This window comes from Micromonospora sp. WMMB482, assembly GCF_019038635.1.
GTDB classification, from domain to species: Bacteria; Actinomycetota; Actinomycetes; order Mycobacteriales; family Micromonosporaceae; genus Micromonospora; species Micromonospora marina.
In genome coordinates this window covers 1650028-1705448 of record NZ_JAHOPD010000020.1, presented here as the reverse complement: position 1 = coordinate 1705448, position 55421 = coordinate 1650028, and the positions used below count along the sequence as shown (strand labels likewise).

Sequence of the window (55421 nt, the reverse complement as noted above, 5' to 3'; positions counted from 1 at the left end):
GCCATCAGCGTCACGCCGGTGAGGGCGCCGACCAGGCGCGCCGTTCTCCGCATCCGGCGATCATCCCACCTCGTCGTGCTGGTCGGCGGCCCACAGCGTGGGATCCCCGGGTGGCGCGGCCGTGAGCAGCGCCTAGACTCGGCGGCACAACTGAATACCTCATCCAGAGGGGCTGAGGGATACGGCCCGACGACGCCCCGGCAACCACCCGCACGCTCGACGGCGAGCGACAGCGGGCAGGTGCCAATTCCGTCCCCGCCGCACCCGGCGATGCGGGGAAAGATGAGAGGAACTCCTCGACATGACGTCGACGCTTCCCGTCGCCACCGGTATCGACACCACCCTCAGCCCGGCCCGCGCCCTGGTCTGCCGTGCCTGTTCGGCGCGGTACCCGCTCGCCGCGCAGCACGCCTGTTACGAGTGTTTCGGGCCGCTGGAGGTCGACTACGACACCGCCGCGCTGGCCGCCGTCACCCGCGAGCAGATCGAGGCCGGTCCGGAGAACATCTGGCGGTACGCGGCGCTGCTGCCGGCCGGTCAGGACCCGGCCACCCGGGTCACGCTCGACCCGGGGCTGACGCCGCTCGTCGCCGCCCCGCACCTCGCGGCCGAGCTGGGGCTCACCGCGCCGCTCTGGGTGAAGGACGACAGCGCGAACCCCACCCACTCGTTCAAGGACCGGGTCGTCTCGGTGGCGCTCACCGCGGCCCGTGCGCTCGGCTTCACCCGCTACGCCTGCGCCTCCACCGGCAACCTCGCCAACTCCGTCGCCGCGCACGCGGCCCGTGCCGGCGTGCCGTCGGTGGTCTTCATCCCGAGCGACCTGGAGCAGGGCAAGGTCGTCACCACCGCGGTCTACGGCGGCGACCTGGTCGCCATCGACGGCTCGTACGACGACGTGAACCGGCTCTGCGGCGAGCTGGTGGAGACCGACGAGTTCGAGGACACCGCGTTCGTCAACGTGAACGTGCGGCCCTACTACGCGGAGGGCTCCAAGACGCTCGGCTACGAGGTGGCCGAGCAGCTGGGCTGGCGGATCCCGGCCCAGGTGGTCATCCCGATGGCCAGCGGCGAGCTGCTCACCAAGATCGACAAGGCGTTCGCCGAGCTGGTCGAGATCGGGCTGGTCGAGGCGCCGGCCGGGGGCTGGAAGGTGTTCGGCGCGCAGTCGGCCGGCTGCAACCCGATCGCCACCGCGCTGCACGGCGACACCGACACGATCGTGCCGGTCAAGCCGGCCGGCATCGCCAAGTCGCTGAACATCGGCGACCCGGCGGCCGGGCTGTACGCGCTGGAGGCCGTGCGGCGTACCGGTGGCTGGATGGACTACGCCGACGACGACGAGATTCGCGCGGGCATCCGGCTGCTCGCCCGTACCACAGGGGTGTTCGCCGAGACGGCGGGCGGCGTGACGGTCGCGGTGCTGCGCAAGCTGGTCGAGTCGGGCCGGCTCGACCCGGCCGCCGAGACGGTGGTGTTCAACACCGGTGAGGGCCTGAAGACGCTCGACGCGGTGGCCGCCCAGGTCGGGCCCTCCCACCGCATCAAGCCCAGCCTCCGCGCCGCCCGCGACGCCGGCCTCCTGGCCTGACCGGCCCGCTCTCCCGCCGCCGGCGCGGTGATCAAGGAGAAAGTGTCGCCGGCCGGGCCGTTTCGGGACACGAACTCCTTGATCACCGTTGCGGCCGGGTGGCCGGGCGGGGGAGGTGGGGCTCGCCCGGGTGGGGGATCGGGTGAGACCGGTGGGTAACCGGTGATGTGCGGTGAGTGCCAGAAAACCGCCCTCAAGGACTTGACGGCAGGAACCGGACGGCGCAAGATGCTTCGTGCGGGAGGGCATCCGCCGGAGACTTTTCAAGTTCTTGCGACCCAACGCCGGAGGCGTTGTGCGGACGTCCCTCCCGACCAACTTCCGAAGAGGCCAGCGGAAAACCGCTGGCCTCTTCGCTGTGCCCGGCGCACCCTCGGTGGCATGACACTCACCGTGACGCCGCTTGATCCCGCCGACCGGCAGACGCTCGACGCGGTGTACCGGATCGCGCGCGCGGCACGAGCCGTCGACGAGCCGGACCTGCCCGACCCCTGCCGGCGGCGGTTCGAGGCGCCGCTGTGGCACCCGATGCCCGGCATCGACACGCGCTGGCTGGTGGCCCGCCTCGACGGGATGCCCGCCGGGTGGCTCCGGCTCTACCTGCACACGATCGACAACACCGAGAACGCCAGCGTCGAACTGACTGTCGACCCGGCGTACCGGCGGCAGGGCATCGGGCGCACGCTGCACGAACACGGCGTCCGGCTGCTGCGGGAGCACGGCGGCAAACGACTCGTCGGCTCCACCGTCGCCGCGCTGCCCGGCGAGGAAGGGCGGGTCTTTCCCGGTGCCGCATTCGCCGCCGCCATGGGCGCCAAACCGGCGCTGGCCGACGTCCGCCGCCGCCTCGACGTGGCCGGACTCGACCGCGACCGGCTCGCCGCGTCACTCGCCGAGGCCCGCGCCGCGGCGACCGCCTACCGGCCGGTGCGGTGGCGCGACCACACGCCCGAGGAGTATGTCGCGGACGTCGCCTACCTGGAGGGCCGGCTGCTGCTCGACGCGCCGATGGGCGAGCTGGGCTGGGAGCCGGAGCAGATGGACGCGGCGCGGATGCGGGACGCGGAGCGGGCGCTTGATGCCCGGGGCGTACGCCGCTACAACACCGGGGTGGTGCACGAGGTGACCGGCCGGCTGGTCGGGTGGACCCAGCTCGGCCTGGACGCGAGCAGCACCGACCATGCCTGGCAGGAGATCACCCTCGTCGACCCCGATCACCGCGGTCACCGGCTCGGCCTGCTCTGCAAGGCCGGGAACCTGGTGTACGCGCTGGCGCACGAACCGGCGTTGCGGGCCGTCGACACCTGGAACGCAGCCGCGAACCGGCACATGATCGCGATCAACGAACAGCTCGGCTTCCGCCCGGCCGCCGGCTCGATCGACTGGCAGTTGACCATCTGAGTTGTGACACGCCCCTACTGATCTGGTGCCTTTCTGTTGCATGATGGCGGGCATGACGGAGACCCCGCACCCCCTGTACGACAGGCACCGCGAGACCCTCGACCGGGCGCTGACCGCCATCGCGGAACGCGGGTACTGGTCGGCCTACCCCGAGTCGCCCAGCCCCCGGGTGTACGGCGAGAGCGCCGCCGCCGACGGCAAGGCCGCCTTCGAGGCGTACCTGGGCGGGGACTTCCCGCTCGACCAGGCCGCAGACGGCACCGGCGTGGCCACCGAGGTCAGCCCGTTCGGGGTGGCGCTGGACGTGCGCTACCCGCACGCGGGCGCCGACCAGCTGGTGTCCGCCGCGAGCGCCGCGCTGCCCGCCTGGCGCGACGCGGGCCCGCAGGCCCGGGCCGGTGTCTGCCTGGAGATCCTGGACCGGCTGCACCGCAACGTGTTCGAGCTGGCGAACGCGGTGCAGTTCACCAGCGGTCAGGCGTTCGTGATGGCGTTCCAGGCCGGTGGCGCGCACGCGCTGGACCGGGCGCTGGAGGCGGTCGCCTACGCGTACGCCGAGATGACCCGCCACCCGGGGACCGCCGGCTGGGAGAAGGCCGCCGGCAAGGGCGACCCGCTGCGCATGGCCAAGACGTTCCACGTGGTGCCGCGCGGGGTCGCGCTGGTCATCGGCTGCAACACGTTCCCGACCTGGAACTCGTACCCCGGTCTGTTCGCCTCGCTCGCCACCGGTAACCCGGTGGTCGTGAAGCCGCACCCGCGCGCCGTGCTGCCGCTGGCGATCACCGTGAAGTACGCCCGCCAGGTGCTCGCCGAGGCCGGCTTCGACCCGAACCTGGTGCAGCTCGCCCCCGAGACGGACGGCGAGAAGCTCGCCACCACGCTGGCCCTGCACCCGGCCGTGAAGATCGTCGACTTCACCGGTTCCACCGAGTACGGCGACTGGCTGGAGGCGAACGCCCGGCAGGCCGCCGTCTACACCGAGAAGGCCGGCCTGAACACGGTGGTGATCGACTCCACCGACGACTTCGCCGGGCTCTGCCGCAACCTCGCCTTCACGCTGACGCTGTACAGCGGCCAGATGTGCACCACCTCGCAGAACCTGCTGATCCCGCGCGACGGGATCGAGACCGACCAGGGTCACAAGAGCTTCGACGAGGTGGCGGCCGGGATCGCCGGCGCGGTCGCCAAGCTGACCGCCGACCCGGCCCGAGGCGTCGAGCTGACCGGCGCGATCGTCAACGACGGCGTGCTGGAGCGGCTGGAGGAGGTCACCAAGGTCGGCGAGCCGGTGCTGGAGTCGCGCACCGTCGAGCACCCGTCCTTCCCCGGCGCGGTGGTGCGTACGCCGACCGTGGTGAAGCTGGACGCGTCCGACACCGCCACCTACTCGCGGGAGTGGTTCGGGCCGATCTCGTTCGCCATCGCCACCGACTCCACCGAGCACAGCCTGCGCATCCTGCGCGAGACGGTGGGGGAGAAGGGCGCGCTGACCGCGGGCGTCTACTCCACCGACGAGGCGGTGCTGGACGCGGCCGAGGCGGCGGCGATCGACGCCGGGGTGCACCTGTCCTGCAACCTGACCGGCGGGGTGTTCGTCAACCAGTCGGCGGCGTTCTCCGACTTCCACGGCTCCGGCGCGAACGCGGCGGCCAACTCGGCGCTGACCGACGGCGCGTACGTGGCCAACCGGTTCCGAATCGTGCAGAGCCGCCGGCACGTCTGAGAAGGAGGGGCCCCTTCTTAACGCCTCCGGTAGAGGAGGGGCCCCTTGTTAACGCGCGGGGCGCGCGGGCTCAGGCCGGCCGGCGCATCTGGAGTTCGTACAGGCCGGTGATCCGGGGGTGCGGCACCCGTACCCCGGTGTCCACGAAGCCCAGCTTCTGATAGGCCCGGTAGGCGCGGTCGTTGCCGACCACCACCTCCATCATCAGTTCGGGCCGTCCGCAGGCGCACGACCAGGCCGCCACCTCGTCGACGAGCGCCGCCAGCAGGCCGCTGCCCCGCCGGGCCGGCGTCACGTAGACCGCGTAGACGAGCGTCAGGCCCGGCTCGTCCGGCGCGGCGACGCCGCCGGCGTGGCCGACCAGGCGCCCGCCCGGATCGGCCACGAACTGCGCGTTGTGGTCGCCCCGGGAGACGGCCGCGACCCGGGCCGCGAACTCCGTGTGCGGCCGGGCGGCGGCCTCGGCCACCGTCTCCAGGAACGCCAGCGGGGAGTCGGCCAGCATCTCCAGCCGGAGCGCCCGCATCCGGGCGGCGTCGGTCGGCCGGACCCGGTGGACGGTGGTCGTGGTGCTCACGCTGGTCATGCCGCATGCATACCGGACGGCGCGCGGGGGGTGTGCGACAGGCCCGGCCACCCCCGAATATGCCCGATTTGTGGTCGTGCGCGGTCGTCACGCCTCGTGTAGCGTGCGATTTCGGTCACCGAATTCAGCGTTACCGATCGCTGGGCCGGTGCGCCGCCGGTGCCGGTCCGCCGGTCTCCGGGTGTTGGAACGCCGCGTAGAGTGAGGAAGTGCACCGTGGCACAGGGCACCGTGAAGTGGTTCAACGCCGAAAAGGGCTACGGCTTCATCGCCGTCGACGGCGGGCAGGACGTCTTCGTCCACTTCTCCGCGATCGAGATGGACGGTTACAAGGCGCTCGACGACGGCCAGCGCGTCGAGTTCGAGATCGCGCAGGGGCAGAAGGGTCCGCAGGCCGAGCGGGTCCGCGTCATCGCCTGATCTGCGGCGGGCGGTGCTCCCGTGACCGGACCCCGGACCGGGGCTGCGTTACGGCCGACCAGCATGGAAGATCATGAGCCGTTCCAGCCGTAGTCGCTGAGGAGGGCCCATGTCCGATCTGCCCCCGTCGGGTTCCACCGAGCCGGCGGCGTCCGGCCCTCCGGCCGACCCGACCGCGCCCCCGCCGTCTGCCGCCGGGCCGGCACCGGGACCGTCGGGGACCACCGGAGGCGGCACGCCCGCCTCCGGTGCGTCCGGCGCCGACCCGTGGGCCGGTCATACCGGCCCCGTGCCGATCGTCCCGGAGTACGACAGCCCGCAGCCCGGCACCCCGAACCCGGCGACCCCGCCCGGATGGACCGCGCCGGGTGACGCCCCACCCGGCCCCACCCCGCAGGGCTGGAACGTGCCGCCGGGCACTCCGCCGCAGGGCTGGAACGCCCAGGGAACTCCGCCGCAGGGCTGGGGCGGTCCCGCGTACCCGGGCCATCCGATGCCCGGCGCGGCCTATCCGGTCCCCGGCGCGGTGTATCCGGTGCCGGCCGGTCCCGGGGCGTACGCCGGCTGGTATCCCGGCATCGACCCGCAGGATCCGCTCGTCAACCCGCCGCACGCGGGCATCGGTCCCTGGTTCGCCCGCTGCACCGCCGCGCTGCGGCGCGGCTGGCGGCAACTGCTGCCGATCGTGCTGCTCACGCAGGTCGTCCCGGCGGCGGTGATCGGTGTCCTCACGCTCGTCTTCAGCCCCGAGGGCGAGCTGGCGACCGCCCCGGACGGCGCGCCGGTGCTGCCGGCCGGCTTCTGGGGGCAGATGTTCGCCTTCTACGGCGTGCTCCTGTCCGCCGGGCTGATCTTCGGCCTGCTCCAGGCGGTGGGCTGGGCCGCCGGCACCTGGGTGGTCACCCGCCAGGCGGCCGGCGAGCCGACCGGACTCGGCGCCGCCTTCCGGTACGGGCTGCGCCGCGCCCTCGGCCTGTGGGGCTGGACGCTCCTGGTCTCGCTGCTGGTCACGCTGGGTGCCTGCTTCTGCCTGCTGCCCGGCCTCTACGCCGCGTTCGCGCTGGCCCTGTTCGGTCCGGTCTACCTGTTCGAGCGGCGGGAGCCGGTCGGGCGGGCGTGGCGGATGTTCCACAGCCGGTTCGGGATGGTGCTGGGCCGGGTCGCGCTGGTGATGGCGGTCCTGTTCGCGGCGACGGTGCTGGACGCGGTCGTGGGCGGCATCAGCGGGGCGGTGTTCGGCGTCGAGCCGATGAAGGCCGTCGGCACCGCGATCGGCGCCGTGGCGTTCGCCGTGTCCGGCGCCCTGCTGGCCGCCCCGGCCTACCTGGCGCAGCAGGTCGGGCTGGTCGTCACGTACGCCGAACAGCGGGCTCAGGAAGGCCCGGTGAACGCGGCCCGGCTGGCGGCGGAACTCGGCTGAGCGGGGCTGTCGTGCTTGCACTCGGCTAGGGAGAGTGCTAAACAAGTCATTGGCACTCGCGTACGGTGAGTGCCAGAAGGTCGGGGCGGTAGGGCCACGGTCGCGCCGGTGTCCGAAGGGACGCCGGAGCGGTACGAGGCCGGTCGTCGCGGGCTGTCCGGCCCGACCGAGGAGACGTCGTCGTCGCCAGGTGGCGACGTCCCCAAGGTGCGTACACCAGACGGCCCATCCGGGTATCCGGGTGGCCCGTGAGTGTCCAGGAGGACAACGCCGTATGGCCAAGATGATCGCGTTCGACGAAGAGGCGCGCCGCGGCCTCGAGCGGGGCATGAACCAGCTCGCCGACGCCGTGAAGGTGACCCTCGGCCCCAAGGGCCGCAACGTCGTGCTCGAGAAGAAGTGGGGTGCCCCCACCATCACCAACGATGGTGTGAGCATCGCCAAGGAGATCGAGCTCGAGGACCCGTACGAGAAGATCGGCGCCGAGCTGGTCAAGGAGGTCGCGAAGAAGACCGACGACGTCGCCGGTGACGGCACGACGACGGCGACCGTCCTGGCCCAGGCCCTGGTCCGTGAGGGTCTGCGCAACGTGGCCGCCGGCGCCAACCCGATGGCCCTGAAGCGGGGCATCGAGGCGGCCGTGGCCAACGTCTCGGAGGAGCTGCTCAAGCTCGCCAAGGACGTGGAGACCAAGGAGCAGATCGCCTCCACCGCCTCCATCTCCGCCGCCGACCCCAGCGTCGGCGAGATCATCGCCGAGGCGATGGACAAGGTGGGCAAGGAAGGTGTCATCACCGTCGAGGAGAGCAACACCTTCGGCCTGGAGCTTGAGCTCACCGAGGGCATGCGCTTCGACAAGGGCTACATCTCCGCCTACTTCATGACCGACCCGGAGCGTATGGAGGCCGTCTTCGACGACCCGTACATCCTGATCGTCAACAGCAAGATCTCGTCGGTGAAGGACCTGCTCCCGATCCTGGAGAAGGTCATGCAGTCGGGCAAGCCGCTGCTGATCATCGCCGAGGACCTGGAGGGCGAGGCCCTGGCCACCCTGGTGGTCAACAAGGTCCGTGGCACCTTCAAGTCGGTCGCCGTCAAGGCGCCGGGCTTCGGTGACCGCCGCAAGGCCATGCTGACCGACATCGCCATCCTCACCGGTGGCCAGGTCATCAGCGAGGAGGTCGGCCTCAAGCTGGACGCGACCGGCCTCGAGATGCTGGGCCGCGCCCGCAAGGTCGTGGTGACCAAGGACGAGACCACCATCGTCGACGGTGCCGGCGACGCCGAGCAGATCCAGGGCCGGGTGAACCAGATCCGGGCCGAGATCGACAAGAGCGACTCCGACTACGACCGGGAGAAGCTGCAGGAGCGTCTGGCCAAGCTGGCCGGCGGTGTTGCGGTGATCAAGGTCGGCGCGGCCACCGAGGTCGAGCTGAAGGAGCGCAAGCACCGCATCGAGGACGCCGTCCGCAACGCGAAGGCCGCCGTCGAGGAGGGCATCGTCCCGGGTGGTGGCGTCGCGCTGGTGCAGGCCGGCAAGACCGCCTTCGACAAGCTGGACCTGGCCGGCGACGAGGCGACCGGCGCGCAGATCGTCAAGATCGCGCTGGACGCCCCGCTGCGGCAGATCGCCGTCAACGCCGGCATGGAGGGTGGCGTCGTCGTCGAGCGGGTCCGCAACCTCGACCCGGGTCACGGCCTCAACGCCGCGACCGGCGAGTACGTGGACCTGCTGGCCGCGGGCATCATCGACCCGGCCAAGGTGACGCGTTCCGCGCTGCAGAACGCGGCCTCTATCGCCGCGCTGTTCCTCACCACCGAGGCCGTCGTGGCGGACAAGCCGGAGAAGAACCCGGCCGCCCCGGCCGGTCCGGGTGGCGGGGAGATGGACTTCTGAGTCCAGCTCCACCCAGTACGCCGAAAGGGGGCGGGCCGCGTCAGCGGTCCGCCCCCTTTCCGCGTGTCCGGCTCAGGTGGGCAGCGGGCGCTGGTTGCGCCGCTTGTGTGCCCGGTCGTACGGCGGTGGGAGCCGCCTCGGCTCGTCCACCGGCTGCCGCGGCTCCTCGACCGGTGGCCCGTCGCCACCGGTCAGCTCGGCGAGCTGCTCGGCGTCGCCGACGTCGAGCCGGTCGAACGGGAGCTGACCGGGAAGCTCGTCGGACGGGCGCCGGCCGGGAAGCTCGTCGGACGGGCGCCGGCCGGGAAGCTCGTCGGACGGGCGCCGGGCCGCCGCCGGATCCTCGGCCCGTTCGTCATTCGTGGTCATGCACCGCCTCCTCTGCTCCGACCGTAGAGCCCGGTCGATGGCGAAGGAGGTCGAATGGCGCTATTGACGTCTATGCACCTTTGATGGCTTTCCGGTAGAGGAAGAACACCCGTTCGATCCGGGCGCCTGCCGCGTTCGAGTAGAACGGCACCGGCCCCACCCAGCCGATCTGCGCCGCGGTGATCCCGGCGGCCGCCTGGTCGCGCAGGCAGCGGCGCAGCAGCACGCCACCGATCCCGGAGCCCTCCGCCGCCGGCGCGGTGCCCATCGGGCCGAACCAGCTCGGCCGCGCCGACCCGTACGCGGCGAACCCGAGGATCTCGCCGTCCCGCTCGGCGAGGTGCACACCCGCTTCCGGCCGTCCCACCGAACCGGCCAGCTCACCGTCCCAGGTGCCGCCGAACGTGGACCGGGCGAACGCGGCGAGCGCCGGCAGGTCGTCGGAGCCGGCCCGGCGTACCGTCACGCCCCGCCCGGCCAGCCGCTGCTCGGCGGCCCCGGTGGGGCGCAGCGCCGCCGACCCCTCGGTCAGTTCGGCGGTCATGTTCCAGGCAGTACGGTCCTGCCGGTAGCCGAGCCGCAGGGCGGCGCAGACCGCCGGGGTGTAGCGCACGTCGATGCCCGGCCAGGCGTAGTGCGGCGGGTTGCCGGCGAGCAGCACCTCGGCGGCGCCGAGCGCGCCGAGCCGGCTCTCCGCCTCGGTCAGCAGCGTCCCGCCCACGCCCTGGCGGCGCTCCCTGGGCGCCACCGCGACCAGGTCGACGTGGCCTAGGCGCGGATCGGCCGCCGACAGCGACCCGACGAGTACGCCCACCAGCACGCCGTCGCGTACCGCGCCGAGGCGCAGCACCGGGCGGTCGGAGGCGGCCCGCTCCGACACGGTGACCACCACAGCCGACGCCTCGGCCGCGTCCTCCGGCAGGTCGAACGACAGCCGGCACAGCTCGACCACCTCGGGCAGCCGCTCCCGGCCCAGCTCGATGATCTCCACGTCCATGGACGCCGACCCTAGGGCATCAGGAGACCAATGGACAGGGTTGTTAACCGGCCGCCGCCGGCCGGGCCGCCCGCACCGCCGCGTACGCGTCCACCAGGCCGGCGCCGGAGGCGTCTTGTGGTCCGCCGCAGGCGTCCGCCCCGGCGTGCGGCGTGACCGGCTGTGCGGTGTCGCGCAGGATCGACCGGGTCCGCTCCAGATCCCCGACCAGGGCCGGGTTCGCCGACCACATCAGCGCCACCACACCCGCGACCTGCGGCGTCGCCATCGAGGTGCCGTCCAGGGTGGCGTACCCGCCGCCCGGCATCGCGGACAGCACCGCGGCGCCCGGGGCGACCAGGTCCGGCTTGGCCCGGCCGTCCGGCGCCGGGCCGCGGCTGGAGAACCGGGTGACGCGCCGCTGCCGGTCCACCGCTCCGACGGTCAGCACGTCCCGGTACGGCGCGGGCGGGTCCGCGATCGAGCCGCACGTCGGGCCGGTGTTCCCGGCCGCGGCCACCACCAGGATGCCGGCCGCGGTCAGCGCGGCGGTCGCCGGTCGCAGCGCCCCCGGGTCGCAGCCCTCCACCGGCGGGCAGCCCCACGAGTTGGTGAGCACGTCCGGGGCGCGCGAGGGACGGCCGTCGGTGAGCGGGTTCCCGCCCTCGGGGAACGGGGCCAGCATGAACTGGAGGCAGTCGAGGTAGCGGGCCGGGCTGCCCATGTTGCGGTCCAGGTTGACGCAGCCGACCCAGCTCGCACCCGGCGCCACGCCGATCCCGTCCCGGCCCACCGCGCTGCCGAGCGTGTGCGTGCCGTGGCCACCCCGGTCGGCCGGGGCGCGGCGGCCCTCCCACGGGTCGTACCAGGAGTCCTCGCCGCCCCGGAAGCCACCCGCGAGCGCCGGATGCCGGCCGTCCACCCCGGAGTCGGAGCTGCCCACCACCACGCCGGACCCGGTGACGCCCAGCTCGGACCAGACCCGGTCCGCGCCGATCAGCGAGACGTTCCAGGCCGGCCCGGCCGGCGCCGGCGCGTCGCCGCGCGCCTGCGGGGCGGGCGCGGGCAGCGGGCGCACTCGCTGGCTGACCAGCACCCGGGCCACCTCGGGACGGCTGGACAGCCAGGCCCGCACCGCCGGCCCGCCGTCCGTCTCGATGGCGTTCACCAGGTAGTACGGCGTCGGGTTCAGCCGCATCCCGGTCAGCGTGCGGCGCAGGTCGCCCTGCGTACGGTCGGCGGTGGCCACCAGCCGCCGGTAGACCTCCGTCGCCCGGGCGTCCCGCCCGGCCCGGCCCGGCGTCCCGGCCGGCAGGCCGGTCAGGTCGGCCTGCTCGCGCAGCACCACCAGCAGCCGCTCGCCGTACAGTCCCGGCCGGCCGGGGACGACGTACACCACGGCGACGGCGGCGAGCAGCGCGGCGGCGGCCAGCGCGGCCGGACCGCGCCGGGGCGCGCGGGCGCGGGACCGGGCGAGCAGCACGCCGTACCCGACGGCCAGCAGGACCGCGACGGCGAACGCCACGCCGGTGCCCGCCGCGACCCAGAACGGCACGTCGCGGGTGGCGGACAGCAGGAGGCTGATCTCCTCCGGGTCGGTGAAGGCGAGCGGCCCCAGCAGGGCGAGCCCGACCAGCAGGCGCGCCGGCGCGCCCCCGGCCGGGCGGCCCGCGTGGCGGGCCGCCGCCTCCAGCGCGGCCAGCACGAAGCCGAGCGGCGGCAGCAGGAACAGCGCCGGCAACTGCACGCCCGACTGCCCGGCGCCGGCCGCGAGCGGCGTCAACGCCACACCCGCGACCAGACCGCCGACGAGCACCAGCCGGGCCGGACCCGGCCCGAACGCGGCCCAGAAACCGGCGCCGAGCAGCGCCCCGGCGAGCGCGCCCAGCGCGGCGGCGGCCAGGCCCGCGAGCAGCGTCTCCAGTGCCCCGCCCAGCGCGCCCACCCAGACCCACGGCAGCAGCACGGCCAGTCCGGCCGCGATCGCCAGCAGCGACACCGGCCCGAACCGGCCCGCCGCGACCGCGTCCACCACGACCGGTGGCCGGACGCGGCCGAGACGGACGGCGACGAGCGCGAGCACCGCGGCGGTCATCGCGAGCGCGGCCAGGTACGCCTCGTGGTGCACCGGCGGCACCGTCCGCAGCGCCGTGGTCGCGCCGAGCGCGACCACGGCGGCGGTCCAGGCACGGCCGCTCGCCCGCAACGCGGGGGAGCGGGGCGCGAGCGCCAACGCCAGCGCCGGAGCGCCGGCCAGCAGCACGGTGGCCACCGCGACCACGGGCCAGCCCACCACCGGCCGGGCCGCGCCGACGACCAGCGCCACCTGGTCGACCAGCCAGCCGGTGATCTGGCCCGGCACGGTGACCAGCACGATCCACACCCCGGTCGCCGCCGCCGCGACGACCGGCCACGGACCGGTCTCCCGCGGAGGCGGCGGTACGGAAGCGAGCGGCGGACCGGTGAGCATGGTCATCACGGTACGGCCGGGCCGTGTCGCCGTGCGCCCGGGACGGTTACCGTGGACTGGTGCGTGACCCGAGTGTGTCCCGATCCACGGCCGGCCGGCTCTCCGCCGAGCGCCGCGCCGACGACCTGCGCCGGCTCCGGGCGGAGCGGTTCGACGTGCTGGTCATCGGCGGTGGCGTGACCGGAGCGGGCGCTGCGCTCGACGCCGCGTCCCGAGGGCTGAAGGTCGCCCTGGTGGAGGCACGCGACTACGCCGCCGGCACGTCCAGCCGGTCCAGCAAGCTGATCCACGGCGGCCTGCGCTACCTGGAGCAGTTGGAGTTCCACCTGGTGCACGAGGCGCTCACCGAGCGCGGGCTGCTCGCCACCCGGCTCGCACCGCACCTGGTCCGGCCGGTGCCGATCCTGGTGCCGCTCCCTGCCGAGGGTGGCGCGCGTGACCTGCCCCGGCGGTTCTTCCGCCGCTCCTACTACGGCCTCGGCGTGGCCGCGTACGACGCGTTCGCCGGGGTCTTCGGCGGCGGGCGCGGCATGCCGCTGCACCGGCACCTCACCCGCGAGGGCACCCGCCGGATCTTCCCCAGCCTCCGCCCGGACAAGCTGGCCGGCGCGATCCGCTACTACGACGGCCAGGTCGACGACGCCCGCCTGGTGGTGACGCTGGCCCGTACCGCGGCGAGCCTCGGCGCGACTGTGGTGACGAGCGCCCGCGCGGTCGGCCTGATCCGCCAGGCCCGGGAGGTCACCGGCGTGCGGGTCCGCGACCTGGAGGCGCCCGCCGGTTCGCCGGACGCCGAGTTCGAGGTACGCGCGCGCACCGTGATCGCCGCCACCGGCGTGTGGAGCGACGACATGTCGCGGATGCTCAACGACGTCGGGCTGCGCCCGAAGCTGCGGGTCCGGGCCTCCAAGGGGGTGCACCTGGTGGTGCCCCGCTCGGCCATCGTCGGCGAGACCGGCCTGATCCTGCGTACCGCGACGAGCGTGCTGTTCGTGATCCCCTGGGGCGGGCACTGGATCATCGGCACCACCGACACGGACTGGCAACTCGACAGGTCCCACCCGGCGGCCACCGCGAGCGACATCGACTACCTGCTGTCGCAGGTGAACACCGTGCTGGACCGGCCGCTGACCACCGCCGACATCGAGGGCGTCTACGCCGGGCTGCGCCCGCTGCTGGCCGGCGAGGCGGACTCCACCTCCAAGCTCTCCCGTGAGCACGCCGTGGTGGAGCCGATGCTCGGCCTGCTGCTGGTCGCGGGCGGGAAGTACACCACCTACCGGGTGATGGCCTCCGACGTGGTCGACCGCGCGATGCACCGGCTCGGCCGGGTCCGCTCCTCGCGTACCGCCGACCTGCCGCTGCTCGGCGCCGACGGGTACGCGGCCATGTGGCGGGACCGGGCCGACCTGGCCCGCCGGCACGGGGTGGCGGTGGGCGTGGTCGAGCACCTCCTGGAGCGCTACGGCACCCTCACGCTCGACCTGCTCGCCCTGGTCGACGCCGATCCGCTGCTCGGCTCGCCGCTGGCGGGCGCGCCGGAATACCTGGCCGCCGAGGTGACGTACGCCGCCCGCGCCGAGGGCGCGCTGCACCTGGAGGACGTGCTCACCCGGCGTACCCGGATCTCGATCGAGACCAGCCACCGCGGCCTGGAGTCGGCGGAGCACGCCGCGGAGCTGATGGGCGCGGTGCTCGGCTGGGACGCGGCGACCCGGGACCGGGAGGTCGCCCACTACCGGGCGCGGGTGCTGGCCGAACGGGAGTCCCAGCTCATGCCGGACGACATCGCGGCCGACGCGGCCCGCCTCGGCGCGCCCGACGTGCGCGGATTCGCGGCCGACCGGGGCACCGACGGGCCGGGCGTCGAACTTCCGGCCTCCCCCAGGTAGGCGATCCCCGACCCGAGCCGCTCGGCCGCTGGTGCGCGCTACCTACGGAAGTGTAGGTTTCCGGGCGTGGTTCGCCCGTCCTGGTTGCGCGTCCCCGCCCTGTGCGTCGTCGGCCTGCTGGCTCTGACCGGCTGCTCCTTCGGCCGGGCCGAGGGCACCACCACACCCGGAGCGGCGGGCACGGCGAGCCCGACACCGGACGGCAGACGCGTGTCCCTGGTGCAGCGGCTCGGCGACGGCCCGGTCCGCAACCTGGACGTGGACCCGTCCGGCCGCTGGCAGTGCCGCGACTGCGCCGGTGACGGCGTGGACGCCACCGGCAGGCTGAGCCCGGAGCAGTCCCAGCGGCTCCAGCGGATGCTCGCGGACCCGGCGATCGGGAAGGAGACCGACGAGGCCCGCGGCTACAAGCAGGGCTGCATCGGCGTGCTGACCTCGACGCTGCTCGTGCCGCCGGACCTGACCGTCACCATTCAGGACTGCCCGGGTGAGCCGAAGCCGAAGGTGGCCTACGACGTGCTGCTGCTCGTCACCCAGGCCACGCCCGCGGAGGACAAGGGCTGACTCAGATCACCTTGCCGGGGTTGAGCAGCCCGGCCGGGTCCAGCGCCGCCTTGATCGCCTGGTGCACGCGTACGCCCACCGGGCCGATCTCGCGGGCCAGCCAGTCCCGCTTGAGCAGCCCGACGCCGTGCTCCCCGGTGCAGGTGCCGCCCAGTTCCAGCCCCAGCCGCATGATCTCGTCGAAGGCCCGCCGCCCCCGGGCCAGGCTGCCCGGGTCGGCCCGGTCGACGACGATGTTCGGGTGCATGTTGCCGTCGCCCGCGTGACCGACCACCCCGATCGGCACCTGGCACGCCTGCGCGATCCGGGCCACCCCGTCGAGCAGTTCCGCCAGCCGGCCGCGCGGCACCGCCACGTCGTCGATGACCAGGCCGCCGTTGCCGCCCGGGAACGTCTCCGCCGCGAACCGTTCCATCGCCGGATGGGCCAGCCGCCGGGCCTGGAGCAGGGCCGCGGCCTCGGTCGCGTCGGTGGCCGCGTAGACCTCGTCGGCGCCCGCCGCGATGCACACCTCGGACAGCCGGGCCAGGTCGTCGGCGGCCCGGGCGCCGGTGTCGACCGCGGCGAGCAGCAGCGCCTCGGCATCAGTGCGCAGACCCATCGGCCGGTACGCCTCGATCGCCCGCAGATGCGTCCGGTCCAGCAGTTCCAGCAGGCTCGGGGTGAGGCCACGCTCGGCGATCCCGGCGACCGCGCCACCGGCCGTCGCCACCGTGGGGAAGACCGCGACCAGGGTCAGTGACTCCTCCGGGGCCGGGCGCAACGCCACAGTCACCTCGGTGATCACGCCGAGCGTGCCCTCCGAGCCCACGAAGAGGCGGGTCAGGTCGTACCCGGCGACCCCTTTGGCGGTACGCCGCCCGGTGCGAAGCACCTCGCCGGAGGCGAGCACCACCTCCAGGCCCAGCACGTACTCGCTGGTCACGCCGTACTTCACGCAGCACATGCCGCCGGCGTTGGTGGCCACGTTGCCGCCGATGGTGGACGACTCCCAGGAGCCGGGATCCGGCGGATACCACAGGCCCCGCTCCCGTACCGCGCGGGCGAGCGCCGCGTTCACCACGCCCGGCTGCACCACAGCGATCCGGCCGACCGGGTCGATCTCCCGCACCGCGTCCATCGCCACCGTGCTCACCACCACCGCGCCGGCGACCGCGTTCGCCGCGCCGGCCAGCCCGGTCCGCGCGCCCTGCGGCACCACGGGTACGGCGTGCCGCCCGGCCGCCCGGACCACAGCCACCACCTCATCCGTGTCACGGGGGCGTACCACCGCCAGCGGGGTGGCCGAGTCGCACAGGTCGGCCTCGTCGCGCGCGTGTCCGGCCAGCAGATCCGGGTCGGTCAGCACGGCGGCGTCGCCGAGCGCGGCCCGCAGGTCGTCGAGGAGGGGATGGGCGGCCATGCCGGGAAGGCTACCGGCGTACCGTCTGTTGCCGTGCTCTACCTGGACCCGCCCGCCGTGCCCTGGCGCGGCCGGCTCTGGTCGCACCTGATCAGCGACGTCTCGTACGCCGAGCTGCACGTGTTCGCCGAGATGCTCGGCGCGCCCCGGCGCGGCTTCGACCGGGACCACTACGACGTGCCCGCCGAGCGGTTCCGGGCGGCGGTCTGGCTCGGCGCCACTGTCGTGCCTCCGCGGGAGATCGTCCGCCTGCTGCGGGACGCCGGTCTGCGCCGCCCGAAGCACCGCGTCTCAGGTGAGCGCGGCCAGCTCCCGGGACAGGTTGGCCCGGGCCGGAGCCTCCCAGCGGGCGTGCGGCTCGGGTAGGCGGTAGAGCGCCGGCAGGGCGAGCAGGTGCCGCAGCACCGCGGCCCGGCCGGTGCGGAAGTCCGGTTCGGCCACGTGCGCGTACTCGGCGCGGATCGCGTCGGTGTACCCGTCGTAGCGCTCCGCCGAGGCCGCCAGCACCGCCAGGTCCGCGTCGCAGAGCAGCGCGCCGTCCGGGTCGTCCGGCCCGACCACGTGGCCGGCGGTGAGCAGCACCAGACGGCGTACCCCGGTCACCGTCGCGGCCGGGAGCCCGGCGGCGGCCAGCAGCTCGCCGGCCAGGTCGGCGCTGGCCCGCTCGTTGGCGTCGCCCGCCGCGCGCGGGTCGTAGACCGCGTCGTGGCACCACGCCGCCAGCCGGACCAGGTCCGGGTCGCGGGCCAGGCCGGCGTACGCGTCGACCACGTCGAGCACCGACCGCAGGTGCCCCTCGTCGTGGTAGCGCCGGTGCGGCTCCCGCCAGCCCGCCAGGAGCCGGGCGCCGGCCCGGTCGACGCCCGCCGGATCGGTCGCGCCCGCCGCCCGTGCCGTGTCGCGCCAGCGTGCCGTCAGGTCGTCCATCGGGTGCAGTCTGCCCCACTCCGGCCCGGGCGGAGGGATTCAGCCGGGGCGGTACGGGTAGTACCGGCCATGGCCCGGGACGGACGACTCAAGTTCCTGCGTCGCGGCAAGCTGCCCAACGGGCTGGTGGACCGCGACGGGCAGCGGATCGCCTCCGCGATGGAGGAACTGCGGCACCGGGGCAAGGCCACGCTGCACGACCGGCTGCACCGGGTCCGTACCGCCTTCGGCCTGGCGGTGCAGGCCGGGCTCGCCGCCGGCCTGGCGTACCTGATCGCGCACCGGGTGCTGAAGAACCCCCAGCCGGTCTTCGCCCCGATCTCCGCTGTCGGCACGCTCGCCGCCTCGGTCGGGCAGCGGTTCCGGCGCACCGTCGAACTGATCGTCGGGGTGGCGGTCGGCGTGCTCGTCGGCGACGTGCTGATCTACTTCCTCGGCACCGGCGCGTGGCAGCTCGCGCTGGTGGTGACCTCGGCCATCCTGCTGAGCATCTTCGCCGGGGCGAGCGTCGCCATCGTCATCCAGGCCGCCGCCACCGCGGTGCTGATCGTGACGCTCAGCCCGTCCACGGAGAACCTGGAGTTCCCCCGCTTCATCGACGCGCTCCTCGGCGGCAGCATCGCGCTGCTGGTCACCGCCATCCTGCTGCCGCTCAACCCGCTACGGGTGATCAACCGGGCCGCCCGGCCCGCGCTGGACCTCCTCGCCGGCCAGCTCGACGCCTGCGCCGAAGCGGTGCGCAGCCGGGACCGGGACGCGGCCCAGCAGGCGCTGTTCCGCCTGCGGGAGAACAAGGAGGAACTGGCCGCGCTCTCCGAGGCGATCGAGGGCGCGAAAGAGACCAGCACGCTCTCCCCGGCCCGCTGGCACCGGCGCAGCGAGCTGACCCACTACGCCGAGGCGGCCGAGCCGATCGACCGGGCCATGCGCAACAGCGGCACGCTGATCCGCCGTGCGGTCACCATGATCGAGGACTCCGAACCGGTCCCCGAGCCGATGCCGGACGCGATCGGTCACCTGGCCGAGTCGGTACGCCTGCTCCGGCAGGAGTTCGCCGCCGGGCAGGAGCCGCAGGAGGCCCGCGAACGGTCGCTGCGCGCGGTGAGCGAGGCCGGGCGGGCGTACGCCGAGGGGGTCGGCTTCTCCGGCAGCGTCGTGATCGCCCAGGTGCGTACCACGGCGAGCGACCTGATGGTGGCCTCCGGGATCGAGCAGGAGGAGGCGAACCGGCTGGTACGGCAGGCGTTCGGCGAGAACCGCCAGGGCGAACCCGCGGCCCGGAACCCCGCCGCTCACCCGCCCACAGCCCCACCCGTCGGCTGACCCCGCCCGCCTGGCTGATCGGTGGCCCGAGTGGCGCGTTGATCATGAGGTTGGCTGCCGGGAAAGCGCTTTCTGGGGCGGTCAACCTCATGATCGACGGAGCCGGGCGGGTGAGGGCGGAGTGGGCTAGGGGAGGTGGGTCAGGGCGGTCAGGAGGGCGTCCACCTGCGCCTCGGTGGTGCCGAGGCCGAGGCTGGCGCGCAGGGCGGTCTCCGGCAGGTCGGTGCGGCCGGTCCGGGCGGCGGCCTCGGCCAGCAGACGCCGGGTCAGCGGGTGCGCGCAGAACAGGCCGTCGCGTACCCCGATCCGGTGCCGGCTCGCCAGATGGGCGGCCACCTCGGCGGAGTCCCGCCCGGCGACCACGAAGCTGACGATGCCCACCCGGGGCGCTTCGGGGGAGAACATGCGCAGCTCCACCACGTCCGGCAACGCGGCCAGGCCGGTACGCAGCCGCGCCAGCAGCGCCTGCTCCCGGGCGTGCAGCGCGTCCCGGTCGGCCGCCCCGAGCGCCTCGCAGACCGCGGCGAGCGCCACCGCGCCGAGCAGGTTCGGGGTGCCGGCCTCGTGCCGGGCCGGGCCGGTCGTCCAGCGCACCTCGTGCGTCGCGGCGCCGACGTGGCTGGTGGCTCCGCCTCCGGCCAGGTACGGCGGGGCCGCGTCCAGCCAGTCCGCGCGCCCGGCCAGCACGCCCGCGCCGAACGGGGCGTACAGCTTGTGCCCGGACAGCGCCACGTAGTCCGCGTCCAGCGCGGTCAGGCCGACCGGGGCGTGCGGGGCGAGCTGCGCGGCGTCGACCAGGATGCGGGCGCCGTGCCGATGGGCCACCCGGGCCAGCTCGGCGACCGGCAGGCACTCGCCGGTGACGTTGCCGGCGCCGGTGACCGCGACCAGCACGGGCAGGCCGGGCCGCGCGTCCCGGGCGAGTTCGCCGAGCGCCGCCGCGAGGGACCGGACCGCTCCGGCCGGGCTGTCCGGCACCGGCAGCCGTACCGAGCCGCGCGGCCAGGGCAGCAGGTTGGCGTGGTGCTCGCCGCCGAACGTGATCACGGTGGTGCCGGCGGGCAGCGCCCGGGCCAGCAGGTTCAGCGCGTCGGTGGTGTTCCGGGTGAAGATCACGTGATCGTCGGAACGGGCGCCGAGGAAGTCGCCGACCGTCTGCCGGGCCCGCTCGTACGCCAGTGTGCAGCGCCGTGACAGCGCGCCCGTGCCGCGGTGCACGCTCGCGTACCAGGGAAGGAGCTCGGCCACCGCGTCGGCCGCGGCCCGCGCGCACGGCGCGCTGGCGGCGTGGTCCAGGTTGATCTCCCCCGGTACGCCGAGCACGCCGAGCGGGTCGGGCCGGGCCGGCGCGGGCAGCACGGGCAGCGAGGGTACGAGGGTGACGGTCATGCCGGAGCCTCCCGGGTCACAGGGACCCCAGGCGGTGCCGGGACGGGGTCCGCGCTTGCCCGGCACGCGGAGCGGCACCGGGCCCGGTCATCACCCGGGGCACCCCACCGCGAACCTCGACGAGGGTTGCCGGCCAGCAAGCCGGGGCTTGACGCTGGCGCTCGTGACCTGTCCGGGAGCATAGCCCGCACGATGCGACCGGACCAGTGGGTCGTGGGTGACTACGCTGACCGCATGGCCGACACCCCGCCCGGCGCAGCCCCGCCGCCACCGCATGCGCCCGCCGCCCCGCCGGGGGCGCCGACGCCCCGGATGCCGCTGCGCCGGCTCGGCTGGCGGCGCTTCCTGGTGCTGGCCGGCGTGGTGCTGCTGATCGCGGCCGGTGCGCTGTTCATGGTGTTCACGCTCGGCGAGAGCCTGGGCGCCGAGGCACTGCTGGTGGGTGTGATCGCGGCGGTCCTGCCGGTGCCGGTGCTGGTCTTCTGCTTCCTCTGGCTCGACCGGTACGAGCCGGAGCCGCTGAAGTACCTGATTTTCTGTTTCGCCTGGGGCGCCTTCGTCTCCACCGCGATCTCGCTGCTGGTGAACACCGGGGCCGCGGGGCTGTTCGACGACTGGGGGCTGCCCGCCGCGCTGACCGCGGTGCTGGTCGCGCCGTTCATCGAGGAGCTGACCAAGGCAGCCGGCCCGCTCCTGGTGCTGATCTTCCGGCGCCGGGAGTTCTCCGGCATCACCGACGGCCTGGTCTACTGCGGGCTCTCCGCGGTCGGCTTCGCCATGGTGGAGAACATCCTCTACCTGGGCGGGTACGGCTACCGCACCGGCGTGGAGCAGTACGGCCCGGCCACCGGCGCGCAGCAGGTGATCGCGATCTTCATCGTCCGGATCCTGCTGTTCGGCTTCGCCCACCCGCTGTTCACCTCGATGACCGGCGTCGGGCTGGGCGTCGCCGCGCGTACCGCCGACCGGCGGGTACGGGTGCTCGCGCCGCTCGCCGGGCTGCTGCTGGCGATGATCCTGCACGGCACCTGGAACCTGCTGCCCTCGCTGGCCCAGGCCACCGGGGAGACCGTGATCGTGCTCTACGGCTACATCGGCGTGATGGTGCCGATCTTCTTCGCGATGGTCGGGCTGGCGGTCTGGCTGCGCGCCTGGGAGGGCCGGCTGACCGAGCGGACGCTGCCGGACTACGTCCGCGCGGGCTGGCTCACCCCGCCCGAGGTGGCGGCGCTGGGCAGCCTGGGCCGGCGGCACGCGGCGCGCACCTGGGCGCGGCGGGTCGCCGGTGACGGCGGGGTACGCGCGATGCGCGGCTACCAGTTCGCCGCGACCCGCCTGGCGCTGCTGCGGGACGGGATGCGCCGAGGGCTGGACCGCAAGCCGGAGGAGCGGGAGCGGACGGCACGGGAGGAACGGGAGCTGCTGGACGCGATCACCGCGTACCGGTCTTTCTTCGTCGGTCGTGACCCGCAGGCGCCGGTCGGGGTCTGGGACGGTCAGCGCTACCACCTGCGGTTCCCGGACGGTTCGCAGCGCCCGGTGGAGGCGCCGGACGACCCGGTGGTGCCGATCCCGGTGGTGCTGGCCCAGCCGCCCGCCTTCCCCCAGGGCGGCTACGGCCCGAGCGTTCACGGCCCGGCCGGCTACGGCCCGGCCGGCTGGCACGGCGGCCCCGGTGCCGGGCACGGCCCGAGCGGCTGGCACGACCCGGGCGCGCCCTGGCACCCCGGGCGCTGAGGCCGGTCGGCTCGCCGGGGGCGCCAGTCAGCTCATCAGGCCGGTCAGGAAGTCGCCGAGCCCCTGGGCGATGGCCATCAGCGCGCCACCGATGCCCTTGAACATCTGCGCCGCCCCGTCCGGCCGGAACGCCATGAAGTAGATCAGGAACGCGAGGAATCCCCAGGCGAGGATCTTCTTGATCACTACCGGCATGGTGTCCCTCCCCAGGGCGCGCTGAGGTGCCTGGGCTTCCCGCCGGGCAGCGCCGCAAACAGCGCCGCAGGTGGGGGCTAAAGGTAGAGACCGGTGGAGCCGGCGGCGGCGGTCTCCACCCGCTCGGCCGCCACGGCGTGCACGTCCCGCTCGCGCAGCAGCACGTACGCCCGTCCGTGCAACTCGACCTCGGAGCGGTCGTCCGGGTCGAACAGCACCCGGTCGCCGGCCACGATCGCGCGGACGTTCGGCCCGACGCCGACCGCCGTGGCCCAGGCCAGCCGCTTGCCCACCGCGGCCGTCGCGGGAATCACGATGCCGGCGGTGGAGCGGCGTTCCCCCTCCGCGCCCTCGGTACGCACCAGCACGCGGTCGTGCAGCAGGCGGATCGGCAGGCCGGCGTCGAGATTCTGGTCGGCGGTCACGCGAAGACGCTACCGCGTGGTCGCGGATCGATCCCGGTGTGGTTGGTGAGAGCGCCGGGCGGGCAATGTGTGGCCGAGTCGCCCTAGGGTGGGGCGTACGTACGTATCCTGTGCCCCCTGCGAACTGGTGGGGCTGACTTTGCCGGAGGTGCGCTTGAGCCGCTTCGAGCGGATGCGCGGACGGCTCCGCCGCGCGTACGAGTCGGGCCGGGAGACGGCCCGGACCCGGCGGGCCGCCGCGGAGGTGGAGGACGCGGACGTGGCCTCGCCCGCCGCGCCGGGGCCGCCCGCCGCGCCGGACGCGACGGTCGTGGGCGCCGCGTCACCGGCGGCGCTGCACTCCTCGACGGTGAGCCGGGACGACACGGAGGTGCCGCACGCGCTGCGCATCGCCGCCGCGTGGTGCTGGCGCCTGATCGTGATCGGCATCGTGACCTGGGCCCTGCTCAAGATCGTCGGCACCATCAGCATCGTGATCATCCCGTTGACCGTCGCGCTGCTGCTCTCCGCGCTGCTCGCCCCGGCGGTCGGCTGGCTGCTGCGGGCCCGGCTGCCCCGCTCGCTGGCGACCGCCGTGGTGCTGGTCGGCGGCCTGGCAGCTGTAGTCGGGACGCTCACGCTCGTGGTGAACGAGTTCATCAAGGGCGTACCGGAGCTGAGCGAGAAGTCCTCTGAGGGCGTCCGGCAGATCCAGGACTGGTTGAAGACCGGGCCGCTGCACCTGTCCGACAGCCAGCTCGACCGCTACATCGACGAGGCACAGAACTGGATCAACGGCAACACCGAGCGGTTCACCAGCGGTGCGATAAGCACCGCCGCCACGCTCGCCGAGGTGCTCACCGGCACGGTCCTGGTGCTGTTCGCCACGTTCTTCTTCCTCCGTGACGGCAACGCCATCTGGCGGTTCATCGTCCGGCTGCTGCCGGTCGCGGCGCGGTGGAAGGTCGACGACGCCGGGCGCGCGTCCTGGGCGACGCTCGGCGCCTACGTACGCGCCACCGTGCTCGTCGCGTTCATCGACGCCGTCGGCATCGGCATCTTCCTGGTGGCGTTCGACATCCCGTTCGCGTTCCCGCTGGCCGCGCTGGTCTTCCTCGGCGCGTTCATCCCGATCGTCGGCGCGTTCCTGTCCGGCGTGGTCGCCGTACTCGTGGCGCTGGTCGACAGCGGTCCGGGCATCGCCCTGGTCATCCTGGCCGCGGTGGTCGGCGTGCAGCAGATCGAGGGACACGTGCTCCAGCCACTGATCATGGGCAGGGCGGTGGCCATCCACCCGCTCGCCGTGATCATCGGCATCGCCGCCGGAGTGGTGCTCGCCGGCATCGCCGGTGCGCTGGTCGCGGTGCCGCTGATCGCCGTCCTCAACACCGCGGTGCGCCGCCTCGCCGCGCGTACCGTGCCGGACACCCCACCGGACGCGGTAGTGGTCGCCTCCCAGGCGCCCTGACCCGGCACGACCCGCCGACGCCCGCGTCACCCCGCCCGGGGAGGCGCGGGCGTCAGCTCTTGGCGAGCCGTTCCAGCGCGCCCCGGGCCACCTCCGGGCGGGTGGTGTACCAGAACGGCGGCAGCGAGCGCCGCAGGAACGGGCCGTACCCGCGCGCCGTCTCCAGCCGCGAGTCGAGCACCGCCACCACGCCCCGGTCGCCGGTGGCCCGGATCAGCCGGCCGACACCCTGGGCCAGCCGGACCGCCGCGATCGGCACGCTCACCGCCGCGAAACCCGAGCCGCCACCGGCGTCCACCGCCGCCGCCCGCGCCGCCGCGAGCGGCTCGTCCGGCCGGGGGAACGGCAACCTGTCGATCACGACGAGCTGGCAGGCGTCGCCCGGCACGTCCACCCCCTGCCAGAGCGACATCACCCCGAACAGGCAGCTCTCCCGCACCTCGCGGAACCGGCGCACCAGCAGCGGCAGCGCCTCCTCACCCTGGAGCAGCACCGGCAGGTCGGTCCGCGCGCGGACCAGCTCCGCCGCCTGCTGCGCGGCCCGTCGCGACGAGAAGAGACCGAGGGTACGACCACCGAGCGCCTCGACCAGCGCCAGCAGCTCCTCACCCGCCGGTCCGGGCAGCCCGGAGACGCTGGGGCGGGGCAGGTGCGCGGCGACGTACAGGATGCCCTGCCGGGCGTAGTCGAACGGCGAACCGACGTCGAGCGAACTCCAGCCCGGCCCCTCGGTCGCCGGGACGGTGCCGATCGACGCCCGGCTGCCCTCGGTGGCGGCCACCGGGGGCGCGACCGGGGAACGGCCCGCGGCGGCAGCGGTGGCGAGCGCGGCGGCGGCCGGGGACGGCGGGGCGGGCGGCGGCGCGTCCAGCCCCAGCGCCCGGGCCACCGTGTCGAAGCGCCCGCCCAGCGCCAGCGTCGCCGAGGTGGCGACCACCGTGCGCTCGTCGTACAGGTGGGTGGCGAGCGTGCCCGCCACCGACAGCGGCGCGACGACGAGCGCGCGGCGACTGCCGTTGTCCGGCTTCTCGACCCACGCGACGTCGTGGTCGGCCTCCTCCAGCAGCCGCTGGGCGGTGGTGGACAACTCGTCCAGCACCGCCTTGGCCTGCTGCTTGCGTACCGGATCGGGGTCGTCGGACTTCACGTCGCCGATCGCCTCCAGCGCGGCCCGGGTCGCCGAGTCCAGGAGCGTGCACGCCTCGCGCAGCGCGGGCGGCAGACCGGCGGTCAGCCGCCCGGCGGGCGCCTCGGCCAGCCCCACCGCCAGCGCGTCACCGGCCTCGGTGAGCCGCTCGGCCAGGTCGGGGCGCAGCAGCGGCCGCGCGCGCCGGGTGGACCTGTCGATCAGCTCCGGCACCAGCTCGGCCTGGGCGGCCGAGGAGACCCGGTCGGCCAGCTCGTGCGCCTCGTCCACCACGAGCAGCTTGTGCGGCGGCACGATGTGCCGCCCGGCGAGCATGTCGACGGCGAGCAGGCTGTGGTTGGTGACCACGATGTCGGCCTCGCGGGCCCGCGCCCGGGACGCCTCCGCGAAGCACTCCTGCCCGAACGGGCAGCGGCTCGCGCCGACGCACTCCCGGGCCGGCATGGACACGCCGCGCCACACCTGGTCGTCCACGCCCGGGTCCAGCTCGTCCCGGTCGCCGGTGGCGGTCTCCTCGGCCCAGTCGCGCAGCCGCTGCACCTGCTTGCCCAGGCGGCCCGCCTCGCCGAGCCACCCGGTGCCGCCGCCACCGGACCGCGGCGCGTCGAACAGCGCGTCGTCGGGCTCGTCCTCGACGGAGCTGTCCAGCCGGGCCAGGCAGAGGTAGTGGTGACGCCCCTTCAGCACGGCGAAGGTGGGCCGGCGGCCCAGCACCGGCTCGACCGCGTCGGCCAGCCGGGGCAGGTCGTGCTCGACGAGCTGGGACTGCAACGCCAGCGTGGCGGTGGAGACCACCACCGGCCCGTCCACTGTCAGCGCCGGTGCGAGGTACGCCAGGGACTTGCCGGTGCCGGTGCCGGCCTGCACCAGCAGGTGCTCGCCGGAGGCGATGCTGCGCTCGATCGCCTCGGCCATCTGCTGCTGACCCGGCCGGGCCGCGCCGCCCGGAACCGCGCCCACAGCGGCGGTCAGCAGCTCCCCCGCACCGGCGCGGCCACTGCGGCGCTTCTTCGGGACGGCCGGGCCGGTGGCGGTGCGGGACGGGGTCACCGTGCGACCGTACCCGCCGGCACCGACGGGGGTCCGGCCGCTCCGGCGGCGTGGCGGGACGGCGGGTCGCGTCCGGTTACCTCCCGATCGCGTGGCGTGGCCGGAATCGGTTAGGGTGCCAGGCATGCCGAGCGACGTGGTCCGCGTGATCTACCGCAAGTACGACGGCAGCGCCCACCGCGACTACCCGGCCCGCCGGCTCGCCGAGGACGACCTCGGCGTCTGGCTCGGCGTGCCCGCCGGCACCGAGTCCGTCTACCACGGCCGCCCGTCGGTCGAGCAGATCCCGTTCGTCCTGCTGGTGCCGCACCACGGGTGGTGGACCGGCATGTTCAACCCGCCGCCGCGCACCAGCGAGGTCTACTGCGACATCGCCACCCCGGCCCGCTGGGAGGGGGAGGACACCGTCCACCTGATCGACCTCGACCTGGACGTGGTGCGCCGCCGGGAGACCGGCCTGGTCGAGCTGCGCGACGAGGACGAGTTCGCCGTGCACCGGGCCCGCTGGGGCTACCCGGAGGACGTGGTCACCGAGGCCGAGGCCGCGTCCCGCTGGCTGCTCGGCGCGCTCGGCGACGGCACCGAGCCGTTCGCCACGTCGTACCGGAAGTGGCTGGCAGTGGTGGCCTGAACCGGCTCACCAGCGCGGCGGCCAGACGGCGTCCGGCCCCAGCGGCGGCAGCTCGCCGACCTTGTCCGGGTTGAGCTGGTTGAACACGCCGGTGACCCGCCCCTCGTGGATCGCGAACGAGGTGACCATCCGGATGGTCCGCCCGTCCCGGTGGAGGAACTCCGACTGCCACCCCAGCGTCCCGTCCACCAGCACCGGCCGGCCCCGCAGGCCACCCCGCTGCCGCGCCTGGCCGTACAGCGCGAGGAGCAGGCGGCCGACCGAGTCGGTGCCGACCACCGGCCGGGTTCCGGCCGGGAAGTGACCGCCGGCGTCGCCGATCGACACGACGTCCGGGGCGAGTACGCGGACCAACTGCTCCAGCTCGCCCGACTCCACCGCCGCGGCGAACGCGGCGAGCACCCGCCGCTGCTCGGCGATGTCGGCGCTGTGCCGGGGCGCGTCCGGCCCGTGCACCGCCCGGCGGGCCCGGGACGCAAGCTGACGCGCCGCCTCCGGTGTCACCGCGAGCACGTCCGCCACGTCGGAGAACGGCACCGCGAACACGTCGTGCAGGACGAACGCCACCCGCTGCTCCGGCGTCAGCCGTTCCAGCACCACCAGCAGCGCGGTGCCGAGCTGGTCGGCCCGCACCGCCCGCTCGGCCGGGTCGGGCGCGAACCCGTCCGCCGCCGGCAACGCTGTCACCACCGGCTCGGGGAGCCACTGACCGGGGTACGCCTCCCGGCGTACCCGGGCGGAGCGGAGTACGTCCAGGCAGAGCCGGGAGCAGGTGGTGATGAGCCAGCCCCGCAGATCGCGTACGCGGGCGCGCTCCTCCGGATCGCTCAACGCGCCGGCGAAACGCAGCCAGGTCTCCTGCACCGCGTCCTCGGCCTCGCTGCGGCTTCCGAGCATCCGCTGCGCGACCGCCAGGAGACGCCCTCGTTCCGCCTCGAACTCCCCCGTCAGTTCGTCCACCCGCCCATTCTCCCGCGCCCGCACCCGTCGAGGCACCCCGCCCACCTCTGCCGATCTTGCACCTGCCGCCCCGGCAAACGGTGCTTTCCGGACGCGCCAGGGACCGCAACCGCAAGATCGGCCCAGTGGGGCGAGCGGGGAAGGGCTCCGGGGGTGAGGATCGGGGGATGAGTGAGGTGGTGGGGCCTGTTGGCGGGCCGATGCGGGAACTGCTGCGAGTGGCGCCGGGGACTGTGGATCTGGCGGCTGTTGATCCTCGGTCGACGCCGGGGCTGCCGGCGGCGGCCGGTCTCGGACCGGCGCGCAAGGAGTGGGCACGGGCCCAGGTCGAGCTGATCGGCGCGGAACTCGGGCGGCAGCAGGAGATGCTGTACGCCTCGGCGCAGGATGCCGCCGGGCCGGGCAGCGCCACCAGCGCGCCGGCCCAGGCGGACGCCGGGCTGGACGGGAACCGCCCGCGGCGGGTGCTGCTGGTGCTCCAGGCGATGGACTGCGGCGGCAAGGACGGCACGGTCAAGCGGGTGGCGGGCGCGATGAACCCGCTCGGGCTGCACATCCGCTCGTTCGGGCCGCCGACCGGGGAGGAGCTGCGGCACGACTTCCTCTGGCGGGTACGCCGGGCGCTGCCGCCGCCCGGATACGTGGGCGTGTTCAACCGCTCGCACTACGAGGACGTGCTCATCGCCCGGGTGGAGGGGCTGGTCGACGAGGCGACCTGGCGGTCCCGGTACGCGGTCATCAACGACTTCGAGCGGGAACTGGCCGAGCAGGCGGTCACAGTGGTGAAGGTCATGCTGCACATCTCGTACGCCGAGCAGGGCGAGCGGCTGATGGAGCGGCTCACCGACCCGACGAAGTTCTGGAAGTACAACCCGAGCGATCTGGACACCCGGGCCCGTTGGGGCGATTACCAGGCCGCGTACGCCGAGGCTCTGGAGCGTTGCGGCACTGACGCCGCGCCGTGGTTCGTGGTGCCGGCGGACCGCAAGTGGTACCGGGACTGGGCGGTCGCCCACCTGCTGCGGGAGACGTTCGACGGGTTGGATCTGGGGTATCCGCCTGCCGATTTCGACGTCGAACGGGAGCGTGACCGGTTACGGAGCCAGCGCCGTCCGTGATCAGGTGAACAGAAGGTTAACGGGCGGTGAATCGGGCCTGACCAGGGGTGGGCCGATCGAAGGCGGGTTCGGCGCGGTCCCTAGCATGCGCAGAGCAGACGCCCGGGGGGCGACGGCCACCCTTCCACCGACACGACGAGGTCCGTGCTGTGAAGTTTTCCTTCCGTCCCACCGAGGGCGCCTTCTACGAGCTCTTCACCAGGGCCGCGCAGAACCTGGTGAAGGGGACCGACCTGCTCAACGAGCTGGGACTGCCCGGTGCCGACGTCCAGTCGATCAGCGAGCGGCTGACCGACATCGAGCACGACAGCGACCAGATCACGCACGAGCTGTACAAGAAGATCAACTCCACGTTCATCACGCCGTTCGACCGGGAGGACATCTACCGGCTGGGCTCGCTGCTCGACGACGTGATGGACCACCTGGAGGCGGTCGGCAACCTGCTCTACCTGTACGGCCTGACCAAGCTCCCGTCGCTTCCGCGCGAGCTGCACGAGCTGGTCAACGTGCTCGACCTGCAGGCCAAGCTCACCGCCGAGGCGATGCCCCGGCTGAAGTCGATGAAGGATCTCGAGGACTACTGGATCGAGTGCAACCGGCTCGAGAACGACGGCGACCAGGCGTACCGGATGCTGCTGGTCCGCCTCTTCTCCGGTGAGTACGACGCGCTCACGGTGCTGAAGATGAAGGAGGTGGCCGACGAACTGGAGGCCGCCTGCGACGCCTTCGAGCACGTCGCCAACACCGTCGAGACCATCGCGGTCAAGGAGTCCTGATCCCGTGAGTCCCGAACTCATCGCCGTGCTGGCGGTGATCGCGGTCGCCATGGCCTTCGACTACACGAACGGCTTCCATGACGCGGCGAACGCGATCGCCACCAGCATCTCGACCCGGGCGCTGACCCCCCGGATCGCGCTCGCGCTGGCCGCCGTCGGCAACTTCGTCGGCGCGCACTTCGGTGCCGGCGTCGCCAAGACGGTCGGCGACGGCCTGGTCACGCTGCCCACCGGGGTGGAGAGTCTCGGCGTGGTCTTCGCCGGTGTGCTCGGCGCGATCATCTGGAACCTGATCACCTGGTACTTCGGCCTGCCCTCGTCCTCCTCGCACGCCCTCTTCGGCGGCCTGGTCGGCGCGACCCTGTTCGCTGCGGACGGCATCGTCCAGTGGGGCACCATCATCGAGAAGGTCCTCATCCCGATGGTGCTGTCGCCGGTGGTCGGCCTGGTGCTCGGCTTCCTGGTGATGCTGGGGATCATGTGGCTGTTCCGGAAGGGGCAGCCCGGCAAGCTCAGCCGTGGCTTCCGCTGGGCGCAGACCGCGTCCGCCGCCGCCATGTCGGTCGGCCACGGCATGCAGGACGCCGCCAAGACCATGGGCATCATCGTGCTGGCGCTCTACACCGGCGGCTTCCAGGAGAGCAAGACGCACATCCCGGGCTGGGTCTTCTGGACCTCCGCCGCGATGCTGGCCGCCGGCACGTACGCGGGCGGCTGGCGCATCATCCGTACGCTCGGCCGGAAGATCATCGACCTCGGCCCGGCGGAGGGCTTCGCGGCCGAGACCGTCGCCAGCGCGGTGCTCTACTTCAACGCACTGGTGCTGAAGGCGCCGATCTCCACCACGCACACGATCACCTCGGCGATCATGGGTGTGGGCGCGACGAAACGGCTCTCCGCGGTGCGCTGGAACGTGGCGGGCAACATCGTGATCGCCTGGATCATCACGTTCCCGGCCGCCGCCGCGATCGCCTGCCTCTCGTACCTGCTGGTCCGGCCCCTGTTCTGAGTGCACTGACGCCGAGGGGTTCCCCGCCGTGGCGGGGAACCCCTCACGCGTAGGAGACGCCGATCCGGGCCTTGATGTCGTCGATGAGGCCCATCACCTCGAGCGTGGCGGCGTGCGGCACCAGCGGGCTCTCGGTCAGCCCGGCCGCCAGGCAGCGCTGCACCTCGATCGCCTCGTACTGGTAGCCGCCGCCGGTCAGGTCCGCCGGGATCGTCTCCGGTTCGGTGCCGGCCCGGTGCAGCACCACGTGCGCGGGCCGGAAGAACAGCTCGGGCAGGTCGATCCGGCCGGTCGTACCGGTGATCGACGCGGTGATCGCCGTCGCGCCGACCATGCCGCAACTGAGCGTGGCCACCGCGCCGGAGTCCCAGCCGAGCACCATGCCGGTGTTCTCGTCCACCGCCTCCGGGGTCAGCTTGGCCCACGCCTGCACGTGCTGCGGCGCGCCGAGCACCAGGTGGGCCAGACTCAGCGGGTACACGCCGAGGTCCAGCAGCGCACCGCCGCCGAGCGTGCGGGCCCGCATCCGGTGCTCCGGCGGGAACGGGCCGGCCACGCCGAAGTCCGCCCGTACGTGCGTCACCTCACCGATCGCGCCGTCCCCGATCAGCTCCAGCACGCGCAGGATCAGCGGGTTCGTCCGCATCCACATGGCCTCCATGAGGAACAGCCCTCGGGCGCGGGCCGTCTCCACCAGCTCGGTGGTGGTCGGCAGGTCCAGCGTGCACGGCTTCTCCACCAGCACGGCCTTGCCGCCGGCCAGGCACGCCAGCGCCGCCTCGTGGTGCGCGGCGTGCGGTGTGGCCACGTAGATCGCGTCCAGGTCCGGGTCCGCGGCCAGTTCCGCCCACGAGGCGTACGCCCGCGGCACGTCGTGCCGGCGCGCGAACAGCTCGGCGCTCTCCCGGGTACGCGAGCCGACCGCGACCAGCTCGGCGTCGGGCACCAGCCGCAGATCCTCGGCGAAGCGGGCGGCGATGTTTCCGGTGGCCAGGATTCCCCAACGCGTCATGCCCGGCACGCTATCTTCTGCTGCTCCGCGACCGGCAGGGAGATCCACCCGTCGGGACGGCTCACCGGCGGGTGTCGGCGGCGGCGCGGGCGGCCCGCTCGATCATCGCCCGCCGCGCCGTCAGCGTCGGCTGGCCGGGTTCCAGGTGCGCGTACTCGGCCCATGCCCCGGTCGAGCCGTCGAGCTGCTCGCGCAGGATGTCGGCGTGTCCGGCGTGTCGGCTGGTCTCGGTCAGCACGTGCACCATGACGTTGAACAGCTTGACGTGCGGGCGGGGCCACCACGGCACGTGGCCGGGCGCGTCGATGGGGAGGGCGTCGATCGTCGCGTCCGCGTGCTCCGACGCCCGCCGGTAGCGGCCGATCACCTCCTCGCGGGTCTCGTGCTCGCTCGCCCACATGTCGGTGCCGTCCGGATCCGGGGCGTCCCACCGCGGCAACGGCTCCGGGAACGGCCTGCCGAACACCTCGCCGAGGTATCGGGCCTGCGACATCGCCAGGTGCTTGACCAGGCCGAGCAGGTTGGTGCCGGACGCGGTCAGGGGACGGCGCACGTCGTACTCGGACAGCCCGTCGAGCTTCCACAGCATCGCCTCGCGGATCTGGCGCAGGTCGTGGTGCAGGTACTCCTTCGCGAAATCGTCGATCACGGGTCACGACCCTGCCAGGCGCGGCCGGGCGCCGCAGCCCCGTGCCCAGCGCCGCCGGGCCGTCCGGCGGCGCTGGGACCGGTGCGGGAGGAGGGTTTGCCGCCTCTGTCGCTGAGCCCTCGGACCGTCCACCTGATGTCGGGGCTCCGGCGCACACGGAGCGTGCAGATTGCTCAGCGTGACGGCAGTTGTCTGCCTGCTCGTCAGGACGGTGTCCAGAAGGGATTTATCGGACAGAACCCCGGCCTGCTCCCGGATCGGTGACGGTCCTCTCCGCCCCTTTGCTCTGCAGCCTTTTGCGCACCGCTCGCGGAGGGTCACCGTTGCGGATTCGGCTGCAGAGCAAAGGCGGCGGAGGAGTGTCCCACCGGCCGGGCGAGAAACTACACAGTGTGATTGGTTCGCCGCTTGTGGAGCGCGGGCGCATGCGCCGGCGGGCACGACCGGAGTGCCTGGTGGTCGAGCTGCGGAGGACTGGTGAGAACCGTGAATCGCGCGCCGGGTTGCTCCTCCTTCGCGCGGGTGACGAGACGGGGTGCGGGTGCGACATCCACCCCCTCGACGTTCTCGAAGCCCCACCGTACGAGCAGCCCCGCCAGCCGACCGTAACCGCACCCGTAGTCGAGAACGCGTGATGCCGTCCAGCCACAGACGTTCGACCGGGTGGCCGAAAGCCTTCGCGGTACCCGTGGAATTCCAGTATCCCGCCTGGTTGTCGAGATCCGTCACACGACGAGCATCCCGCAACCGGGCGAGGACGCCATCGGGCGGCGGGGCGGCGTCGCGCGGTACGGCACTAGGCTCGGCGCATGACGATCGACGGCTTCGCCGCACCCCCCGCCCTGGTGGAGCACGCCCGCCGATTCCGGGCCGAGGGCGCCGTGCCCGCCGTACCCCGGGTCGCCGCCACCGTCCTGCTGCTCCGCCCGGCCGGTGACCGATTCGAGGTCTACATGATCCGCCGGGTGGCCGCGATGACGTTCGGCGGCATGTACGCCTTTCCCGGCGGCGGGGTGGACCGCTCCGACTCGGAGGCGCACCTGGGCTGGGCCGGCCCGGAACCGGCGTCCTGGGGGGAGCGGCTCCGGCTCGACCCGTCCGCCGCGCAGGCGGTGGTGTGCGCCGCCGCTCGCGAGGTCTTCGAGGAGGCGGGCGTGCTGCTCGCCGGTCCGGACCCCGACACGGTCGTCGGCGACGTGAGCGGCGACGACTGGGAGGCGGCCCGGCAGGATCTGGAGGGGCGGCGGGCCGGCTTCGCGGACCTGCTGGCCGGTCGGGGCCTGACGCTCCGGTCCGACCTGCTGCTGCCGTGGAGCCGGTGGATCACCCCGGAGTTCGAGCCGCGCCGCTTCGACACGTACTTCTTCCTCGCCCTGCTGCCCGCGGGGCAGCGGACCCGGGACGTCTCCGGCGAGGCCGACCACACGCTGTGGCTGCGACCGGCGGACGCCCTGGCCCGGGCGGAGGCCGGCGAGCTGACCATGCTGCCGCCGACCATGGTCACGCTCGCCGAGGTCGCCGCCGCGGGCGACCTCGCCGACGTGGCCCGCGCGGCGGCGGAACGAGACCCGGGTACGCCGATCATGCCGTACATCGAGGGACTGGATGGCGCCGAGCCCAGCTTCCGCCTGCGCTGATCGCAGGGGCCGGCGGTGTTAAGAAGGGCCCCTTCCTCTACCGGAGGCGTTAACAGGGGGCCCCTCCTTACACCTCAGCCGAAGCGGCCGGTGATGTAGTCCTCGGTCTTCTTCTGGGCCGGGTTGCTGAAGATCTTCTGGGTGTTGTCGTACTCGATGAGGCGGCCCGGGTCGCCGGTCTTCTCGATCGAGAAGAAGGCGGTCCGGTCCGACACCCGGGCGGCCTGCTGCATGTTGTGCGTGACGATGATGATGGTGAACTTGTCCTTGAGCTGGAACATCAGATCCTCGATGGCCAGCGTCGAGATCGGGTCCAGCGCCGAGCACGGCTCGTCCATCAGCACCACCTGCGGCTCGACCGCGATGGTGCGGGCGATGCAGAGCCGCTGCTGCTGACCGCCGGACAGGCCCGCGCCGGGCTTGCCGAGGCGATCCTTCACCTCGTCCCACAGGTTCGCCGAGCGGAGCGCCTTCTCGGCCGCCTCCTCCAGGATCGACTTGCGCCGGACGCCGTTGAGCCGCAGACCCGCCACCACGTTCTCGAAGATGCTCATGGTGGGGAACGGGTTCGGCCGCTGGAAGACCATGCCGATCATCCGGCGGACCGCAGTGACGTCCACGTCGCGGTCGTAGATGTCCTGGTCGTCGATGGTCAGGCTGCCCTCGACCCGGGCACCGGGCAGCACCTCGTGCATCCGGTTGATCGACCGCAGGAACGTGGACTTGCCGCAGCCGGACGGCCCGATCAGGGCGGTGACGGTCTTCGGCTCGACGGTCAGGTTGATGTTCTCGATCGCCTTGAACCCGCCGTAGTAGGCGGTCACGTTCGTGGCTTCGATGCGCTTGGCCATGGTGGCGGTACCTCCGGGGTTCATCGGCTGAGCCGGTTACGACGGGCCAGCAACTTCGCCGCGACGGTGAGGACGAGGACGAGGGCGACCAGGGTCAGCGCCGCGGTCCACGCCCGGGCCGGCGAGTACCTCGACGCCTCGCCGGCCTGCTGGTAGACGAAGAGGGCCAGCGACGACTGGTTGTTCTCGAACGGGTTGAAGTTGATCGCCGCGCCGCCGCCGGCGACGAGCAGCACCGGCGCCGTCTCACCGGCGGCCCGCGCGATGGCGAGCATGATGCCGGTGACGATGCCGGGCAGCGCGGTCGGCAGCACGACCCGCAGGATGGTCTTCCACTTCGGTACGCCCAGGGCGTACGCGCCCTCACGCAGCGGCGCGGGCACGAGGCGGAGCATCTCCTCGGTGGAGCGGACCACAGTGGGCAGCATCAGCACGCTCAGCGCCAGCGCGGCGGCGAATCCGGAGAAGCCCGGCCGGCCGTCGTTGAACCACGGCGACACGATCAGCACCCAGAAGGCCAGCACGAACAGGCCGGTGACGATGGACGGGATGCCGGTCATCACGTCCACGAAGAAGCGGATGGTGAACGCGAACCGGCCCCGGCCGTACTCGACGATGTAGATCGCGCAGAGCACGCCGAGCGGCACCGTGATCAGGGTGGCGATGCCCACCTGCTGCAACGTGCCGACGATCGCGTGGTACGCGCCGCCGTTGGCGTCCCGCGACCCGATGTTGTTCATCGAGGTGCCGAAGAAGTTGGCGTCCAGCCGCTCGGAGCCCTTGCTGACGAGCGTCCAGACCACCGAGGCCAGCGGCAGCACCGCGAGCACGAACGCGGAGTGGATCAGCGCGCTCCAGGTGCGGTTGCGGGCCGACCGGCGGCCCTCCACCGCGTTGGCCGCGACGAAGAGACCGGCCAGGTAGAGCAGCGCGCCGACTACCACGACCAGGACCGGGCCGCCGATGCCGGCGCCGTACACCAGGGCCGCCGCGAGCAGCAGCGCCGCGACGGCGATGGCCGGAGCGGCGTACGCGGGAAGCCGCCTCGCCCGCAGCGTGGCCGGCTGGGCCGACGGGCGCGGGCGGCGGGGGGTGAGGGTAGTGGTCATGCGGCCGACTCCGTGAACTCGCGCCGCCGGTAGATGATCGCCCGGGCGGTGATGTTGACGATCAGCGTGATCGCGAACAGCACCAGGCCGGAGGCGATCAGCGCGCCTCGGCCGGTGTCGTTCGCCTCGGCGAACCGGTTGGCGATGTTCGCGGCGATCGAGTTGCCGCCGCTCTGCAGGATGTTGAACGAGATGGCGTACGTCGAGCCGAGTGTGAGCGCCAGCGCGATGGTCTCGCCGAGCGCCCGGCCCAGGCCGAGCATCACCGCGGCGATCACGCCCGGCCGCCCGTACGGCAGGACCGCGGTGCGGATCATCTCCCAGCGGGTGGCGCCGAGCGCGAGCGCGGCTTCCTCGTTGGCGGTCGGGGTCTGCCGGAACACCTCGCGGGACAGCGAGGTGACGATCGGCAGCACCATGATGGCGAGCACCACGGACCCGAGCAGGATCGAGTTGCCGTACGGGCCGTCGCCGAAGATCGGGATCCAGCCGAAGTACTTGTTCAGCCAGGCGGACAGGTCGGCGACCGGCTGGGCGAAGTAGTCCCGCCCCCAGAGGCCGAAGACCACGCTCGGCACGGCGGCCAGCAGGTCGATCAGGAAGCCCAGGGCGTTGCCGAGCCGCCGGGGAGCGTAGTGCGACAGGTACAGGGCGATGCCCAGCGCGACCGGCACCGCCATGAGCAGCGCCAGCAGCGAGCTCAGGACCGTGCCGAAGGCGAGCGCGCCGATGCCGAACTGCGGCGGGTTGTCGTTCGGGAACCAGCCCTCGAACGTCCAGAACGACTCGGTGTTGGCCTGCAGTGCCGGGACGGCCTTGGCAATCAGGAAGATCGCGATGGCCGCGATGACCACCAGGACCGTGGTGCCGGCGGCCAGGGTCAGGCCGCGGAACGCCCGTTCCGCGCCGAAGGCGCGGGCCCGGGGGAGGGCACCGCCGCCGCCGAGGCCACCGTCGGGGCGGCCCGGGTTACCGGGGCGCTCGGCCACACGCGCCGAGGCACCGGCGGGTCGCTCGTGACTCGGGGTCACGGGGTTCCCGCCGGTGCCGGCGTGCGCCGAGCGGTGAGGGGTGTCACCCATCTGCTCGCTCGCTTCGTGTTGAGGAGGTGTCGGTCAGAGCGTCAGGAGAGGCTCTTGACCGCGGCCTCGACCTTGGTGCGGACGGTCTCGGGCAGCGGCGCGTAGCCCAGCTCGACGAGCTCCTTCTGCCCCTCGGCGCTGGCGGCGTGGCCGAGCAGGCCCTTGACCAGCGGCAGCTTGTCGGCGGCGAGGCCCTTGCTGCAGACGATCTCGTAGGTCGCCAGGACGATCGGGTACGCCCCGGCCTCCTTGGTGTTGTAGTCGATCGACATCTTCAGGTCGTTGCCCTGACCCTCGAACTTGGCGCCGGCGATGGTCTTGCCGGCCGAGTCGCCGGTCAGCTCGACGAACTCGCCGTTGCCGTTCTTGATCTTCGCCATCTTCAGGTCGGAGTTCTCGGCGTACGACCACTCGACGTAGCTGATGGTGCCGTCGGTGCTCTTGACCTTGCTGGCCACACCGTCGGACTTGGCCGCGCCGACGCCGCCCGGGGCCTTCCACGCCTTGGAGTTACCGAGCGTCCAGTCCGCCTCGGCGGTCTTGGAGAGGTACTTGGTGAAGTTGTCGGTGGTGCCCGACTCGTCGGAGCGGTGCACCGCCTGGATCGCGGTCGACGGCAGCGTGGCGTCCGGGTTGTCGGCCTTGATCGCCGCGTCGTCCCACTTGGTCACCTTGCCCGCGAAGATCTTCGCCAGGGTGGCCGGGCTGAACTGAAGGTTGTCCGCGCCGCTGACGTTGTAGACGACGGCGACCGGGCCGATGACCATGGGCAGGTTGAGCGCCTGGCCGCCGGCGCACTTGGCGTCGGCCTGCGGCTGCTCCTCCGGCTTGAGGGCGGAGTCCGAACCGGCGAAGTCGGCGGTGCCGGCGATGAACGCCTGGATGCCGGCGCCCGAGCCGCTGGGCTCGTAGTTGATCGTGGTGCCGGAGCACTTCTGCTGGTAGGCCTTGATCCACTCGGCCATGGCGTTCTTCTGGGCGGAGGAGCCCTGTGCGTTCAGCGTGCCCGTGGCGCAGTCCACCGCGGCGGCGGAGCCGGAGCCGGAGGCGCCGGCCGGCTCGTTGTTGTCCGAGCCGCAGGCGCTGAGACCGAGAACCGCGGTAAGAGCGAGACAGGCGATGGCGCCGTGCCGCTGGAGCTTCACTTGAGGGGTTTCCCTTCACGTCTTTGGTCAGGTCGCCCGGGGTGCCGGGGGCCGGCGCTGACCGGCTGACACGAAAGGTAGGAGGGCCAGGTGGACGGTTCGCCGGACGTAAGTGAACGCACGGTGAACAGGTCCGGCCGGCGAAGTGGCCGTATGCTGAGGAGGGGTTGTCCATTTCGTGAACTAGCAGCCCGGCATCGCCTTTGTGGCGATTTTCCGGGGTCGGCGGGCGCTCAGCCGAGCTGGTAGTTGACGTGCGCGGACCAGCGCGCGAAGCCGAGCCGCTCGTAGAGCGCGACAGCGGCGGTGTTGCTCTCGTCCACGTAGAGCATCACCCGGTCCAGCCCGCGCTCGTCGCGCAGGTGGGTCAGGCCGGCGGCGGTGAGCACCCGGCCGAGTCCGCCCCGGTGCGCGGACGGGTCGACGCCCAGCACGTAGACCTCGCCGATGCGGGCCGACCCCGGCCGCTCGTGCACCTTGGTCCAGTGAAAGCCGAGCAGACGCCCGGTGGCGGAGTCGACGGCGAGCAGGAAGCCGGCTCTGTCGAACCACGGCTCCGCGATGCGGACGCGCAGGTCGTCGAGCGTCCACCGGCCCTGCTCGGGGTGCTGGGCGAAGGCGGCGTTGTTCACCGCCAGCCAGGCCTCGTCGTCCTCGCCCGGACGGAACCCGCGCAGCGTCACGCCGTCCGGCACGACCGGCGCCGGTAGCTCGGCGGTCAGCGGACGGCGCATCTGGAAGAGCACCCGCGCCCGGGCGAAGCCCAGGTCGACGGCCAGCGCGGCGGCCGACGGGTGGTCGCCGTGCGCCCAGGCGCGCAGCGGCCCGGAGGCGGCGGCCACCACGCCACGGGCCAGAGCCCGGCCGGAACCCCGCCGCCGGTACGCGGGGTGCACGACCATCTCCACCCCGACTCCCTCGGCCGGGGCGGTGGTGTCGAGGTGCGCGTACCCGGTGAGGGTGCCGTCGGTGGTCCGGGCGGTGAGGTGCACGGCGGGCGCCTCGGGGTCGCGCAGGCGCAGCAGCACGTGCTCGTCGAGCGGGTCGGCGCCGTCGGCGTCACCGGCGGCCCGGGCCAGCGTCAGCACCTCGGTGACCTCGTCCGGCGTCAGCCGGTCCGCCCAGGTGACCCGGTCGGCGGCGGGACCACTCGTCGGCTCGGTGCTGCTCATCTGAGTCACGGTAGCGGCAGGCGGGCCGCGGTTCGCGCCGGACGGCGACGGCGATCGGTGGCGCTCGTCACGGACTGCCGACCGGCAGCGGCTCCAGCGCGAACCGGAACACCAGTTCGGGCAGGAGTCGCTGCAACGCGCTGACGGTGCCGGACCGGTCCCCGCCCGCGTCGTGCATGAGCACGATCGCGCCGGGGCCCACCTGCGAGCGGACCAGTGCCTCGATGGCGGTGGCGCCCGGCGCCCTCCAGTCCGACGGGTCCACGTTCCAGTGCAGCGGGGTGAGATTCAGGTCGGCGCAGGCCGACATGACCGAAGGCGTCCAGGCCCCGCCGGGCTGGCGGTAGTACTCGATCCGCGCGTCGGGCGCGACGGCCAGGATCGCGTCGCTGGTGCGCAGCAGGTCGGCCCGGATCATCGCCGGTGATCGCTTGCCCAGTCTGACGTCGTGGTTCCAGGAGTGGTTGCACAGCGTGTGGCCCTCGGCCACGATCGACCGGACCAGATCGGGGTGGGCCTCGACGTTCTCGCCGACGACGCAGAACGTCGCCTTCACGCCGTACTGGGCCAGCAGCGCGAGCACCTGCGGCGTCCAGCGGGGATCGGGGCCGTCGTCGAAGGTCAGCGCGACGCCGGTCGAACCGGTGGTGACCAGGGCGCCGTACGGGCCGTCGCCGCCGGGCTCCATCGGGGCGGCGTCCGGCGCGGCGTCGGGGCCCGGCCGGGCGCTGGCCGTGCCGTCCGGGAAGTCGGTGGAGGGTGGCTGGTCGCCGTAACGCGGTCCGGTGAGCGTGGTGGCGACCCCGGCGGCCGACGGATGCGGGTCGGGCACCAGGCTGCGGCCCAGCGCGAAGGCCGATCCGAGCAGGCCGGCGAGCACCACTGTCACGAGTCCGAAGGCGCGCAACGTCGAGCCCCGCATCAGCGGCACCGGCCGTTCGTCGCCCCCGTGTCCACCGCACGCACCGCCGCCCCCTTAGCCCGACAATTCCGGCAGCCAGGATATGGCTGACTGATCGGGCAAAAAGGGCGTATGGGTAAAGTGCCCTCTAGTGGGGCGGGGCGTGGGCGGTCAGACGGGCAGCGGGGCGGGCTCCGACTCCGGCAGTGAGCGCGACGGCGGGACCACGAACTTGTAGCCCACCTGGCGGACGGTGCCGATCATCGACTCGTACTCCGAGCCGAGCTTGGCGCGCAGCCGCCGCACGTGCACGTCCACCGTCCGGGTGCCGCCGAAGTAGTCGTAGCCCCAGACCTCGCGCAGCAACTGGTCCCGGGTGAACACCCGCCCCGGGTGCTGGGCCAGGAACTTCAACAGCTCGAACTCCTTGTACGTGAGGTCGAGCGGGCGGCCCTTCAGCTTGGCGGCGTACGTGTCCGGGTCGATGTTCAGCTCGCCGGCCCGGATCGAGCCGCCCGCGCCTGCGGTGGCGTTGCTGATCCGGCCCACCGCGAGCCGCAGCCGGGCCTCCACCTCGGCCGGCCCGGCGCCGGCCAGGATCACGTCGTCGACGCCCCAGTCCGCGTTCAGCGCGATCAGCCCGGCCTCGGTGACGACCGCGACGAGTGGTACGCCGAGCCCGGTGGCGTGCAACATCCGGCAGGTGGCACGCGCCTCGCTCAGTTCGGAGCGGGCGTCCACCAGGACGGCGTCCGGGGTCGGGCCGGAGACCAGCGTGCGGACGTCGCGGGGTGCGGTGCGAACCGAGTGCGGCAACAGGTCGAGTGCCGGCAGCACCGCCGACGGCTCGCCGGCCCGCGCGGTCACGAGCAGCAGGAGCTCCACGATCACCTCCGTCCCGGCGGCCCTTCGGCCGCACGCGACCAGCAACACGCCCGGGTGCGGGCGGCGCTGTGAACTTGCGTGGGTCCCGGCGTCGTCGACGGGCGGGTAACGGCCTGAGCGTAACCGATGGACCGGACGTCACCTTCGCGCGATTTACCGTTTGCCCTTTCTGCCCTCGATCGCGGCGCAGGTTTTAACGTCGACGAAACCGGGGCCTCCGCCGAGCCGCCCGGGTCTGGCACGATCGGGGCGTGTTTCCCTCCACCTCGCGCGACACCGGTCGTGACCCGTGGGCCGACGAGCCGCCGACCGGCTCGTCCGCCCCCGCCCGTGGCTACCCGCCCGCCCCGCGCACCGGGCCCGCGGACGAGGAAGGTGACCGACCGGAACGCAAGGGCCCGCGCCGGCTGCGCAAGGGCGGCCCCGGCCGGCGTCCCGACGACGAGTCCGACGAGGAGCCCGAGGAGGAGGTGCCGCCGGTCCCGGTCCGCCGCCCGCTGGCGCTCACCGTCGCCGGCTTCGCCGCGCTGCTCGGCGTCGGCCTCGTGCTTGGCGCGCAGACCTCGGGCCCGGGGCACCGGCTGCCGTTCGCCGCGATCATCTTCGGCGTCCAGCTGCTGTTCGTGCTGGCCTGGACGATGGCCATGCGGCCGCCCGCGCTGCTCGTCGTCGCGCTCGTCAGCGCCGCGACGGCGGTGATCGCCGACGTCGCCGCCGTGCAGTCGGACATCGCCGGCCTGGCCCCGCTCGGTTACGCCGCCGCAGCCGGGCTTCTGCTCGCCGTGCTGGGGCAGCTCGTGCGGCGGGTGGACCGGGTCCGGGTGACCGACTCGCTCGGCGGCACCCTGCTCATCGTGGTGGGCGTGGTCGCGTTCGCCACGCTCATCGTGCTCAGCCGGATCCCCAAGGGCACCCAGGCCATCACGGTCTGCCTCACCGCCGCCGGGGTGGCGTTGCTCGTCGCCCGGCTCACCGACGCGGTGGCACCGTGGCCCCGGCTCGCCCCGCAGGTGCCGCGCGGCGCGGCGGGCGTGGTCGTCGGCGCCATGCTCGGCACGCTCACCAGCGCCGTGCTCGGCAGCTACCTGGTCGGTTTCACCCCGACCAGCGCCGCCCTGGTCGGCGTGGTCAGCGCGGCCACCGCCGTCCTGGCCGACCTCGCGGTGGGGTACGCCGAGGCGGGCCGCCTGATGGCCGGTGAACCGCCGACCATGTGGGTGGCCCGGCACATGCAGGGGCCGCTGGGCGGGTTCGCGCTGGCCGCGCCCGCCGCGTACGCGATGTGCGTGCTGTTCCTGTGACGCGGTTGGGGCGGATTCGACTCGGGTAAGTACGGTTGCGCCGCGAGGCGCGGTGACGGCGGTGAGGACGGGAGGCGGCGTGGCAGAGGCGTATCCGGCGGAGGGCCGACCCCGGCGACGGGGCCGGAAGGTGCTGATCGGCTTCCTCGTCCTGCTGCTGGTGCTGGCCGGTCTGCTCGTCGTCGCCGACCGGGTCGCCGCCGGGGTGGCCGAGCGCGCCATCGCCGACCAGGTCCGGCAGGAGATCGCCAAGCAGGACGCGCAGTCCGCCGCACCGCAGGTCGAGGTGGGTGGGTTCCCGTTCCTCACCCAGGTGCTCGACGGCCGGTACGAGCGCATCTCGATCCAGCTCACCGACGTGCGCGGCGACGTGCAGGGCGACGCCGTCGAGGTGCCGAAGCTCGACGTGGACGCGCGAAACGTGACCGCCTCCCTGGACACGCTGCGCTCCGGCCGGGGCGAGGTGGTGGCCGAGAGCGTCGACGGGCGGGGCACCGTCACCTACGAGAGCCTGGCCAAGCTGCTGGACCGGCCCGGGCTCACGCTGGGCGAGCGCAACGGCAAGCTGGCGGTCACCGCCCCGGTGGACGTCCTCGGCATCAAGCTCACCGTCAACGGCACCGCCGACGTCACGGTGGTCGGCAACAAGGTGGCGCTGCGCTTCAACGACCTCAGCGCCGAGGGCCTGCCGAACGTGCCGCTGGCGCGGGCCGCGCTGACCCGGTACGCGCAGGGCATCTCGATCGACGTGCCGCTGCCGGAGCTGCCGTTCCAGCTCAACCTGCGCAAGGTGGAGCCGAAGCCGGAGGGCCTGGTGGTCACGGCGGACGCGGCGAACGTGCCCATCAACTCCGCCGGCTGAAAGCCGGCCTGCCGTCCCGGATGCTGGTCGGCCTGGTGGCAGCTGTCGCCTCGGCTGGTAATCTCCCTGCCCATGGGGACCCACCTCACCAAACGGCGCGCGGTCGACCTGTGCCGCGTGGCCACCTGCCTGTGTCGCCCCGTCATCTGACGGCGGGGCTGTCTCCGGCCGCCTGAACGGCGGTCGTCCAGGGTCCACGAACCTTTCGGTTCCCCCTCCTCAACGCCCGGCAGCGGCGCCGTCGCACGTACCCGTGATCCGTACCTAGCTCAGGGTCCGCGTGTGGTGCGACAACCATCGACATCGATCTCCACGCGCAGGCTCACCAAACCATCCTCACCAGGGAGTGATCTGATGAGTCGCGACACCGCACTCGTCTCGGCCGAGTGGGCCGAGAAGAACCTCGGCGCCCCGGGCGTCGTCTTCGTCGAGGTCGACGAGGACACCTCGGCCTACGAGACCGGGCACATCACCGGCGCCGTCAAGCTCGACTGGCGCACCGACCTCCAGGACCAGATCCGCCGGGACTTCGTCAACAAGAGCCAGTTCGAGGCGCTGCTGTCCGACCGGGGCATCGCCAACGACGACACCGTGATCCTCTACGGCGGCAACAACAACTGGTTCGCCGCGTACGCGTACTGGTACTTCAAGCTCTACGGCCACGGTGACGTGAAGCTGCTCGACGGCGGCCGCAAGAAGTGGGAGCTGGACGCCCGTCCGCTCGTCACCGACGTGGTGGAGCGGCCGAAGACGCAGTACGTCGCGCAGGAGCCGGACACCTCGATCCGCGCGTTCCGCGACGAGGTGGTCGACGCGATCGGCACCAAGAACCTGGTCGACGTGCGCAGCCCCGACGAGTACGCGGGTCGCCTGCTCGCCCCCGCCCACCTGCCGCAGGAGCAGGCGCAGCGGGCCGGCCACATCCCGACCGCGATCAGCGTCCCGTGGTCCAAGGCGGCCAACGAGGACGGCACGTTCAAGTCCGACGACGAGCTGCGCAAGATCTACGCCGACGCCGGGCTGGACGACGGCAAGGAGACGATCGCGTACTGCCGGATCGGCGAGCGCTCCTCGCACAGCTGGTTCGTGCTCCAGGAGCTGCTCGGGCACCGCAACGTGAAGAACTACGACGGCTCCTGGACCGAGTACGGCTCGCTCGTCGGCGTGCCGGTGGCGCTCGGCGACGAGCCCGGGGAGGCCTGATGACCGCCGCCTCCGCCGCCTCGACGGCTGCCGCCGGCTGCGCCGCGCCGGACCAGTCCGCCCCTCTCCCGGCGAGCCTGGACCTGGAGAAGGAGACCGTCATCACCGGCCGCGTGCTGGCCGAGTCCGGTGAGGTCGTGCCGGGTGCGTACGTGCGCCTGCTCGACTCGACCGGCGAGTTCACCGCCGAGGTGGTGACGTCGGCGGCCGGGCAGTTCCGGTTCTTCGCCGCGCCCGGCTCCTGGACGCTGCGCGCGCTGTCCCGCCACGGCAACGGCGACACCGCCGTGTCCGCGGCCCGCGGGATCAACGAGGTGACCGTCTCGGTCGCCGCCTGACCCACGCTGGAGATCGTGGCCCGCCGCCCACCCGGGTGGCGGGCCACGAGCCGTTCCGGCTGCCCGGTCGGTCCGGCTGTCACCCCGGGTAGGGGGCCTGGACTAGGCCGTCCTCGTCGCCCGGCCGGACCTGCGACCTGCGATGGTCCGGCGGTGGAAGCTCCTGGTCCAGCACCCAGGGTGTGGACCGGTGGCCGGACAGTGGGGACAGCCTGTCGTCGCCGGTCCAGTCGCTGTGGCCGTTACCGGATCGGGCGCGGTCGAGATCACGGTGGAGGGCGGCGACCCGCGACTCGAAGTCTCCGATCACCTGGTTGAGTCGCTGGCGTTCCTTGGCGGCACTCTCCCGGAGTTCGGCCAGCTCTGCGAACGACACGCGGGCACGCCGCTCGGCGTCATCCCGGTTCAGGGCTAACTGCTCGGCCCGGTCCTCGGCGTTGTTGCGTTCGCGGAGCAGTTGCCCCGCCCGGGCCTCTGCGGCGTCGCGTTCTTCGGCGAGACGCTCCTGCCGGGTCAGCAGTGCCTCGTTCTCCCGCGCAAGCCGATCCAGTCGGGCACTGAGCTGTGCGCTCTCCTCCTCCTGACGGGCGACATCCTGTTGCATTCGACGAGTGAGCACATCCAGGCTGTGGATCAGACCACGACGGTCGGTCTCAGCATCATGGGTCTGACGACGCATCTCCTCGGTGAGACGGTCCACCTGCTGCTCGAGTTCGCTGATCTGGCGGTGGTGGTCGGTCAGGGCGTGCTGCGCGGCGTCCCGTTCACGCTGGAGCAGGGCGATCCGAGTCCGGTCGTCGCCGGCGTCCGCCGCAGAGGCGAGCGCTTCGCGGACGACTAGGTCGCCGACGACGATCCTGCCGCAGTAGCCGGGCGGGGCTTCACCACGGTGGGTCTGCCAGAGCCCGGCGTACGTCTCCAGTCGGGTGACGGCTTCGTCGGCTGGTACGCAGATCCGCACGCTGTGGGCGAGCAGATCCCAGGAGACCCGCCCGCCCTCCCGGATCTCGTCGAGCAACTTCTTGTAGGTGACATCGTACTGGGATTTGACCTCGTCCCAGAAATGCTTGAAGGCGCCATGACCGCGGCCGTGCCATTCGCGAATCAGATCCCGCACCTGATGCTGCACCTTGTCCACCCGGACATTCTCATGGAGCGCCGTCAGACACGCATCGGTGGGGGGAGATTCGCACCCTTGACGGACGGTCGCGTCTGCTTCTGTTCACAGTGGATGCCCGGGTGGCTGGAAAAGTGCGTGTGAACGACGGAGAAGAGGACTGTTGAGGGTGTGATGCCGACCACGTTTCCTGACTCCGAGGTCGAGTGGAAAGGGTGCTGACCAGGTCGCCGACGAATCCACTTCCGATATTTTCTGGCTGGCTCGAAAAGCAGTTGTGATTCCCATCCTTCCGCAATGTCCGAATTTTTCCTGAGCTGTTTTGATCATGCGTGTTGTTGGTCGCATAGACAGGAGGCAGAGCATGTCCACTAGCGGGGAAGTCGCGGGTGAGCACGAAGCCGTGGTGGTGGGCGCCGTTCTTCTGGTCTTGAGCGGGTGGGTGCTGTTCGCCCGGCGGCGTCGCGGCGAGCAGGATCTCGCGGACCAGCGTTCGGCTGCCCGGGCGGCCACGCCACAGAGCCTCTACCAGCTTCTTGCGTGGGCCCTGGCCAGCGATGGCCGAACCGCTCGCCTAATCGCTCTGCTGATGGTGCTGCTGTTACTCGTCACGCTGAACGACACGCTCGCGCGGACCGTCTCGACGCTGGTCGGCGGCCCCTGAGCTAAGCCAGACCCGTCCCGTTGTTGCGGGACGGACCGGCGGGCGTCAACGCGGACCCGGGCCGAGGAGGGTGGCCCGCCGTGACACGATTGCCGGGTGACTGCCGTCGAGACGGGCTACGCCCCGCCCACCCCGCCCGGCCGGCCCGGCTCGGCCGGCCGACGCCGGCTGCGTTGGCTGACGGCCGCCGCTGTGGCGTGGGCCGTGCTGCTCGCGGGTCTGACCTGGTGGTCGGTGCGCACCGACGCGCCGACGGTCAAGGAGCAGCGGTCGCTGGACCAGGCCGGGCCGGTGGTGGACCGGGCGATCGGCGAGCTGACCGCCGCGGTCGGCGCCGCGGGCGTACCGGCGCTCCTGCCGGACCGGCTGGAGCGCGGCTGCCGGATCACGCCGATGGACGACGGCGCCACGCTGGAGCGCGGCGTCGAGGTGGCGATCGGCGGCGACGACGTACGCGGCGTGCTGCGCGGCATCGCCGACCGGCTGCCGCCGGGATGGCGGGCCGGCGTGTCGACGCTCGACGGCGAGCCGCTGCTGCGCGCCGACGCGGGCGAATTCGTCACGGTCGAGGGCCGGGCCGGTGGCCCGGGCCGGCTGCTGCTCACCGCCGACACCGGCTGCCGCCCGACGGGTTCCGGCTACCGGGCCCCGTCCGCCGACGCTGCCGCCGAGTCGGCAGCGCTGGCGTCGGCGCTGGGCCGGTGGGGCGGCGCGACCGGGCCGGTCCAGGTGCTGGCCGCGCCCTGCCCGGGCGGCGGGACCGCCCGCACCGCCCGGTCCGAGGCGGCCGTGCCGGCCGATCGGCCGCTGGCCGCCGCGTTCGGCGGCGGCACCGCGCCGGTGGTGGACACGGCCGACGCGTACGCGCGCCCGGGCGACCCGGCGGTGCTGGCGCAGCGGGCCGGACAGCGGGTCCGGGTCGCGGTGACCACGCCCTGCACCGCCTGACGTCAGCCGCCCGGCAGGGTGAGTGCCGACGGCTGCTCCTCGTGCGGCTCCCGGCTGCGGCCCAGCGCGTCCACCTGTCCCCAGCGGCCCGGGATGTCGAGCAGTTCCACCCGGCCCATCCCGGGCGGCACGGCCGGGTCGATGATCAGGTGATCGCCCTGCGGTTCCAGCCCCAGGATCACCCGTAGCAGCAGCAGCGGTGTGCCGGCGGACCACGCCTGCGGGCTGCACGCGGTGGGGTACTCCACCGGGTAGTCGGTGAGGCTGCGCTCGTAGCCGGCGAACACCTCGGGCAGCCGCCCGTCGAAGTAGTGGGACGCGCTGAGCAGAGCGTCGCAGATCCGGCCCGCCTCGTGGCGGAAGCCGTACCGCCACAGGCCCCAGGCGATGATCGAGTTGTCGAACGGCCACACCGTGCCCACGTGGTAGCCGACCGGGTTGTACCGGCCCTGGTCGTCGGCGAGCGTCCGCACGCCCCACCCGGAGAACAGGCGCGGGCCGAGCAGGTGGGCGGCGACGGCGGGGGCCCGGGACTCGTCGACGATGCCGCTCCACAGCAGGTGGCCGATGTTGGAGGTGAGCGCGTCCACCTGCCGGCCCCGCGGGTCGAGTGCCAGCGCGTAGTACTCCCGGTCCGGGATCCAGAAGTCCCGGTTGAACCGTTCCTTGAGCGCCGCCGCCTCGCGTTCCAGCCGGTCGGCGTACGCCGGGTCGTTCCAGTGGGTGCGGGCCATGCGGGCGCCGCGCAGCTTCGCGTCGTACGCGTACCCCTGGATTTCGCACGTGGCCCGGGGGAACTCGGGGATCCGCCCGTCGGCGTAGGAGATGGCGTCCGGCGAGTCCTTCCAGCACTGGTTGGGCAGGCCGGTCTCCGGGTTGCGGGACATGTACCAGAGGTAACCGGTGCAGAGCAGGTCGCCGTACGTGTCCAGCCAGGTCAGCGCCGCCCGGGTCTCGTGTTCCAGCCTGCGCACCAGCTCGGCGTCACCGGTCCACCGCTCGTACTCGTCGAGCAGGATCACGAACAGCGGCGTGGTGTCGGCCGCGCCGTAGTACGGCGAGTGCGGCTGCTCCTCGAACCCGGCGCTCTCGCCGTAGCGCAGCTCGTGCAGGATCTTGCCGGGTTCCTCGTCCCGGAAGTCGTCGACCCGGCTGCCCTGGAGGCCGGCGAGCATGACGATGGTGGGCTTGACCATCTCGGGCAGGAACGGCAGCACCTGGAGCGAGGTGAAGATGCTGTCCCGCCCGAACAGCGTCATGAACCAGGGCAGGCCGGCGGCGAGCAGCCGGACGCCGAGCGCGATCGACTCGTACCGGAGGGCGGCCAGGTCGTTGAGGCTGCGCCGGTACGCCCCGGCCAGCGGCTCGCAGTCGCAGCCCAGCTTCGGCGCGCGGCCGATCAGCTCGGTCTGCTCCACCTCGATGTCGGCCGCCGTGCGCCGGCCGCCCAGCGGCAGGATGGCCCGGACGTCCTCGCCACGGGCGCCGTAGATGACCGTGTCGATGTTCAGCCGGGTGGTCCACTCGCCGTGCGGGCCGACCCGGACCCGGAACGTCATGCCGCTCTCGTCGACCTCGGCCGGCGCGCTGCTCGTCACCAGCGTGTCGCGGTGGAACGCCTCCCTGCGGTAGGTCAGCCGCAGCGCGTTCGTCCCCACCGTGGGCGTGGTGTGTCCCCTCTTCGCCCGCTGGTTCTTGATCTCCAGGAGATCGGCGAAGTCGGACCCGATCTCCAGCCGGAGCCGGAACTCCGTCTCCTGGTCGGCGTGGTTGAGCAGGGTCAGTTCCTCGTCGAGGCTGCCGCCGATCGCGCGGCTGCGGATCACCGAGACCTTCGAGTCCAGGTAGTGCGTCGGCTCGCCGGGAACCAGGAAGAACCGCGTCTTGTACGACAGCGAGTCGTCGATGGAGAGCGCGTGCAGGGGTTGCCCGTCGAGGGTGAGGATCCAGGTGGAGAGGAACCGGGTGTCGAAGGAGAACAGCCCGGTGGGGAAGTCGTACGACGGCTGGATGTTGCCGCGGTCGTCGCTGACCAGGAACGTGTTGCCGTCGAGGATGCTGACCCGGTCCTTCACGCCAGCCGCCGGACGTGGTCGCGGGCGGCGTCCCGCGGATCCCGTACGTCGGGGCGGGGCGGCAGGAACCGGCGGAACGCCAGGAACAGCACGACGTGCCCGCTGAAGGTGGCCTCGTTGCGCAGCACCGCCGCCATGCCGGCCTCGCGGCCGGTGACCAGCTTCTCGAACAGTTCGGTGGAGAGGGTCAGCACGCCGTCCGCCTGCCCTTGCTCCTTCCGGCTCACCTGGGCCGATCCGGGGGCCAGCGTCACGTACCAGTGCTCGGTCCGGTTGCCGTCGGCCAGGTCGATCTGGAGCGTGCCGACGATCGGGCTGCTCAGTACCGACGCGGCGCGCGCAGGCAGCGACGCGAAGAACTGCTGGATCGCCTCACTCACGTTCACATGGTAGGCGTAATCCGGACATGTCGGGCTGGGATCGGCCCACCGGGCAGAGTGGACAACCCGGGCGAGTTCAGTAGATCAGCGCCTGCGCGCCCTCGGCCATCGCTTCCTCGACGAAGACCGCTGCGCCCGCGATGCGTACGCCGGGGATGACGTCGTCCGGGCCGATGTCCCGCCGGGCCGCGCACTGGGTGCAGGCGGTCACCCGGCCCGTGGTCAGAACCACGTGCAGCAGCTCGCCGAGCGGCGCGGAGTGTGGCAGCTCGAACGTCTCCGCCCGCCCGGGGAGCGCGAACCAGGTGGACTCGCCGGTGAGCCAGAGCGAGACCTCCACCCCGGCCGCGGCTGCGGTGGAGGCGACGGTGAACGCCTGGGCGCAGCGTTCCGGGGAGTCCGCGCCGGCGGTGGCCTTGACGACGAGAGTGCGCGCCATGACGCCAGCATAGGATGGCCCGGATGGTTACCGAGATCGGGTTCGTCAGCCTGCTGGTCGCCGGCCTGGGCGCGCTCGCCGGTGGCCTGGTGTACGTCGCGGTCCGCATAGCTAGAGGTAAATGGTGAGCGCGAGGAGTGAGCCGGTTTTGCGAGCCCCGCAGTCGCGAACGAAGGTGGCGCTGTGAATAGTGAGAATCCGCTTCAGCCGCCGTGGTTGAACGCGCCGCCGGTCGAGGAGTACCCGTACGAGGAGAGTCACGACCTGCGCGTCGGCCCGAAGCTGCACCCGAGCCTGGACGGCCTGCTGCCGTACATCGGGGTGTGGCGTGGCCGGGGCCGGGGTGGGTTCCCGACGATCGAGGACTTCGACTACGCGCAGGAGATCCGGATCAGCCACGACGGCCGGCCGTTCCTGTTCTACGAGTCGCGGGCCTGGATCCTCGACGAGCAGAGCCGCCCGGTCCGCCCCGCCGGTCGTGAGGTGGGCTGGTGGCGCCCGGTGCTCGACGGTGAGCGGGTGACCGACGAGCTGGAGGCGCTGATGACCACGCCGACCGGTGTGATGGAGCTGCACATCGGCAAGCGCAAGGGCACCCAGATCGAGTTCGCCACCGACGCGGTCGTGCGTACCGCCACGGCGAAGGAGGTCACCGCCGGTGCCCGGCTGTTCGGCATCGTCGAGGGCGCCCTGCTCTACGCGCAGGAGATGGCCGCCGTGGGTCAGCCCCTGAGCCCGCACCTGTCCGCCCGCCTGACCCGGGTGGCCGGCTGACCCGCCTCCGTTCCCGGCGATCATGAGGTTGGCGGCGACAAATCGGGCACCCGGCGCCGCCAACTTCATGATCAACGGGGTGGGGGTGGGGGGAAGTTCAGGAGTGTCTGCAGGCGTCGGGTCTGGGGGGAGCGCGGGCGGGGGGTTCCGTTCAGGGTGGTGACCTCTGCCGGGCCGCGCAGCGAACTGGTCAGCCAGACGGCCTCGGCCTCGTGCAGCTCGGGCACCGTCGGCAGGTGCTCGCCGGCTTCCAGGCCCAGCTCTGCGGCGCGGCTCAGCAGGTGGTGAGCGGTCACGCCGGGCAGGATCCCGGTCCGGGCCGCCGGCACCGTGAGGAGACGGCCGCCGGCCAGCCACACCACGTTCGCGGTGGGCCCCTCCAGCACGTAGCCGTCGGTCGAGACCCAGAGCACGTCGTCCACGCCGGTCCGCTGCGCCCACCGCCGCGCGGCGGTGCTGAGCGCGTACGAGATGGACTTCACGCCGCTGGGCAGCCACAGCAGTTCCGGGCGGGACCGGGCGGCCACCCCGAGCGGCAGCGTGGCGACAGTCACGCCGTCGCGCCGGGCCAGGCGGGCGGACGCGGGCACCTCGCCGAGCGTGGCGTACACCGTGGGGGGCCCGCCGCCCTCCGGTCCCCGCGTGCAGACCAGCCGCAACGCGCCCTCGGTGTGCGCGGGCCAGCCGGCACACACCGCGTCCAGCAGCTCGACGAGCGCGGCATCAGGGGGCAGCGGCAGGTCGATCGCCGCCGCCCCGGCCCGCAGCCGGGCCAGGTGGGCGTCGCGCAGCCACTGGCGGCCGTCGCGCAGGTGCAGCGTCTCGAACAGGCCGTCACCGTGCAGGACGCCCCGGTCGTCGCCGCGCAGCACCGGCTCACCCGCCGGCACGAGCCCCCGGCCGAGCACCGCCACCCGTGTCGTACCCACTGGCGCAGCGTAGTGGCGTACCTCGACGGTGGACCGATCGGCGCGGCGGCCCAACTATGATCGAAGGGTGTCCGAATCCTCCCTCGCGGAAATGCTCCGCTCGCGCGGGCTGCGGCTGACGGCGCAGCGGCAGCTGGTGCTCCAGGCCGTCCTGGATCTGGGGCACGCCACCCCGGAGCAGGTGCACACCGCGGTCCGCGAGGTGGCGGCCGGAGTCAACATCACCACCATCTACCGCACGCTGGAGCTGCTGGAACGGCTCGGCCTGGTGACGCACACGCACCTGTCGCACGGCTCGCCGACCTACCACGCGGCGGGCGAGCACCAGCACGTGCACCTGGTGTGCCGGGAGTGCGGGGCGATCGACGAGATCTCCCCGGAGATGCTCCGCCCGCTCGCCGACCAGCTGGACGAGCAGCGCGGGTTCCAGGTCGACATCGGGCATGTCGCGCTCTTCGGGGTCTGCGGCCGCTGCACAAAGAACGGGGAACGCACATGATCGACATCGCGGGCGCGGTGACCACCGACGCCATCGACGACCTGACCCGGGACCAGCCGGAACCGGCCCACCGGGCGGCCGGGGTCGGCCCGGTCGCCGCACACTACGGCGACCCGATGCGCGAGCAGCGGCTCCTGGCCACCGGCGTGGGCTTGGTCGACCGCTCGCACCGGGGCGTGGTCGCGGTGCCCGGCGAGGAGCGGATCGGCTGGCTGCACACGCTCACCAGCCAGCACCTGGCCGCGCTGGCGCCCTGGCAGGGCACCGAGTTGCTGGTGCTCTCCCCGCACGGGCACGTCGAGCAGCACGCGATGGTCGCCGACGACGGCGAGACCACCTGGCTGGACACCGAGCCGGGAATGACCGAGGGCCTGCTGTCGTACCTGGAGAAGATGCGGTTCTTCAGCAAGGTCGACCCGCGCGACGCCACCGCCGACCACGCGCTGCTGTCGCTCGTCGGGCCGGAGGCACCCGGTGCGCTCGACACGCTCGGCGTCACCGGGCTGGCCGCTCCCGACGTGGCCGCGGTGCCGGGCCCGAAGTTCCGTTCCGGTGAGCTGCCCGCGCGGCCCTCCGTGGTGTACGACGTCAAGCCCCTCCCCGTCGGCGGCTGGGCCCGGCGGGTGGCGCTCGGCGTCGACCTGCTCGTGCCCCGGGCGGCCATGGCCGAGGTGGTGGCGGAGCTGCGCGGCGCCGGGGTGCCGGCGGCCGGGCTGTGGGCGTACGAGGCGATCCGGGTCGCCGCCAAGCGGGCCCGCGCCGGCGTGGACACCGACCACCGGACGATCCCGGCCGAGGTGGACCTGATCGCACCGGCCGTGCACCTGGACAAGGGCTGCTACCGGGGGCAGGAGACGGTGGCCCGGGTGCACAACCTGGGCAAGCCGCCCCGCCGGCTCGTCCTGCTGCACCTGGACGGCGTGGCGAGCGACCAGCCGCCCGTCGCCGGTACGCCGGTGACGCTGGACGGCCGGACCGTCGGTTTCGTGGGCACCGCCGTGCAGCACTTCGAGCTGGGTCAGGTGGCGCTGGCGGTCCTGAAGCGCAACACGCCCGACGACGCCCGCCTGCTCGTCGGCGACAGCGCCGCCGCGATCGACGTTTAAGGAAGGGCCCCCTATTAACGCCTGCGGTAGAGGAAGGGCCCCTTCTTAACGCCGCTTACGCCGGAAATCCTCCGGTCGACCGGGTGTCGGGCGCCGGTCTAGGATCCGGGCATGACGACAGGGACGTTGATCACGGTTGCCCCCACCGGCGCGGAGTCGGCGAAGGCGGAGGTGCCGGCGCTGCCGGTGACGCTCGACGAGCTGCTGCTGACCGCCAAGGAGTGCGAGGCGCTCGGCGCCGCCGTGATCCACGTCCACATCCGCGACGACGACGCGCGGCCCACGCTCGACCAGGGGCGGCTGCGCAACACCGTGGCCGCGCTGCGGGAGAGCACCGACCTGATCGTGCAGCTCTCCTCCGGGGGCGCGGTGACCGACCCGGAGTCTGCCCGGCTCGCGGTGCTCGACGCCGGGCCGGACATGGCCTCCTGCACCATGGGAACTGTCAACTTCGGCGACGACGTGTTCCTCAACCGGTGGGAGTTCATCGTCGATCTGCACACCCGGATGCAGGAGCGCGGCGTCGTCCCCGAGTACGAGATCTTCGACCTGGGCCACCTCAGCGCGTTGCAGCGGCTGCTCGGCAAGTACGGCCTGCCGCACGGCGGGCACGTGCACGTCGACTTCGTGATGGGGGTGCCGGGCGGGATGCCGGGCACCACCGCGACGCTCGTGGCGGCCCAGCAGATGCTGCGCGACCTGCCCGAGGGCACCACGTTCTCGGCCACCGGAATCGGGCGCAGCACCATCCCGGTGATGCTGGCCTCGCTGTCGACCGGCGGTCACCTGCGCGTCGGCATGGAGGACACGGTCACGTACGCCAAGGGGCGCCCGGTGGAGTCCAACATGCAGCTCGTCGCGCGGGCTGTCGGTTTCGCCCAGCTCGCCCAGCGTCCTCCGCTGACCACTGCCGAGGCCCGTACGCTGCTCGGCCTCCCGGCCACCGCCCGGTAAGCGGCGTACCCGGCGGCGACCCCGTACCTACCCGGCCGGCGTCGCAGGTCACCCCGCCGCCGATCCGGTCCGTCCCCTCGGTACGGTCCATACCGTGGGAAAAACGTACGAGGGTGGCGTGCCGCTCGCCGAGGTGGTCCGGTCCGGATTCGTGGAGGGCCTCCACCGGGGTTCCGTGGTGGTGCTCGACGCCGCCGGCGAGCCGGTCGCCGGGGCCGGCGACGTCACCTCGCCGATCTTCCCCCGCTCGTCCAGCAAGCCGATGCAGGCGGTCGGCATGCTCCGGGCCGGACTGCCGCTCACCGGTCCGGCCGACGTGGCGCTGGTCGCGGCGAGCCACGCGGGTGAGGAGTTCCACGTCGAGCGGGTGACAGCGCTGCTGCGCGACGCCGGCCTGACCGAGGAGGCGTTGCACTGCCCGCCGGACCTGCCGTTCGGCGAAGCCGCCCGGGAGGCGGTGCTGCGGGCCGGCGGCGGTCCGGCCCGGGTGCTGATGAACTGCTCCGGCAAGCACGCCGGCATGCTGCGTACCTGCCTGGCC

The 55421-nt window shown here is 73.0% G+C and carries 57 protein-coding genes and 2 riboswitches (2 of these 59 only partly in view); of the genes, 30 read left to right on the top strand and 27 right to left on the bottom strand.

What is annotated here, in order from left to right; genetic code table 11:
- Positions 1–53 carry the beginning of a DUF4232 domain-containing protein gene (locus KSK32_RS08905; RefSeq protein ID WP_216930248.1) on the bottom strand. The gene continues 625 nt to the left of window position 1, outside the view, so the window shows 53 of its 678 coding nt (coding positions 1–53); its start codon is at positions 51–53; its stop codon lies beyond the left edge, outside the window.
- 103 nt (positions 54–156) lie between these two features.
- A riboswitch (SAM riboswitch) is annotated at positions 157–289 on the top strand.
- 12 nt (positions 290–301) lie between these two features.
- Here KSK32_RS08905 and thrC point away from each other — a divergent pair.
- From thrC to paaN, 3 genes are all read left to right on the top strand, one after another.
- Positions 302–1591, top strand: coding sequence for a threonine synthase (gene thrC / locus KSK32_RS08900; protein WP_216930246.1), 1290 nt, complete (start codon positions 302–304; stop codon positions 1589–1591).
- Positions 1592–1972: 381 nt separating this feature from the next.
- Positions 1973–2992, top strand: coding sequence for a GNAT family N-acetyltransferase (locus KSK32_RS08895; RefSeq protein WP_216930244.1), 1020 nt, complete (start codon positions 1973–1975; stop codon positions 2990–2992).
- A gap of 52 nt (positions 2993–3044) precedes the next feature.
- On the top strand, positions 3045–4718 hold the full coding sequence (paaN, locus tag KSK32_RS08890) for a phenylacetic acid degradation protein PaaN (RefSeq protein ID WP_216930242.1): 1674 nt from the start codon (positions 3045–3047) through the stop codon (positions 4716–4718).
- 70 nt (positions 4719–4788) lie between these two features.
- On the opposite strand, the gene KSK32_RS08885 is transcribed toward paaN, so the two are convergent.
- Positions 4789–5304: a GNAT family N-acetyltransferase gene (locus KSK32_RS08885; RefSeq protein WP_216930240.1), complete on the bottom strand. Its 516-nt coding sequence runs from the start codon at positions 5302–5304 to the stop codon at positions 4789–4791.
- Positions 5305–5520: 216 nt separating this feature from the next.
- On the opposite strand from KSK32_RS08885, the gene KSK32_RS08880 reads away from it, so the two are divergent.
- The 3 genes from KSK32_RS08880 to groL all read left to right on the top strand — a co-directional run bounded on the left by KSK32_RS08880 (position 5521) and on the right by groL (position 9041).
- Positions 5521–5724 (top strand): cold-shock protein, encoded by a 204-nt coding sequence (locus KSK32_RS08880; protein ID WP_013288855.1) that lies wholly within the window; start codon positions 5521–5523, stop codon positions 5722–5724.
- Positions 5725–6013: 289 nt separating this feature from the next.
- Entirely contained in the window at positions 6014–7144 is a 1131-nt protein-coding gene (locus tag KSK32_RS08875) for a hypothetical protein (protein ID WP_289256521.1), read from the top strand.
- 274 nt (positions 7145–7418) lie between these two features.
- Positions 7419–9041 (top strand): chaperonin GroEL, encoded by a 1623-nt coding sequence (gene groL / locus KSK32_RS08870; protein WP_216930231.1) that lies wholly within the window; start codon positions 7419–7421, stop codon positions 9039–9041.
- A 72-nt stretch (positions 9042–9113) separates the two neighbouring features.
- Here the strand turns inward: groL and KSK32_RS08865 are convergent, their stop codons facing one another.
- The 3 genes from KSK32_RS08865 to KSK32_RS08855 all read right to left on the bottom strand — a co-directional run bounded on the left by KSK32_RS08865 (position 9114) and on the right by KSK32_RS08855 (position 12862).
- Positions 9114–9410, bottom strand: a complete 297-nt coding sequence (locus KSK32_RS08865; protein WP_216930230.1) for a hypothetical protein — start codon at positions 9408–9410, stop codon at positions 9114–9116.
- A gap of 70 nt (positions 9411–9480) precedes the next feature.
- Positions 9481–10407, bottom strand: a complete 927-nt coding sequence (locus tag KSK32_RS08860) for a GNAT family N-acetyltransferase (RefSeq protein WP_216930229.1) — start codon at positions 10405–10407, stop codon at positions 9481–9483.
- A gap of 43 nt (positions 10408–10450) precedes the next feature.
- Entirely contained in the window at positions 10451–12862 is a 2412-nt protein-coding gene (locus KSK32_RS08855) for a S8 family serine peptidase (protein WP_216930227.1), read from the bottom strand.
- Positions 12863–12930: 68 nt separating this feature from the next.
- Between KSK32_RS08855 and KSK32_RS08850 the strand changes: the two genes are divergently transcribed.
- Together KSK32_RS08850 and KSK32_RS08845 are read left to right on the top strand one after the other, a co-directional pair.
- The gene (locus KSK32_RS08850; RefSeq protein WP_216935932.1) at positions 12931–14748 is read left to right on the top strand and encodes a glycerol-3-phosphate dehydrogenase/oxidase; all 1818 of its coding nucleotides are present in this window, start codon (positions 12931–12933) and stop codon (positions 14746–14748) included.
- A gap of 66 nt (positions 14749–14814) precedes the next feature.
- Complete coding sequence (locus KSK32_RS08845) at positions 14815–15312, top strand: hypothetical protein (protein WP_216930226.1); 498 nt, start codon at positions 14815–14817, stop codon at positions 15310–15312.
- Position 15313: 1 nt separating this feature from the next.
- On the opposite strand, the gene KSK32_RS08840 is transcribed toward KSK32_RS08845, so the two are convergent.
- Complete coding sequence (locus KSK32_RS08840) at positions 15314–16714, bottom strand: FAD-binding oxidoreductase (protein ID WP_216930225.1); 1401 nt, start codon at positions 16712–16714, stop codon at positions 15314–15316.
- Between the two features lie 33 nt (positions 16715–16747).
- Here KSK32_RS08840 and KSK32_RS08835 point away from each other — a divergent pair, with 33 nt between their 5' ends.
- Positions 16748–17080: a DUF4031 domain-containing protein gene (locus KSK32_RS08835; protein ID WP_216930224.1), complete on the top strand. Its 333-nt coding sequence runs from the start codon at positions 16748–16750 to the stop codon at positions 17078–17080.
- Here KSK32_RS08835 and KSK32_RS08830 read toward each other — a convergent pair.
- Positions 17006–17641 (bottom strand): metal-dependent phosphohydrolase, encoded by a 636-nt coding sequence (locus KSK32_RS08830; RefSeq protein WP_216930223.1) that lies wholly within the window; start codon positions 17639–17641, stop codon positions 17006–17008. The two genes, KSK32_RS08835 and KSK32_RS08830, sit on opposite strands and share 75 nt — an antisense overlap.
- Positions 17642–17710: 69 nt before the next feature.
- Here KSK32_RS08830 and KSK32_RS08825 point away from each other — a divergent pair, with 69 nt between their 5' ends.
- Positions 17711–18964, top strand: coding sequence for an aromatic acid exporter family protein (locus KSK32_RS08825; RefSeq protein ID WP_216930222.1), 1254 nt, complete (start codon positions 17711–17713; stop codon positions 18962–18964).
- Positions 18965–19090: 126 nt separating this feature from the next.
- On the opposite strand, the gene KSK32_RS08820 is transcribed toward KSK32_RS08825, so the two are convergent.
- Entirely contained in the window at positions 19091–20353 is a 1263-nt protein-coding gene (locus KSK32_RS08820) for an aminotransferase class V-fold PLP-dependent enzyme (RefSeq protein WP_216930221.1), read from the bottom strand.
- 46 nt (positions 20354–20399) lie between these two features.
- Positions 20400–20522, bottom strand: a riboswitch (SAM riboswitch).
- A gap of 23 nt (positions 20523–20545) precedes the next feature.
- On the opposite strand from KSK32_RS08820, the gene KSK32_RS08815 reads away from it, so the two are divergent.
- Positions 20546–22090, top strand: a complete 1545-nt coding sequence (locus tag KSK32_RS08815) for a PrsW family intramembrane metalloprotease (protein WP_216930220.1) — start codon at positions 20546–20548, stop codon at positions 22088–22090.
- Between the two features lie 27 nt (positions 22091–22117).
- On the opposite strand, the gene KSK32_RS08810 is transcribed toward KSK32_RS08815, so the two are convergent.
- Positions 22118–22285 carry a hypothetical protein gene (locus KSK32_RS08810; protein ID WP_018787977.1) on the bottom strand — a complete coding sequence of 56 codons (168 nt, stop codon included), beginning with the start codon at positions 22283–22285 and terminating at the stop codon, positions 22118–22120.
- A 77-nt stretch (positions 22286–22362) separates the two neighbouring features.
- On the bottom strand, positions 22363–22710 hold the full coding sequence (locus KSK32_RS08805; protein ID WP_216930214.1) for a co-chaperone GroES: 348 nt from the start codon (positions 22708–22710) through the stop codon (positions 22363–22365).
- 172 nt (positions 22711–22882) lie between these two features.
- Between KSK32_RS08805 and KSK32_RS08800 the strand changes: the two genes are divergently transcribed.
- Positions 22883–24157 carry an AI-2E family transporter gene (locus KSK32_RS08800; protein ID WP_374226743.1) on the top strand — a complete coding sequence of 425 codons (1275 nt, stop codon included), beginning with the start codon at positions 22883–22885 and terminating at the stop codon, positions 24155–24157.
- Between the two features lie 52 nt (positions 24158–24209).
- Here KSK32_RS08800 and KSK32_RS08795 read toward each other — a convergent pair whose 3' ends face one another.
- Positions 24210–26354, bottom strand: coding sequence for an ATP-dependent DNA helicase (locus tag KSK32_RS08795; protein ID WP_216930210.1), 2145 nt, complete (start codon positions 26352–26354; stop codon positions 24210–24212).
- Positions 26355–26478: 124 nt separating this feature from the next.
- Between KSK32_RS08795 and KSK32_RS08790 the strand changes: the two genes are divergently transcribed.
- Positions 26479–26985, top strand: coding sequence for a DUF402 domain-containing protein (locus KSK32_RS08790; RefSeq protein WP_216930208.1), 507 nt, complete (start codon positions 26479–26481; stop codon positions 26983–26985).
- 6 nt (positions 26986–26991) lie between these two features.
- Here the strand turns inward: KSK32_RS08790 and sigJ are convergent, their stop codons facing one another.
- The gene (sigJ, locus tag KSK32_RS08785) at positions 26992–27945 is read right to left on the bottom strand and encodes an RNA polymerase sigma factor SigJ (RefSeq protein WP_216930206.1); all 954 of its coding nucleotides are present in this window, start codon (positions 27943–27945) and stop codon (positions 26992–26994) included.
- A 167-nt stretch (positions 27946–28112) separates the two neighbouring features.
- On the opposite strand from sigJ, the gene KSK32_RS08780 reads away from it, so the two are divergent.
- From KSK32_RS08780 to KSK32_RS08770, 3 genes are all read left to right on the top strand, one after another.
- Positions 28113–29063 carry a PPK2 family polyphosphate kinase gene (locus KSK32_RS08780; RefSeq protein ID WP_216930205.1) on the top strand — a complete coding sequence of 317 codons (951 nt, stop codon included), beginning with the start codon at positions 28113–28115 and terminating at the stop codon, positions 29061–29063.
- 149 nt (positions 29064–29212) lie between these two features.
- On the top strand, positions 29213–29839 hold the full coding sequence (locus KSK32_RS08775; protein ID WP_030504473.1) for a DUF47 domain-containing protein: 627 nt from the start codon (positions 29213–29215) through the stop codon (positions 29837–29839).
- Between the two features lie 4 nt (positions 29840–29843).
- A complete protein-coding gene (locus KSK32_RS08770; RefSeq protein ID WP_216930203.1) occupies positions 29844–30848 on the top strand; it encodes an inorganic phosphate transporter in 1005 nt (334 codons plus the stop codon).
- Positions 30849–30891: 43 nt separating this feature from the next.
- Here KSK32_RS08770 and KSK32_RS08765 read toward each other — a convergent pair whose 3' ends face one another.
- From KSK32_RS08765 to KSK32_RS33275, 3 genes are all read right to left on the bottom strand, one after another.
- Positions 30892–31860 carry a Gfo/Idh/MocA family protein gene (locus KSK32_RS08765; protein WP_216930201.1) on the bottom strand — a complete coding sequence of 323 codons (969 nt, stop codon included), beginning with the start codon at positions 31858–31860 and terminating at the stop codon, positions 30892–30894.
- Between the two features lie 61 nt (positions 31861–31921).
- Positions 31922–32509 carry a DinB family protein gene (locus KSK32_RS08760; protein ID WP_216930198.1) on the bottom strand — a complete coding sequence of 196 codons (588 nt, stop codon included), beginning with the start codon at positions 32507–32509 and terminating at the stop codon, positions 31922–31924.
- Positions 32510–32892: 383 nt separating this feature from the next.
- A complete protein-coding gene (locus KSK32_RS33275) occupies positions 32893–33099 on the bottom strand; it encodes a hypothetical protein (RefSeq protein WP_254187706.1) in 207 nt (68 codons plus the stop codon).
- A gap of 219 nt (positions 33100–33318) precedes the next feature.
- On the opposite strand from KSK32_RS33275, the gene KSK32_RS08750 reads away from it, so the two are divergent.
- On the top strand, positions 33319–34146 hold the full coding sequence (locus tag KSK32_RS08750; protein WP_216930196.1) for an NUDIX domain-containing protein: 828 nt from the start codon (positions 33319–33321) through the stop codon (positions 34144–34146).
- Between the two features lie 74 nt (positions 34147–34220).
- On the opposite strand, the gene pstB is transcribed toward KSK32_RS08750, so the two are convergent.
- From pstB to KSK32_RS08715, 7 genes are all read right to left on the bottom strand, one after another.
- The gene (gene pstB, locus KSK32_RS08745; protein ID WP_128136572.1) at positions 34221–34997 is read right to left on the bottom strand and encodes a phosphate ABC transporter ATP-binding protein PstB; all 777 of its coding nucleotides are present in this window, start codon (positions 34995–34997) and stop codon (positions 34221–34223) included.
- A gap of 20 nt (positions 34998–35017) precedes the next feature.
- Entirely contained in the window at positions 35018–36106 is a 1089-nt protein-coding gene (gene pstA, locus KSK32_RS08740) for a phosphate ABC transporter permease PstA (RefSeq protein WP_216930194.1), read from the bottom strand.
- Positions 36103–37188: a phosphate ABC transporter permease subunit PstC gene (gene pstC / locus KSK32_RS08735; protein WP_216930192.1), complete on the bottom strand. Its 1086-nt coding sequence runs from the start codon at positions 37186–37188 to the stop codon at positions 36103–36105. The genes pstA and pstC overlap by 4 nt, the downstream gene beginning before the upstream one ends.
- A gap of 41 nt (positions 37189–37229) precedes the next feature.
- On the bottom strand, positions 37230–38333 hold the full coding sequence (gene pstS, locus KSK32_RS08730; protein WP_216930189.1) for a phosphate ABC transporter substrate-binding protein PstS: 1104 nt from the start codon (positions 38331–38333) through the stop codon (positions 37230–37232).
- A gap of 233 nt (positions 38334–38566) precedes the next feature.
- On the bottom strand, positions 38567–39505 hold the full coding sequence (mshD, locus tag KSK32_RS08725) for a mycothiol synthase (RefSeq protein ID WP_216930187.1): 939 nt from the start codon (positions 39503–39505) through the stop codon (positions 38567–38569).
- Positions 39506–39572: 67 nt separating this feature from the next.
- Positions 39573–40427, bottom strand: coding sequence for a polysaccharide deacetylase family protein (locus KSK32_RS08720; RefSeq protein WP_216935930.1), 855 nt, complete (start codon positions 40425–40427; stop codon positions 39573–39575).
- Positions 40428–40577: 150 nt separating this feature from the next.
- A complete protein-coding gene (locus tag KSK32_RS08715) occupies positions 40578–41297 on the bottom strand; it encodes a response regulator transcription factor (RefSeq protein ID WP_196806757.1) in 720 nt (239 codons plus the stop codon).
- Positions 41298–41542: 245 nt separating this feature from the next.
- On the opposite strand from KSK32_RS08715, the gene KSK32_RS08710 reads away from it, so the two are divergent.
- From KSK32_RS08710 to KSK32_RS08695, 5 genes are all read left to right on the top strand, one after another.
- Complete coding sequence (locus tag KSK32_RS08710) at positions 41543–42592, top strand: hypothetical protein (RefSeq protein WP_216930185.1); 1050 nt, start codon at positions 41543–41545, stop codon at positions 42590–42592.
- A gap of 79 nt (positions 42593–42671) precedes the next feature.
- Positions 42672–43454 (top strand): DUF2993 domain-containing protein, encoded by a 783-nt coding sequence (locus KSK32_RS08705; protein WP_216930183.1) that lies wholly within the window; start codon positions 42672–42674, stop codon positions 43452–43454.
- A gap of 72 nt (positions 43455–43526) precedes the next feature.
- The gene (locus tag KSK32_RS34910) at positions 43527–43604 is read left to right on the top strand and encodes an Ms5788A family Cys-rich leader peptide (RefSeq protein ID WP_310503780.1); all 78 of its coding nucleotides are present in this window, start codon (positions 43527–43529) and stop codon (positions 43602–43604) included.
- Positions 43605–43808: 204 nt separating this feature from the next.
- Positions 43809–44657, top strand: coding sequence for a sulfurtransferase (locus KSK32_RS08700; protein ID WP_216930182.1), 849 nt, complete (start codon positions 43809–43811; stop codon positions 44655–44657).
- Positions 44657–44995: a DUF1416 domain-containing protein gene (locus KSK32_RS08695; RefSeq protein ID WP_013288819.1), complete on the top strand. Its 339-nt coding sequence runs from the start codon at positions 44657–44659 to the stop codon at positions 44993–44995. Before KSK32_RS08700 ends, KSK32_RS08695 begins: the two co-directional genes overlap by 1 nt.
- Before the next feature lie 79 nt (positions 44996–45074).
- On the opposite strand, the gene KSK32_RS08690 is transcribed toward KSK32_RS08695, so the two are convergent.
- On the bottom strand, positions 45075–46133 hold the full coding sequence (locus KSK32_RS08690; RefSeq protein WP_216930180.1) for a hypothetical protein: 1059 nt from the start codon (positions 46131–46133) through the stop codon (positions 45075–45077).
- Between the two features lie 343 nt (positions 46134–46476).
- Here KSK32_RS08690 and KSK32_RS08685 point away from each other — a divergent pair, with 343 nt between their 5' ends.
- Both KSK32_RS08685 and KSK32_RS08680 read left to right on the top strand, forming a co-directional pair.
- Positions 46477–46776, top strand: coding sequence for a hypothetical protein (locus tag KSK32_RS08685; RefSeq protein ID WP_216930178.1), 300 nt, complete (start codon positions 46477–46479; stop codon positions 46774–46776).
- A 96-nt stretch (positions 46777–46872) separates the two neighbouring features.
- Positions 46873–47724: a hypothetical protein gene (locus KSK32_RS08680; RefSeq protein WP_216930176.1), complete on the top strand. Its 852-nt coding sequence runs from the start codon at positions 46873–46875 to the stop codon at positions 47722–47724.
- A gap of 2 nt (positions 47725–47726) precedes the next feature.
- Here KSK32_RS08680 and KSK32_RS08675 read toward each other — a convergent pair whose 3' ends face one another.
- The 3 genes from KSK32_RS08675 to KSK32_RS08665 form a co-directional block, all read right to left on the bottom strand.
- Complete coding sequence (locus KSK32_RS08675) at positions 47727–49799, bottom strand: glycogen debranching N-terminal domain-containing protein (RefSeq protein ID WP_216930173.1); 2073 nt, start codon at positions 49797–49799, stop codon at positions 47727–47729.
- A complete protein-coding gene (locus KSK32_RS08670) occupies positions 49796–50185 on the bottom strand; it encodes an SCP2 sterol-binding domain-containing protein (RefSeq protein WP_216930172.1) in 390 nt (129 codons plus the stop codon). Before KSK32_RS08670 ends, KSK32_RS08675 begins: the two co-directional genes overlap by 4 nt.
- Before the next feature lie 70 nt (positions 50186–50255).
- On the bottom strand, positions 50256–50618 hold the full coding sequence (locus KSK32_RS08665; RefSeq protein ID WP_216930171.1) for a DsrE family protein: 363 nt from the start codon (positions 50616–50618) through the stop codon (positions 50256–50258).
- A 23-nt stretch (positions 50619–50641) separates the two neighbouring features.
- Here KSK32_RS08665 and mtfM point away from each other — a divergent pair, with 23 nt between their 5' ends.
- Together mtfM and KSK32_RS08660 are read left to right on the top strand one after the other, a co-directional pair.
- Complete coding sequence (gene mtfM, locus KSK32_RS34360; RefSeq protein WP_013288813.1) at positions 50642–50746, top strand: small membrane protein MtfM; 105 nt, start codon at positions 50642–50644, stop codon at positions 50744–50746.
- A 55-nt stretch (positions 50747–50801) separates the two neighbouring features.
- Entirely contained in the window at positions 50802–51392 is a 591-nt protein-coding gene (locus KSK32_RS08660) for an FABP family protein (RefSeq protein ID WP_026268511.1), read from the top strand.
- Positions 51393–51463: 71 nt separating this feature from the next.
- Here the strand turns inward: KSK32_RS08660 and KSK32_RS08655 are convergent, their stop codons facing one another.
- Positions 51464–52321 (bottom strand): aminotransferase class IV, encoded by an 858-nt coding sequence (locus tag KSK32_RS08655; protein ID WP_216930169.1) that lies wholly within the window; start codon positions 52319–52321, stop codon positions 51464–51466.
- 91 nt (positions 52322–52412) lie between these two features.
- On the opposite strand from KSK32_RS08655, the gene KSK32_RS08650 reads away from it, so the two are divergent.
- The 4 genes from KSK32_RS08650 to KSK32_RS08635 all read left to right on the top strand — a co-directional run.
- Positions 52413–52820, top strand: coding sequence for a Fur family transcriptional regulator (locus tag KSK32_RS08650; protein WP_216935928.1), 408 nt, complete (start codon positions 52413–52415; stop codon positions 52818–52820).
- On the top strand, positions 52817–53926 hold the full coding sequence (locus KSK32_RS08645; RefSeq protein WP_216930168.1) for a folate-binding protein YgfZ: 1110 nt from the start codon (positions 52817–52819) through the stop codon (positions 53924–53926). The genes KSK32_RS08650 and KSK32_RS08645 overlap by 4 nt, the downstream gene beginning before the upstream one ends.
- 111 nt (positions 53927–54037) lie before the next feature.
- Positions 54038–54880: a 3-keto-5-aminohexanoate cleavage protein gene (locus tag KSK32_RS08640; protein ID WP_216930167.1), complete on the top strand. Its 843-nt coding sequence runs from the start codon at positions 54038–54040 to the stop codon at positions 54878–54880.
- Positions 54881–54974: 94 nt separating this feature from the next.
- Positions 54975–55421 carry the 5' end (the start) of an asparaginase gene (locus tag KSK32_RS08635; RefSeq protein WP_216930166.1) on the top strand. It continues 513 nt past the right edge of the window, so 447 of the gene's 960 nt are visible here — the first part of the coding sequence; the start codon lies at positions 54975–54977; the stop codon falls past the right edge of the window.

Coding starts and splice junctions, on each gene's coding strand:
- KSK32_RS08640 (WP_216930167.1), top strand. CDS start 54,038: ATGACGACAGGGACGTTGATCACGGTTGCCCCCACCGGCGCGGAGTCG.
- KSK32_RS08810 (WP_018787977.1), bottom strand. CDS start 22,285: ATGCCGGTAGTGATCAAGAAGATCCTCGCCTGGGGATTCCTCGCGTTC.
- KSK32_RS08765 (WP_216930201.1), bottom strand. CDS start 31,860: ATGACGCGTTGGGGAATCCTGGCCACCGGAAACATCGCCGCCCGCTTC.
- KSK32_RS08645 (WP_216930168.1), top strand. CDS start 52,817: ATGATCGACATCGCGGGCGCGGTGACCACCGACGCCATCGACGACCTG.
- KSK32_RS08865 (WP_216930230.1), bottom strand. CDS start 9,410: ATGACCACGAATGACGAACGGGCCGAGGATCCGGCGGCGGCCCGGCGC.
- KSK32_RS08885 (WP_216930240.1), bottom strand. CDS start 5,304: ATGACCAGCGTGAGCACCACGACCACCGTCCACCGGGTCCGGCCGACC.
- KSK32_RS08820 (WP_216930221.1), bottom strand. CDS start 20,353: ATGACCGTCACCCTCGTACCCTCGCTGCCCGTGCTGCCCGCGCCGGCC.
- KSK32_RS08860 (WP_216930229.1), bottom strand. CDS start 10,407: ATGGACGTGGAGATCATCGAGCTGGGCCGGGAGCGGCTGCCCGAGGTG.
- KSK32_RS08830 (WP_216930223.1), bottom strand. CDS start 17,641: ATGGACGACCTGACGGCACGCTGGCGCGACACGGCACGGGCGGCGGGC.
- KSK32_RS08720 (WP_216935930.1), bottom strand. CDS start 40,427: ATGCGGGGCTCGACGTTGCGCGCCTTCGGACTCGTGACAGTGGTGCTC.
- KSK32_RS08840 (WP_216930225.1), bottom strand. CDS start 16,714: ATGGCCGCCCATCCCCTCCTCGACGACCTGCGGGCCGCGCTCGGCGAC.
- KSK32_RS08665 (WP_216930171.1), bottom strand. CDS start 50,618: ATGGCGCGCACTCTCGTCGTCAAGGCCACCGCCGGCGCGGACTCCCCG.
- KSK32_RS08780 (WP_216930205.1), top strand. CDS start 28,113: ATGAGTGAGGTGGTGGGGCCTGTTGGCGGGCCGATGCGGGAACTGCTG.
- KSK32_RS08825 (WP_216930222.1), top strand. CDS start 17,711: ATGGCCCGGGACGGACGACTCAAGTTCCTGCGTCGCGGCAAGCTGCCC.
- KSK32_RS08855 (WP_216930227.1), bottom strand. CDS start 12,862: ATGACCATGCTCACCGGTCCGCCGCTCGCTTCCGTACCGCCGCCTCCG.
- KSK32_RS08815 (WP_216930220.1), top strand. CDS start 20,546: ATGCGACCGGACCAGTGGGTCGTGGGTGACTACGCTGACCGCATGGCC.
- KSK32_RS08685 (WP_216930178.1), top strand. CDS start 46,477: ATGTCCACTAGCGGGGAAGTCGCGGGTGAGCACGAAGCCGTGGTGGTG.
- pstA (WP_216930194.1), bottom strand. CDS start 36,106: ATGACCACTACCCTCACCCCCCGCCGCCCGCGCCCGTCGGCCCAGCCG.
- thrC (WP_216930246.1), top strand. CDS start 302: ATGACGTCGACGCTTCCCGTCGCCACCGGTATCGACACCACCCTCAGC.
- paaN (WP_216930242.1), top strand. CDS start 3,045: ATGACGGAGACCCCGCACCCCCTGTACGACAGGCACCGCGAGACCCTC.
- KSK32_RS08750 (WP_216930196.1), top strand. CDS start 33,319: ATGACGATCGACGGCTTCGCCGCACCCCCCGCCCTGGTGGAGCACGCC.
- mshD (WP_216930187.1), bottom strand. CDS start 39,505: ATGAGCAGCACCGAGCCGACGAGTGGTCCCGCCGCCGACCGGGTCACC.
- KSK32_RS08800 (WP_374226743.1), top strand. CDS start 22,883: ATGCGCGGACGGCTCCGCCGCGCGTACGAGTCGGGCCGGGAGACGGCC.
- pstB (WP_128136572.1), bottom strand. CDS start 34,997: ATGGCCAAGCGCATCGAAGCCACGAACGTGACCGCCTACTACGGCGGG.
- groL (WP_216930231.1), top strand. CDS start 7,419: ATGGCCAAGATGATCGCGTTCGACGAAGAGGCGCGCCGCGGCCTCGAG.
- KSK32_RS08790 (WP_216930208.1), top strand. CDS start 26,479: ATGCCGAGCGACGTGGTCCGCGTGATCTACCGCAAGTACGACGGCAGC.
- KSK32_RS08695 (WP_013288819.1), top strand. CDS start 44,657: ATGACCGCCGCCTCCGCCGCCTCGACGGCTGCCGCCGGCTGCGCCGCG.
- KSK32_RS08895 (WP_216930244.1), top strand. CDS start 1,973: ATGACACTCACCGTGACGCCGCTTGATCCCGCCGACCGGCAGACGCTC.
- KSK32_RS34910 (WP_310503780.1), top strand. CDS start 43,527: ATGGGGACCCACCTCACCAAACGGCGCGCGGTCGACCTGTGCCGCGTG.
- pstC (WP_216930192.1), bottom strand. CDS start 37,188: ATGGGTGACACCCCTCACCGCTCGGCGCACGCCGGCACCGGCGGGAAC.
- mtfM (WP_013288813.1), top strand. CDS start 50,642: ATGGTTACCGAGATCGGGTTCGTCAGCCTGCTGGTCGCCGGCCTGGGC.
- KSK32_RS08700 (WP_216930182.1), top strand. CDS start 43,809: ATGAGTCGCGACACCGCACTCGTCTCGGCCGAGTGGGCCGAGAAGAAC.
- KSK32_RS08650 (WP_216935928.1), top strand. CDS start 52,413: ATGCTCCGCTCGCGCGGGCTGCGGCTGACGGCGCAGCGGCAGCTGGTG.